Origin of the sequence: Sphingomonas sp. ERG5, from assembly GCF_000803065.1 — a bacterium.
In the GTDB taxonomy this organism is placed as follows: Bacteria; Pseudomonadota; Alphaproteobacteria; order Sphingomonadales; family Sphingomonadaceae; genus Sphingomonas.
This window is the reverse complement of sequence record NZ_JSXI01000059.1, coordinates 1-57,671: the sequence shown is the minus strand read 5'-3', so window position 1 is coordinate 57,671 and position 57,671 is coordinate 1. Positions and strand designations below refer to the sequence as shown.

Sequence of the window (57,671 nt, the reverse complement as noted above, 5' to 3'; positions counted from 1 at the left end):
CAGCTTCGAGCTCAACCTGAAATATTTCAAACATCACAAGGAAGGCACGCAGTATCAGTGGACTGACGGCATTCCCGAGATTGGCGACCTGTTCTCACCTGAACTCGAAGAATTGCTCGGCCCACGTCGCGACCCCAAGGGTGAGCTGACCCAGGGCCACCGCGACTTGGCCAAGTCGATCCAGGCGATGTACGAGGAAGCGTTCTTCAACCTGCTCGACATGCTGCACGCAAAGCACAAAGTGCCGCATCTGACCGTCGCCGGCGGCTGCGGCAACAATTCGGTCGCCAATGGCAAGGTGCGACGGCGTACGCCCTATACTCATGTCTATGTGCAGTCGGCGGCGGGCGATGCCGGCGGTGCGATCGGCGCAGCATTCGCCTACTGGCATAAACAGGGCAAGCCGCGTGGCTTCGTCATGGACCACGCCTATTGGGGCCCACACGCCCCCACCAATGAGATCGAAGGCCTGATGGTCGCACGCGAGGCCGAGATAGAGGCGGCCGGCTGCACGATCGAAACAATCACTGACGAGGCCGAGCTGTGCCGCCGCACTGCCACCGCGATTTCCGAAGGCAAGGTGATCGGCTGGTATCAGGGCCGGATGGAATGGGGTCCCCGCGCATTGGGCAACCGGTCGATTCTCGGTGATCCACGCCGCGCCGACATGAAGGAAATCCTCAATCTCAAGATCAAGCGGCGCGAAAGTTTCCGCCCGTTCGCGCCGTCAGTGCTCGATCGCGGCGTCACCGGCTGGTTCGAGGAGGAGGACAGCGTCCCCTTCATGATGCAGGTGTTCCAGATTCGCGAAGAGAAGCGCGACCTGATCCCGGCGGTGACCCATGTCGACGGGTCCGGTCGTCTCCAGACCGTCAATGAAAGCACCAACCCGCGCTATTTCCACCTGATCGAAGCGTTCGAGGCAATCAGCGGCGTGCCGATGGTGCTCAACACTTCGTTCAATGAGAATGAGCCGGTGGTGTGCCGCCCGGAAGAAGCACTGGATTGCTTCCTGCGGACGAAGATGGACGTGCTGGTGCTCGGCGACACGCTGATCGAGCGCGGGGCCGTGAATTGATCGTCGTCCCATGAGCGCAAAGATCGCTTATCGACCCGATATCGACGGGTTGCGGACGATCGCGGTCGGCTCGGTCGTCGCGTATCATGCCTTTCCCGCGCTGCTGCCGGGCGGGTTTATCGGCGTCGATATCTTCTTCGTCATTTCGGGGTTCCTGATCACCGGCATCCTGGTCCGCGAACATGAGCGAACGGGCCGGGTCGATCTTGCCGAATTCTACGCCCGCCGCGTTCGCCGACTGCTTCCCGCATTGCTCGCGGTGGTCGCCACCACGCTGGCGCTTGGCCTGTGGTTGGTGCCCGCGACCGGCGAGCTTCAGTCGCTCGCGAAGTCGGCGCTCGCGGCACTGTTCTTCACCTCGAACATCTTCTTCGCGTTACAGCCATCGGGCTATTTCGCCGCTGCGGCGGAGACCTACCCCCTGCTGCACACTTGGACGCTCGCGGTCGAGGAGCAATTCTACATCGTCTGGCCGCTGCTGATTCCGCTGACCGGCTGGATCGCGGCGCGGATCGGCCTCAGCCGACATCGCGCGCTCTGGATCCTGTTCGGCGCAGTGTTCATCAGCTCGCTCGCGATCAGCATTGTCGGGACTCAGATGCGCCCGACCTGGGCATTCTATCTCACCCCGTTTCGCGGCTGGGAATTCGCCATCGGCGCAATGTTGTCGTTGGCGATCGACGGTGACCGACCCCGCTGGGCTCACCGCGGAGCCGTCCCCCTGGCCTTCGGGTTGGCAGTGACCGGCCTGATCCTGATCGGCACCGCGCTCTGGACACTGGATCACGACACGCCCTTTCCAAGCTGGATCGCACTCCTGCCGACCCTTGGCGCGGCGGCGTTACTGGCGGCGGGCGCCATTGCTCCGGCCAATCCGATCGCTCGCATCCTCGCGCTCGCACCGGTCACTTATGTCGGCAAACTCTCCTATGGCTGGTATCTCTGGCATTGGCCGTTGCTCGCCTTTGTGCGCGGCGATGCGCTGGGTGCGCCGAGTGCGGGCGCGCTGATCGCAGCGGTCATCGCGTCGTTCCTGCTTAGTGCGGCCAGCTATCACCTGATCGAGACACCTGTTCGTCACCAACGGCCTTCGTTGTTCCGGACGACCCGCAAGAGCCTGATCGCTGGCGTCGCGTTGTTGTCGATCGGTGCCGTAGCGGCCGGGATCACCATCACCGTCGCGAACCACCAGCTTGCCGGCTCGTCACGCCTTCAGGCGATCGCCGCAGCAGAAACCAGACAAGCCGACCCGGCCATATCGCCCGAATGCAGCAACTACCGGATCAACTTCAGTAAACTCACACCGGTCGAGTCCTGCCTGATCGGCGATCGTACAGCGAAGCGAATGATCATCCTGATCGGCGATTCACACGGCGCTCATCTGATTCCGATGCTGGACCACTGGGGTCAGGGCGCGCATGTCGCCATCCTCCCCCGCACGCGCGGCGGATGCCGCCCACTCGATGGGCAGGCGCTGGTCATTGGCATTGCCCCCAGCGCGTCTCATCTCGCCGAGTGCAGCCGCTTCCGTGACGCGGTTCTGGCCGAAGCCGGGCGATTGGCCGCATCCGGGCAGGTAATCGCGATCGTCGCGTCAGCGCGTTGGCCGAATGCCGGCGTTGCCGGCACCTTGCCCGGTCCGCTGGCCGAGGTTCGATCGGGCTTCGCCAACGGCCTGGCGCAGCTAACCCGGTTGACCCAGGAGAACAGAATCCGGCTAGTCCTGGTCAAGGATACGCCGAGCTTCCCTTATCATGTTCCGCGCTGCCTTGCGCGCCGGTCCGTTGACCGCTGCGCCGTCTCACTTGCCGCAGGCGATCCCGGCGACGCCGACCGGACACTCTCGGCGCTGGCGGCCGGTAACCCCGGCATCCGCCTGCTGGATCCCAGCGCCCTGATTTGTCCGGGAGGACGCTGCGCGCCAATACGAGACGGCGTGGTTTTGTTCACCGACGATCATCATCTGTCTTCGGTCGGAAGCGCCGCGCTTGCCGCACCGCTCCGTCCGGCACTCGACGCCGCAATACTTGGCCCATGACCGGAGGCCGGTCTCGCTTGTAATTCAAGGCATCATTCGTCAGGCACATGCCGTTGCGTCGCGATAGAAAATGGAGGGCAGATACCGATGCCGTCATACATGTTCGACACATCACCGATCGAGCCACCCGCGGACTGGCCGGAAAGCTGGCGCATCCAGCACGACCATGACGATGTGGAGATCCGGGGCAGCGGGTCCAACCCAGGTTTTGCGAAGACCGCGCGGTTGTGCCGGATTTTGTCCGACGCGATGATCGACGCAGTCGGAGATTTTGGGGCAACCCTGCCTCAGGTGCCGACCCGTAGATTATCGGTGGCATCGGCCGCCGTCCCGCACCGCCCGGCGTAGAGTCTCGACCGACCGTGCAACTTCTGACATGGACAATCTCCGGGGATGAGCTCGCGGCGCCGTGGCACCGCATGGTGCGGGGAAGCATGGCGAGACGCAGGCAGGGGGCAAGCGGGACTATCTTCCTGAGCTTGACGGTCTGCGCGCTCTGTCAGTCGCCTTCGTCCTGCTCGTTCATGCCAGCTATGATCGTCGCTGAATTGTCCTGGCGCTTCCTTGAGCAGCCGATGCTGCACGTGAAGAAGCGCTATTCCTGGCGGCGGATGCAGACCGCAACCCCTGCCTCGTCCGCGACCTGATTTCCATCGGAAGATTTTCATGATCGACCCCATCGCGCCCTCTCCTATAGCTCCACCACCCAAGGCAAGACTGAAGGCCTGGTTGCCGCTGCTGGTCGGTGCGCTACTCGCGCTGTCGTTTCTCGAATATGCGCGGACCCATATCCTCATCAGGCTGGCCTATGCTGGCTTCGGTGCCGAAACCTCCGGCTTTGCGCAGCGCCGTCAGATCACTCAGTGCAGTGATGCGATCGATAGCGACCGATGCGTTGCCACCTGGAGCAAAGCCGGCAAGCCGCCGGTGGTGCTGTGGTTCGGCAACTCGCAACTCTCCGGGATCAACCGATATCGGCCCGGCGACGTCAACGCACCCGAGTTGCTGCGCCGTGCACTCGCCGAGCGCGGCAAATATCTCGTCACCTATAGCCAACCCAATGCGAACCTGACTGAAGAGGCGATCGTCTGGAATGCCGTCGCGCCGATCTATCGCCCCAAGCTTCTCATCCTGCCGGTATGCTATGACGACATTCGCGAACTCGGCGTGCGCGAGACGGTGGGCGATTTCATCGAGCGTCCGGGCGTCACGGCCCGGTTGGAGTCCCAGCGCTATTGGCCGCTGATCGCCGGGCCGATGCAGGAAAGCTTGAAGGCGTCATCACCCCAAGTCGCCAAGGGGCATCAATCGCTGCAGACCCGGGTCGAACACGAGGCGACCGGCTTCCTGGCAGGGCATTGGCCATTGTGGCGGGCCAAGCCGTCGTTGCGCGGCACGCTCGGCTTTGCGGTCCATACGCTGCGCAACAAGGTGCTCGGCATCCACTCGACCAGCAAGCGTCCGGTCGATGCCAATGTCTATCGCGACCGCATGGAATTGCTCGACGGCATGGTCGCCGATGCGCGGGCACAAGGGGTCGATGTGCTGCTTTATGTGCCGCCCTATCGCCAGGACATCGATGGCCCCTATCCGATGGCGCAGTACCGAGCGTTCAAGACCGAGTTGGAGGCGCTCGCCAAGCGCCACGGCGCCGGGTTCGCCGACATCGACCCGATCGTTCCAGGCCCCGAATGGGCGACCGTCACCGACGAACTGTTCGGCTTCAAGGAGGCCGATTTCATGCACTTCACCGCTGCCGGCCACAAACACTTCGCCGCTGGAATCGACCAGGCCGCGCGCCGGATGGGATACTGATCGATGCTGTTCAATTCAGTCACCTTTCTCGGCCTGTTCCTACCGATCATCTGCATCCTGTACTGGCAGCTGAAGGGCAATGCGCGGCTGTGGCTGCTGCTGCTCGGCAGCACGACTTTTTACGGCTTCTGGCGGATCGAATTCGTGCCGCTGATGCTCGGCAGCGCGGTCATGGACTATTACCTCGCACTGCTGATCGACCGGCAGGAGGATCCGATCAAGCGCAAGCGACTGATGCAAATCAGCCTCGTTGTGAATCTCGGCATCCTCGGATTCTTCAAATATTTCATCTTCTTCCGTAACAGCGTGTTCTCGCTGGCCGAAGTGCTGGGCTTCCATCCTAGCTTCACCACGCTCAACATCATTCTGCCGCTCGGCATCAGCTTCTATATCTTCCAGACGCTGAGCTACACGATCGACGTGTATCGCCGCGACCTGCCGCCAGAGCGCAACATGCTGCGCTACCTGACCTTCGTGACCTTCTATCCGCATCTCGTCGCGGGCCCGATCATGCGTCCGGACATCCTGATCCCGCAGCTAAAGGATCCAGCGCCGTTCGATGGCCAGCAGGTCCGTCGCGGCATAGAGCGCATCATCGCCGGCCTGTTCCTCAAGGTCGTGCTGGCCGACACAATCGCCGGGTTCGTCGACCAGGGCTTTGGCGGCAACATCGCGCAGATGAGTGCGTTCGACGCCTGGACACTCGCCTTCCTGTTCGGCTTTCAGATCTATTTCGATTTCGCCGGCTATTCATCGATCGCCATCGGTTCGGCGATGATCATGAACATCTATGTGCCGGAGAATTTCAACTTCCCCTATGTCTCGACCTCGCCGCGTGAATTCTGGAAGCGCTGGCATATCTCGCTGTCCACCTGGATTCGCGACTATGTCTATATCCCGCTGATGGGCCGCTACCGCGAGCCCGGTCACGGCGCCTGGGATACGTTGGCGGAGAGCTCCGAGAGTGCGCCTGGCGCGGCCAAGGTGACCGAGGGCAAGCGCACCCGTGCGCTCTTTTCGACCTGGGCGATCATGGGCCTGTGGCATGGCGCCAACTGGACCTTTGTCCTTTGGGGTGTCTACCATGCCGCCATGGTCTGGGCGCAGCGTGTCATCTCGCCGCGCATCCGCATGCCCGGAGGCGTCATCGGTGCGCTGATCGGTGTCGCGATCACCCTGCCGTTGATGATGGCGGCGTGGATTCCGTTCCGCGCGGTCAGCCTGCATGACACCTTCACCTTGTGGGGCAAGATGCTCGACCCGCGCCAGTATCATGCCTTCGGGCTCGCCCCGAACAGCTACATGATGGCGGCGGCGCTGACTGTGTTGATGTTTATCGTCTGGTTCGTCCGCGACCGCATCGTGCCGCGCCTCGCCGCCAACGGCACGCCGCTGATCGTGGCCAAGACCGCCTATCTGACCGTCGCGATCGCCGTGGTGTTCGTGATGCTGGAAGTGAAGAGCGCCTTTATCTACTTCCAGTTCTGATCCGCCATTGCTGGCTGTTATCAGATAGCAGCCCGCATTGTCGGCCCGGCCAGATGTTCCCTGGTGGAAGAGCCGGTTCAGACCCATCTGATTTTGACCCGCCATGCAAAGGAGCGGGAGCGATCGCCCCGGCTCCTCGCCGCCATAACCAATATTGGTGTTAAATCTTGCGAGCTTTCACGGCCCGATGTTGAGCCATGCCGTTCCCCCCGCCCGCCGCCGGGCGGCAGGCAATTCGGGATTGGTCGCCCCGTTGGGGTTCGTCAGGCCGCGAGATGGCGTCTGGCGCGTTCCGGCGCTTCCTCCGGCTCGACGATCCGTCGCGGTCGCGCCATCACACCGCAGCACAAGCCGAAGATGACCCCAATCGCCGCGGTGCGCAGCGGGTAATCGACGAACTCATGCAGCATGATGATGCCGGTGATAACCGTCGCCGCTTCCGAAAAAGCATCGCGGGTCGATGCGCGCCAGATCACGATCGTAGTGCGCAGCCACCAGGCGGCAAAGCCAAGCATCAGGATGACCGCCGGTATGCCGCCGGTCATGATCAGTTCGAGGATGTCGTTATGCGCATGGTTGGCATAGACTCGGGTCACGGTCTGGGCGTCCTCGAACTGCGGGAAGACGGCACGGAAACCGCCGACTCCCGATCCGAAGGGCATGAATGCGCCGATCGCCTTTATGGCCCGCGACCAGAGCTGAGGGCGCCCCATTTCGGCTTCGGCGGCGAACTGGCCGCTAGACACATGCCCCCATATCAGAACGGCCGCGACCATACCGATCGCCAGGACGGAAACCCCGATTGCGCCGATCACGCCGATGCGAACCTTACTGTTGCCGCGCCGTAGCCGCGCAATCAGGAAAACCGATGCCACTGCGATCAGCGACAATCCCATTCCGGCAAGCGAATTCGCGATCCACACGCCGAACAGCGCGACAAGCACGATCGCGATCCAGACCAGCCAGCTGGCATTGGGTTTGGTCGACCCGCGTTGCGCAACGAACAACGCAGTCGCCGCCGGGATCGACAGCACACACAATGTCGCAAGATGATTGCTGTTGGCGAACAGGCCGGTCGCTTCTCCGCGGTTGGAAATATCGTACAGATAGAAGGACGACTGGATGCCGGTCATCCTTTGCGCGAGCCCAATGCTGACCGATACGATCAGCAGCAGGATCAGCATGATGAACAAGGAGACGAGCCCGACGCGCGGCGCGCGCATACCGATCAGCGCCGCAGCAATGACCGGCAGCATGCTTAATGCGGCACCGATCGTGCCTTCCGGTGTCATGCTGATCTGCCGCCAGCCATTTTCGACACCCACAAGCCTCATGCCATCGGAGACGATACTGCGCGCCGGCAAGGCCGACCACAAGGCGGGCGGCAGAGGAATCAGCTGGAAGATCGCTAAGCCAATTGCGCCACAAAGCAGCAGCAACAGCCCTTTTTGCGTTCCGCCCGGATAATTGTGCCGCGAAACGATCGCCAAGGCGATACCGAGCGCGGCCGCGAACTGGATCGCAGCATTGGCGTAGACGCCGCCACGAGATGACCCGCCAAGAACGATCGCGACGAACAGGAAAAGAGTCGCGGGAATGATGGGCGCGGTACGGTTCATGGCGTGACCGATGGCTGGGGCGACGAGATCGCCGATGTCGGGTTGGCAGCCGATTCCGGCGCGGAGGCCGATGCCGTAGCTCGCTCGAACTGTACCGCTGCAATGCGCGCGTTGAGACGCACCGGGAATTCCGATGCGGCTCCGGTCAGTGACAGCGAGACCGCCTGGCATGTTTCGGGCACGTCGAACGGCACCGACATTTGCGGCTTTCCCGTCACGCTGGTGTCGAGCGCCAGATTGCCGATCGGCTGATTGCCCGGCAGACAGGATATTTGCCAGGTCAGGACCGTGCCGCCACTCGACGGCCCCTCGCTATGCGCGTTGGTCACCGTGCTGCGCAGGCGATAGCCGCCGGGCTGCAGCACGACGACCTGAGTCGCCAACGTCACCGGCTTGCGTCCGGAATAGGACAGATCAAGCCCGTTATTCGTGTCCGCTCGATCGCCGTCCGCGGCGGTCAGTTGCCAGTTGAACGGCGGAGGTCCCGGCATACCCTTGAACTGCGCATCATAGGGCGTATCCACGCTCGCCAATGCGGACTCGGGCAGATAGGAAATCCAGGCAAGGTAAGCCCGTTCATAATCCGCCTTGGCGACCAGATCGGCAACGAATGCGGCACGTTCGCGATCGATCAAATAGACTTCACTTGTGCCTACATCCATGATTGCAAAGCGGATCGAAGGATCGTAGCCGCGGGCCTGCAACGTGCTGAGAAACGTCTCCCGCCAACCCGGATTGCGCTGTATTACTGCCGCGATCTGCGGAATGTTACGGCGATCTCTCGCCAGTCCGGCAAGGATCGGCACATAGCTTGGATATTGTTCGGGATCTACCGCGAGCAACCTGAGCGTACTGGTCGCCGCGTCCACCGTCTGGCCGTTCCGCATCTGCTGATCGAGCCGCCACAGCCAAGCGAGCCGGGTTCGCGGTTCCAGCGCGAGCGCATGCTCAACCAGCTTGGCCGCGCCCTCCTTGTCGCCTTTTGCCGTCGCATCGAGCGCGGCCAGTGCGAATGCCGTACCATCCAGCGGCTTGCTCGTCAGCCGCTGGTACAATCTCGCACGTTCGGCAGGATCGAGCTTGATCGCCAGTCCACCGTTAAGCTCGACCAGTCGTGTCCGCAGAACCTCCGGGTCATCGCCCAGAACGATGGTGACCGCATCAATCCTACGGTGCGCGGCGCGGTAAACATGGCTGAGCGACGCCCAGCCCGTGGCAACCACGAGTACACCCGCGAGCACCCAACGCGTGGTGCTCGAATATAATAAGCTCCGCTGGGCCATCGACGATCAGTCGGCGTTGACCGAGAGCTGACGCTGCGGATCGGACTTCTTGTCGCCCGGCTCGCGGCCATAACCATAGCCGTACCCATAGCCATAGCCGTACCCATAGCCATAACCGGAGGTACGGGCATTGAACTTGGTCAGCACGACGCCGATCAGATGCGATCCGGCTTCCTGCAGGCGCGCCACCGACCGCTTGAGCACCGGTCGGCGAATCCGGCCGGCCTGCACGATCAGGATCGTCGCTTCACACATCGATGACAGCAGCGGCGCATCGGCCAGGCCCAGGATCGGCGGCGAATCGATGATCACGATATCGACGATACCCTCGGCCTCGGTCAGCAATTCGCGCATCCGTCGTCCGGCGAGCAATTCGGCCGGATTGGGTGGGATCGGGCCCGACGGCACGACGTAAAGCTCATCGATGCTGGTGCGTGCGATATGGTTGCGGATGCTGTCATGGCTGGCGAGCAGCGACGACAGGCCGCATTTCTCTTCCAGCTTCACCTTGAACGTCGGTTTACGCATATCGGCGTCGATCAGCAGCACGGTACGGCCCGATCGCGCGAACTTCTGCGCGAGCGCGAGCGAACTGACCGACTTGCCCTCGCCAGGCGCACAGCTGGTGATCAGGATCGACTTGGCGACGCCACCGGAAGTGGCGAAGTCGATCGAATTGCGCGCCGACGAATAGGCTTCGGACTGTTCCGAAGTCGGGTCATTGAGCAATTCGGCAACCGCATCGCCCTTCGGGGCTGTCGGTACCACGCCGAGGAGAGACAGTTTGAGCTTGTCCTTGATGTCGTCAGGATTCTTGACCGTGTCGTCGATGAACTCGATCGCAAAGGCCAGACCAACGCCGAGCATCAGTCCCAGGAACAACGCGAAGGCGAGATTGCTGGGGATGGACGGCGCATAGGGCGCACCTGGCACCTTGGCGCGATCGATGATCGACACCAGACTGTTAGCAACGCCACCAGCCACGCCAACTTCCTTGTAGCGCTGCAACAGGCCGTCATAGAGCTGGCGGTTGGTGTCCACCTCGCGCTGCAGGATGGTGTACTGAATGCTGCGTCCGCGCAAATCCATGACTGACGTCTTCAGGCCATTGACCTTGCTGCGCAGGTCGTTTTCCCGGCCGACCGCGGTCAGATATTCCGCCCGCAGATCACCCGCAGCCGCGCCGGAGATACTGCCCGACGTCGCCGCGATCTGCCGCTGAAGCGACTGAATCCGCGACCGCAATTGCTGCATCTCGGGGAAATCGGGTTTGTAGATGTTCAGCTTGTCCTGATAGTCGGCATCGAGTGCCGCCTTCTGACCAATCAGCGACTGAACCGCGGCACTTTGCACCACTTGCGATTGCGGCGCGGTGCGCAACGCGTTGCGATACTTCTGCTCGACGGCGATCCGATCGCTCTGCGCGGCGGAAAGGGCCTCGTTCAGCGTGACCAGCGATGCGCTGTCCAGCGAGCTGCTGGTGGTATCGCCGCCATCGTCGCCCTTGTTCTGATTGACGACGATGATGCCGGCTTTCTGGGCATATTCAACCAGCTGACGTTCCGACGTCTCGAGCTGGCTCTTCACCTTCGCAATGCGGTTTTCCAGAAAGGTGCGCGCATAGGATGTCGCGCCATATTGCCGTTCGAGATTGGAGGCGATGAAACCATCGGCGATCGCGTTCGACACGTCTGCGGCAAGCTGCGGCGAAGGGCTGGTGAAGCTGATGTTGATCAGCCGGCTGGCGGGAACCGGCACCACAGCCAGGTTACGCTGAATCGTGCCGGCGCCAACGCGTGGGCGATCGGGTCGCCCGCTCTTGCCGTCGAGGCCAAGGTCCGCGATCACGCGTTCGGCGAGCGAGCGGCTCTTCAACAGGCCGATCTGCGTAGCCAGATATTGCGGGTCACGCACCGCCGTCTGGCGATTGCCGCGATCATTGTTGGATGTGATGTCCTCCTGCGCCAACGCGATCTCTATCTGCGCGGCGGACTTGTACATCGGCGTCGCCAGCAGCGAGATGGCCAGCCCAACCAGCAAGGCCAGCACCGTGCAGCCTGCAATCAGCCAGCGCCATTTGGTCAGGACGCGCCAGATCTCATGCGGATCGATTTCGGCGATCGCCCCTTCGGCCGGCGGTGCGGCACGGAACGGCACCAGCCCGGCCGAACGGGGGTCGACCAGCGCGGTCTGCCCGGGCCCGCGCAGTGCGCGATCTTCGGGTCGCGGTTGATACTCGTTCATGAAACCCCCGAATCGTAAATCATGTCAGGCAAGATGCGCACCTTCATCAAAACGGCCTGAAAATCGCGAGCAAGGGCACAGTGCTCAGCGCATCCTTGAAAGTCTGTCGCGCCTTGTTGCCATCCACGACGATGATGTCGTTGCCGAATATCTCCGGATCAGGCTGCATGCCGCGACGGATATCAGTCAAATCGAAAGATGCCGCCTGGCGCTGCCCCTTGATCATACGAAACACCACGACCCGGCGCGGATTGGCATCGGTATCGGTGCCTCGCGCGAGCGCGATCGCCTGGATCAGGGTGGTCGATCCAGCGATCGGGTAGATGCCGGCCTGCTTGACCGAGCCGTCGATCGTGACACGCTGGCTCGTCGCGCTCTTCACCGCAACGCGCACTTCAGGGGACTGCAAATACTTGGCGCCCAGCCGAGTGGCGAGTTCGCCCGAAAGCTGGTCGGTGGTTTTGCCGGTCGCTTCGACCTGGCCGATCAGCGGCATGGTGAAGGTGCCCGTCACATCGACCGTTACATCGCCCGACATATCGGGAACGCGAAACACGATGACCGACAATGTGTCGCCGGGGCCGATATGGTAGCTTTCATCGGTCTTGAGCGCGACTGGCACGTCCGGCGATCCGAAATCCTGGACGCCATAAGGCACCGTGCCGCCGCGCTTGTCGGCGCAAGCCGCCAGGGCAAGCGACATCATCGCAATCAGCCACACCCGGTGGCGAAGCAAGCGGAGGCCGCCAAGGGATTCCCTGCGGACGCGTTTAGCGTGAGCGATCAATGCCAGCTCCATAAATTCGATGGCGAAGGGGCCCCTCGCATGATCGTGGCGGTTTAGCACCCGGCCCGCTGGAATCAACCCGACAGGGGATCGGGGTGGATTCATCCCCCACCCCCGAATCTCGCCGCGCCAAAGGCCTGGTCAGTATTCTTGCGATTCTATTTCGACCCGGAACCGGTGATCACCGTCCGGACGGTCCGGAACAGTATCAACGCATCAAGCCAGGCAGACAGGTACTTTATGTAGTAGAAATCATAGCATAATTTGTAATGCACATCGCCGATCTCCGCGACATGTCCCTGATTGACCTGCGCCCAACCGGTGATGCCCGGCTTCACGACATGGCGGTAACTATAGAAGGGCAGCTCGCGCTGATACCAGTTCGACAGCGACATCGCCTCCGGCCGCGGACCGATCCAGCTCATTTCGCCGCGCAAAATGTTGAGGATCTGTGGAATTTCGTCGATCCGCGTGCGCCGCAGGAATCTGCCGACCCGGGTGACGCGATAATCCTCATCCTGAGTCATCGCCCGCCGGCGCTCATCGTCGCTGCTTGCCGCCGCGGCGGTCAGCATCCGCATCGTGCGAAACTTGTACACCTGGAATGGCCTGCCGCGAAAACCCATACGCTGTTGGCGGAACAGCACGGGCCCACTCGAATCGAGCCGGATCGCGATGGCGACGATCGCCAGCAACGGCAACAACATGGGCAGGAGAATGATTGCCGCCGCCATGTCGCTTAGTTGTTTGAGCTTGCCATACCCCTCGTTGGGCGTGAGCGAACCGAGACCGTTTTCAGAAATATGCTCAATCTCGAGCTGTCCGGTGATCGATTCGAGCAGCTGCTTCATGTGGTAGACCGGGATGCCCTCCAGCGCGGCATCGGCAAGCAGGCGCTCCCACTCATCATCGATATCAGCGCGCAAGTCGACCACGATGCCTGAACCAGGCGCAGCTGGCAGCGTCGGCTCACGCATGTGCAGCCACTCGACATTGCCAACCTCTTCCAGTCGCGAAACATCGCCCGTCGGAACAACATGAAATACATAGGCAGTAGATCGCAGCCCGAAATAACATAGCACAAAGAAGGTTACGATCGAGAGCCCCAGGCTCGCGAGCAGCACCGACACGACATAGTCGAAACGGAATGCAAGCAGAATCGCTGTGACCAAGCCATAAGAAGTGAAGAAGGATGGCAGCACATATTCATAAGCCCGGACGCCCGGAAAATTGCGGAAACGGCGAAACAGCATGACACCAAGCAGCACTGCAACCGTGGCTGCGATCATCGAATTCAAGCTGCTGCTATATTGTATTACGCCCTGAGGCATGAAGTTGGCACGTGCGATGACCGGCAACGCGACCGCCACCAGCAAGCCGATTGCCGACTGAACGCGCAGCCGCTCAGCTGGCGATTTTACAACCCCATGATGCCTCTGCAATCGCGACTGCAGCATTGGTGAACGCCCCCTATTAGGCCCCGGCCGGCAAAGTACGCGCGGGCCAGGCAATACAGTTGTTGCCCAACTGGGGCCACATCATTGCGGTTCCCCAAACAAGCCTTCTAGATCAATAATATATGCTGGACGATTCTCATTCTTGTCATAAGAATCGAACCCAGCGGCAACACGTTCGAGCGACGCGCATGCCCATACGCCATGATCGATGACATGTACAAACACTTCGCAGGTGCAGCGTTCTCTTCGTGGGACGGATTGAGTCCAAGGCGGAAAAAGGCTTTTCCAGGTCAGTTATCGGCACTGCCCCGTTGATCAGTGCCGCGAACTCGTGCTTTGGCGCACGGCATGAGGGATCGACCATGAACAGCGGGGCAGCAGAATCCAGCGCGGGTACGCCGATCATCTTTTTCAATCGTTTCTATGCGCCCGATCACAGCGCGACCGCGCAAATCCTGTCCGACCTTGCCGAGCATCTCGCCGACACGGGCCATGACGTGACCGTCGTGACCAGCCGGGCGATATATGGCCAGGAGGATGGCCTGCTTGCGGTGCACGAACTGCGCCGCGGCGTCGCTGTGGTCCGCACCGCCACCCCTGCTCGCAGGCGCGGCATGGCAGGGCGGATCGTTGCTTATCTGACTTATTATATCATGGCCTTTTTCGAAGCGCTGCGCCGCGCGCGCCGCGGAAGCATTCTCGTGGTCAAGACGGACCCCCCGCTTCTGTCGGTGCCGATCGCCATCGCCGCCAGCTTGCGGGGTGCGACCCTGGTTCATTGGGTACAGGATCTCTATCCTGAGATTGCCGGCGCCTATGGCATGCGCCTGGCGGACGGGCCGATCGGCAAATTTCTCGCCGCGGTGCGCAACTGGTCCTTTCGTCGTGCAGCAACGGTGGTGGCGATCGGTGACCTGATGGCCGAACGAGTCGAGCGCATGGGCGTCGCGCGGGATCGGATCACCGTCATTCCCAACTGGTCGAACGATATCGAGATCACGCCATCCCTCGTCCGCTCGCCCTCGCTGCGGCGTGACTGGAACATCCCGGAGGCCGCATTCGTCCTGGAATATTCAGGCAACCTCGGCCGGGCACACGAATATGAGACGCTTCTCGATGCCGCGACTGTGCTTCGCGACCGGCTCGATATCGTCTTCCTGTTTATTGGTGGCGGCCATGTGTCCGACCAGCTTGCCGCGCGCGTCGCCGAGCTTGGCCTGACCAGCTTTCGGTTCGCACCGTATCAACCGCGCGAGCGTCTTTCCGAATCACTGGGCGCAGGCGACGCTCACTGGGTCTCGCTTCGTCCCGAATTCGAAGGCCTGGTCGTGCCGAGCAAGGTGTTCGGCATCTGTGCTGCGGCGCGCCCGGTCATCGCCGTCTGTGCGATGGACGGTGAACTGATCCGCCTCCTCGAACCCGGCCATGCCTGCCTCGTTGCCGTTCCCGGCGATGCCGTCGCACTCGTCACGGCGATCACCACGCTTGCTGACGATCGCGTGCGGGGTGACAAAATGGGGGCCGTCGCTCGCGACATCCTCGATCGTCATTATACCAAGGCGCGGACGCTGGATCGGTGGCGCGTGATGCTTGATCACATGGGAATCGTTGGGGCAGCGCAACAAAACCGCACCTCGGACGTATAGCGGTTTAACCGATCATCGAATGAAGTAAGACGACAGAGTGGGACTTTTTGGAAAATTCGGGCGCAAACAGCCCAAGGCGCCCCGCATACCCAGCGGCCCGCCCGACGCTCGCGCTTATGCGATCGGCGACGTGCATGGCCGACTCGACCTGCTGCGTGCACTGATCGACGAGATTGCCGCGGACCGCCGTGCGCACCCCTGTCAGCGCGAATATATCATTTTCCTCGGCGACCTGATCGACCGCGGTCCTGATTCGCGCGGCGTGCTGGATTTTCTGCTGCAAGCGCGAAGTTTCCTGCCGACACCGATCTTCGTGATGGGAAATCACGAGGAAATGCTGTTGCGTGTCCTGGACCGGGACACCGACCAGATTCGCGACTGGCTACGCTATGGTGGCTATGAATGCGCGCAGAGCTATGGCGTGGAGGTCGGGCGACTCGCTCTGCTCGATTCGCCTGCCGCGGCCTCTTTTGTGCGGCGCGCAATTCCTGACGATCATTTGGCATTTATCGACAGTTTCGTGGATAGTTTTCAGTTCGGCGATTATCTGTTCGTCCATGCCGGCATCAGACCGGGCGTCCCAATACAAGAGCAGACAATCCAGGACCTGCGCTGGATACGCGAAGATTTTCTCGACAGTACAGTCGATCACCAGCTTATTGTTGTCCACGGACATACAATTAGCGACGGACCAGATGAACAATTCAATCGAATTGGTATCGACACTGGCGCTTATACATCCGGTATTTTGACCGCCTTGTGTATCGAAGGGACCGAACGGCGCTATCTGACAGCTCGTTTTTGATTGGAACTTTGTTGAATGTGGGGCGTTGCGCCTTGGAATTTCGATCTTTGTAAGGCCGGAGGGTCGATTTTCGGGTAGACAAATCCACATGCTCTCGGTATCGGATTCGTGAGCCTACAAGTTGATGCGGTTAAAGGGAGACTGAAATGAAATTTTCGCGGGTGACCGCCGCCATCCTTATGGCGAGCCTTTCGTCGCCGCTGATCGCGGCGTCGGAGCAGACTGTTGGCAAGATGGCCACGGCCAGCCAGGGCACGTTCGTTGCTCGTGAGGGCAAGCTGATCGCAGCTTATCCTGGCCAGGCTCTGTACACCGGTGATCGCGTTTTGACGCGCGGCAAGGCGAACGCCAAGGTTTCGATGGCAGGCTGCAGCTACACGCTCGCACCGACGTCGATCCTGTCGGTCGGCAAGTCGGCATGCCTCACCGCACCGAAGTCCTTTGCTGTTGCACAAGACAGCAGCGATGAAGGCGCCGGCAGCCGTGGCAGCAACTTCATCGTTCCCGTCCTTGCGGCAATCGCCGTGGGTGCCGGCATCTATGTCGCCGTCGACAACAAAGACAGCGCACCTGCCAGCCCGTAATCGTCTGGCGGTACGAAATTGAGCGGGGCCGAACGCAAGTTCGGCCCCGTTTTCGTATGTGCTGGATTTCCGGTGGATTGCCCCTTTCCCTCATCAGGGCCGTCGGCACTCCGTCAAACTAGCCCTGTGTAGCCAAGGCCGATTGCAGGTCAGCCGCCCGATCCGCGAGATACCAGTCGACTGTCGCCGCCAGGCCTTCTCGAAATCTGACCTCGGGATGCCAGCCGAGCGACTGTTCGATCCGGGACGGGTCGATCGCGTAGCGCCGGTCATGCCCCGCCCGGTCCTCGACGAACCGGATCAAGTTCCGCCGCCGCCCCGCCGGCCACGGCATACGTTCATCGACCAGATCACAGATCATCGCGACGACCGCCACGTTGCTATGCTCCTCGCGGCCTCCAACCACATAGGTCGCACCCAGCTCGCCGCGAGTCATGACCAATTCCAGGGCGCGTGCATGATCCGCCACGTGCAGCCAGTCGCGCACATTGGCTCCCGTCCCGTAGACCGGCAAGGTCAGGCCCGCCGCGGCGCGCGTGATGGTCAACGGAATCAGCTTTTCAGGATATTGATGCGGCCCGTAATTGTTGCTGCAGTTCGACAGCACGACCGGCAATCCATAGGTGTGATGCCATGCGCGGACGAGATGATCCGCCGCCGCCTTTGATGCCGAATATGGCGATGACGGCCGATAGGCCGATTCTTCGCTGAATCTACTGTCATCGAACGGCAGGTCGCCGAACACTTCATCCGTCGAGACGTGATGGAAGCGGAAAACCCCCTTCCCTCGTTCATCCAGCATGCGCCAATGATCGAGCGCCGCTTCCAGCATATGGAAAGTGCCGGTAATGTTGGTTTCGATGAACACGGCCGGTCCCTCGATCGACCGATCGACATGGCTTTCCGCCGCGAGATGCATGATCGCATCCACCTTTTCCGCCGCGAGAATTCCCGCAACGAGTTGGCGATCGGCGATATCGCCCTGCACGAAGCGATAGTTCGGCGACCTTTCGATCTCGGCCAGTGCCGCATGCGAAGCGGCATAGGTCATCTTGTCGAGATTGATTACCCGTGTTCGGCCGCCGACGATGAGATGCCGACATAGCGCGGAACCGATAAACCCTGCACCGCCAGTGACAAGCACGGTCCGTTCGACTGAGGTAATCGCCCGCATCATGCCGCTTGCGTCGCGCAATAACGCAGATAGCGCGCATAATCGGTCTTGCCGAGCAAGTCGGCGCGCGTCATCAACGCAGCCGGCTGAAGATAGCCAAGGTCGAGCGCAATTTCCTCCGGGCAAGCAATCTTGATCCCTTGCCGCCGCTCGATAGTGCGCACGAACGACGACGCGTCATGCAATGATTCATGCGTCCCGGTGTCGAGCCATGCATAACCGCGCCCCAGCCGCCCGACTTCGAGCGAACCCGCATCGAGATACGCGCGGAGCACATCGACGATCTCCAGCTCGCCCCGCGCCGAAGGCTTCAGGCCCTGCGCGACCGTCACGACATCGGCCGGGCAAAAATACAGTCCGGTCAGCGCCCAGTTCGATGTCGGAGCCTCGGGCTTTTCTTCGATCGCCGCGGCGCGACCTTTGGCGTCGAACGACACGACACCGTAACGTTCCGGGTCATCGACCTGATAGGCGAAGACCGTCGCCGATCCTGCCTGAGCCGCCGCCGCGGCGGTACGGCATTTCGTTCCCAGCCCATCGCCATGAAAGATATTGTCGCCCAGGATCAGCGCACATGCCTCGCCCTCGAGAAACTCCTGCGCGATCAGAAAGGCTTCGGGCAATCCGCGCGGCGCATCCTGCTCGGCATAGGCAAGCGTGATCCCGAACGCCGACCCATCGCCCAGCAACAGCCGGAACATCGGCAAGTCGCGCGGGGTCGAAATGATCAGAATGTCGCGGATGCCGGCGAGCATCAGCACCGACAGCGGATAATAGATCATCGGCTTGTCGAAGACCGGCAGCAACTGTTTCGATATTGCCAGTGTCGCGGGGTACAGCCGCGTTCCGCTGCCGCCCGCCAGGATAATGCCCTTCATCGCTCCAACCCGTCCGTTCTCTGAACGGACGGTCTTAAAGCGGATTGGTTAAAGCTATCTCAGCTTAGCAGGTCGACCGCGAACGCGCGCACCGTCCCGCCGATATCGTCACGGCCCAGCGCGACCGCCAGATTGGCCTGAACATAGCCCGCCTTGTCGCCACAATCATAGCGCCGGCCATTGAAAGTCACGCCGTGAAAGGGCTGATCCCCGATCATCCGTGCCATCGCATCCGTCAGTTGAATTTCGCCGCCCGCGCCCTTTTCCTGCGTCTCCAGCACACGCATCACTTCCGGCTGGAGAATATAACGCCCGATCACCGACAGGTTGGATGGGGCCGTGCCGGGCCTGGGCTTTTCGACCAGGCCACGCACTTCGGTCAGCGCCCCGTCGCGGCTGCCCGGCGTAATGACGCCGTACATATGCGTCTGATCCTCGGGCACTTCCTGCGCGCAGATCAGATTGCCGCCAACCTCATTATACGCCTCGACCATCTGCTTCAGGCAGCCCGGTTCGCCGACCATGAAATCGTCGGCGAGCAACACCGCGAACGGTTCGTCACCGACGATATGCCGCGCGCACCACACCGCGTGCCCCAATCCCATCGGCTCCTGCTGGCGGACATAGGCCACCGCCCCCGGATTCAACCGCGTCTGGTGTAGCAAGTCCATCGACTTGCCGCGATGCGCCATTGTCGTTTCGAGTTCATAGGCAATGTCGAAATGATCCTCGATCGCCGATTTGCCGCGCCCCGTGACGAAGATCATTTGCTCGATCCCGGCCTCGAGTGCCTCATCCACCGCATATTGGATCAGCGGCCGATCGACCACCGGTAGCATTTCCTTAGGCAAAGCCTTGGTTGCGGGCAGGAATCGTGTCCCGAGCCCACCTACGGGAAAGACTGCCTTACGGAGGGGCTTGAAACTCATGGCGCCGGGTTCCTGAAACACATGTCGTGCGAGCCGTAAGAGGCTTGCAACGCTATTGGAAGGGGCAGTTGCGGTTGATAAAGCCTGGCTCCATGCCTGCTGGCCCGATCTGTGGTCGATGGCACGCCGCACCGCGGGTTGGCTCGTCATTCCACTGTTCGTTTGTGCTGGATGGCGCGATCGACTCGCGCGAGATCGTCTATATCGTCATGCCAAGCTTCCTCGCCTTGCTATTCGGCACGCTGCTATTGGCCGTCGCGGGACGCAGGCCGATCGCCGACGAGATTGGCCACGCGGCGGCGGTCAGCCCTTCAGCCACCATCGGATAGCCATTGCGACACACCCCAGTGTCGCGACGCTGCCCATCCAGATCGCAGCCATCCAGGCGAGCCGCTGCCATAACGGGCTGGCATCATCGTCCATCAGTGATAGCCGTCAGTGCCGACTTTGCCGCGAAACACCCAATAGGCCCAACCGGTATAGCCAAGGATGATGGGGATCATGATCCCGGCACCGATCAGCATGAAGATCTGGCTCGATTCGGGGGCGGCAGCCTCCCAGATTGTGACCTGATCGGGCACGATGAACGGATACATGCTGATGCCCAGACCAGCAAAGCAAAGCGCGAACACCGCAAGCACCAGCAGAAACGGCGTTGATTGCGCCCCCCGCGCCAGGGCACGCCAAAAGGCCAAGCTCAGCGCCACGATCAGCACCGGCACCGGCGCGGTCAGCATGATGCCCGGCATCTCGAACCAGCGGCTGTAATAGTCGTGATCGAGAAAGGGCGTCGCCAGGCTTACTGCGCCGATCGCGACAAGCGTGATCACGCCCGACCATTTTGCCAGCCGATAGGCGCGGATCTGCGCCCCACCTTCGGTCTTCGCGATCAGCCAGGTCGCACCAAGCAACGCATAGCCCGCCACAACGCTCATACCGGTCAACAAGGTGAAGGGGGTCAGCCAGTCGAGCCAGCCGCCGCCATAAGCGCGGCCATCGACCTGGATGCCCTGCAGCAGCGCGCCCAACGCAATGCCCTGCGCCAGTGCCGCCGTCACCGAGCCCGCGGTGAAGGCGAAGTCCCAGAACGCACGGTGACGCGGGTCGCGCCAGCGGAACTCGAACGCCACGCCGCGAAACACCAGCCCGAGCAGCATCGCGATGATCGGCGGGTAGAGCGCGGGCAGGATGATCGCATAGGCCAATGGAAACGCCGCCATCAGCCCGCCGCCACCGAGCACCAGCCAGGTTTCGTTACCATCCCAGACCGGTGCGATCGTATTCATCGCCTGATCGCGCTCTTCGCCGACGCCGAACGCCGGGAACAGGATGCCGATGCCCAGATCGAAACCGTCCAGCACGACATAAGCGAACACGGCAAAGGCGATGATGAACGCCCAGATCATTGCGAGGTCCATGTTGACGTTCATTGCTGGACCTCCGCCGGATGCTGCGCGGGCGATGGCGTGATTCCGGCGGTGCGGATCGGCGCGACTTCGATCTCATGCTCGCCGGCCACGGCACCCTTCTGGATCAGCTTCAGAATATACCAGGTGCCGAACCCGAATACCGCGAAATAGACGATCACGAACGCAAGCAGCGATGCGCCGACCGCAGGTGCGGCAAGCGGCGACGCGCTGTGCGTCGTGCGCAACAGATTATAGACGGTGAAGGGCTGACGTCCGACCTCGGTCGTGATCCAGCCGGCAATCACCGCCACGAAGCCGGCCGGCCCCATGAGCAGGGCAGCGCGATGCAGCCATGTCCAGTCGTATAATTTGCGCCGCGCCCGGGCGATCAGGCTCCACAGGCCCAGGCCAAGCATCGCCATGCCGAGCCCGACCATGACCCGAAACGACCAGAAGACGATCGCCACCGGCGGTTCGCGGTCATCAGGGATAGTGTCGAGACCCGCCAGCGGCGCGTTCAGGTCGTGCTTGAGGATCAACGACGAGGCCTTGGGAATCTCGATCGCATAATCGATGCGCTTTTCCTTCGCATTGGGCAGGCCAAACAGGATCAGCGGCGCGCCATCGGGGTGGCTGTCATAATGCCCCTCCATCGCCATCACCTTGGCCGGCTGATGTTCGAGCGTATTCAGCCCCTGCGCGTCCCCGGCGAAAATCTGCACTGGCGCGACCAGTGCGGCCATCCACATCGCCATCGAGAACATCTTCCGCGCATGTGGGTTGCGATGATCCTTCAGCAAGTGCCAGGCCCCTGTCGCCCCGACCACCAGCGCCGTCGTCAGATACGCGCCGATCACGGTGTGAACGAGCCGGTAGGGAAAGCTCGGGTTGAAGATGATCGCCGCCCAGCTCGGCCCCGGCACGAACTGTCCCGCAGCGTTGATCTCGAAACCGGTCGGGGTCTGCATCCAGCTGTTCGCCGAGAGTATCCAGAAGGCCGAGATGAAAGTGCCCGTCGCGACGCAGCAGGTCGCCGCGAAATGCAGCCCCTTGCCGACCTTTTTCATGCCGAACAGCATGACGCCCAGGAATCCTGCCTCGAGAAAGAAGGCGGTCAGTACCTCATAAGCCATGAGCGGCCCGATCACCGGTCCGGTCTTGTCGGAGAATACTGCCCAGTTGGTGCCGAACTGATAGGACATGACGATGCCGGACACGACGCCCATCGCAAAAGCGACCGCGAAGATCTTTATCCAGAAACGGAACAGGTCGAGATAGAGCTGCTTGCCGGTGCGCAGCCACAGCCCTTCGAGCACCGCGAGATAGCTCGCCAGTCCGATCGAAAACGCCGGGAAAATGAAATGGAAGCTGACGGTGAAGGCGAACTGGATACGGGCCAGGACAATCGGATCGAACGCGTCGAACATCGGATAGCACCTCTGGCGACTCTGTGCGCTCATGACCAGTGCGGTGCAAGGGCGCGACCGATCCCGTCGCTCCATGCCGGATCGATCTTAACGCCAACTATATGCGGATGGCGCAAATCCATATGGCAATCTCATGCCGGCCGAGCCGATATCGCGCATCGGCACTTCCGCCACGGAACCCTTTCCACCATGTCGGCCCGAACGATCCTGAAGCTGCGCGTCGCCTCCGACGCGCACGTCGCAAACGATATTGCCCATGCCTATGACCGCGCCGGCGCGCGCTATCTCGACTATGCCGACGGTATGGCCGGTGACCTGTTCGATTTCGGCGGCCGCTATTGCTATGGCGACCGTCGCATCTGGCAGGCGATCGAAGCGAAGCTGGTCGCCTTTGCGGAGGCTGGGCACCGCCGACTGGTCGTGCTCGACGCCGGCTGCGGTCCGGGAACATGGCTGCGGCGTGTCGTCACGCGAGCGCATTTGCTTGGTATCCCGGAGATTTGTGCGACCGGCTTCGACATTTCGGGCGAGCAGATCGCCATCGCGCGGCTTCAGGCCGGCACGTTGCGCCAGCTCCCCGGTGTCAGATTGCGGTTCGAGGAACGTGACCTGATCACGCCCTTGGTCGAGGAAGACGGCTCGGTCGATCTGTGTCTGTGCCTCAACGGCGTCCTCAACCATGTCTCCGCCGCCGACCGCGTGCGCGTCGCCGCCGAACTCGCCCGCGTCACAGCGGGGAAATTGTTCGTCACCGTGCGCACCACCGGCAGCCAGCCCTCGATTTTCATCGATCGGGTCGATGCGGCGGCCGATTTCCGCCACGATGACCGCACCGACCGGCTCGAAATCGAGCTGCGCGACGGACATCATGTCGAGTTCGACCTGCATCTGTTTCACGCCAGCGAGGTGCGGTCGCTGTTCGCGCCGCATATCGAGATCACGCGCCTGTCGGGGCTCGATATCTTCCACAGCCGGTTCGCACCCGATCCGCGCTGGAATCCGGCCGAAGGTGCGGAGGACGCGGCCTTTCACCACGATCTCGAGTTATTGGAGCAGACCTATGCGGCCGATCCCCATTTCATCGACCATGCAACGCATGTTCTGTTGATCGCGGAACCGCAGCAGATAATGGAGCGCTGAGCTCCGCCGCGTCCGGGCTATGGCTTGGGCGCGGCTTCGGCCGGCGGCGCCCCGGCACCCGGGCGAGCGCCGCCCTGCTGCATCATCTGCTGCTGCATCTGCAGCTGACGGACGCGCTCCACCGACATGAAGTCGACCAGCTCGACATCGAACACCAGCACCGAATTGGCCGGGATCGGCCCAGTCGCCTTGTCGCCATAACCAAGGCTCGGCTTGATCCAGAAGCGGGACTTGCCGCCCTTGGCCATCAGCTTCAGCGCTTCGGAAAAGCCCGGCACCACGCCAGTGACCTGCAGTGGCGTTGGCTGCGGCGACTTGTCGAAGGTCGTACCGTCGGTCAGCTTGCCTTCGTAATTGATCAGCACGACATCGGTGTCGGTCGGCTTCGGGCCCTTGCCCGGCGTCAGGACCTTGTACTGCAGGCCCGACGGCGTCTCGACGATCGTCTTGTCGCCGCTGCGGTTCTTCGCGAGGAACGTGGCGCCCGACAGGGTTTGCGTGCGAGAATAATCCATCGCCTTGAGGACGCCCAGCGTCGCCGCCACACCAATGATGATCCCGATCACACCGAAGATCAGCGCGCGACCATTGCCCGGCTTCGAGGCGGGCGTCACGACGGGCTTGGGAGGAATCGACGCCATCGGTTGAGCTTTCATTATGTCGGCAAGGCGCAGCGTGCGCGAAGCGATCGTCTAACGCGACTTACTGGCCCGGAGGCGGTCCACCCGCACCAGGAGGCGGCCCGCCTGGCGCGGCGCCCTGCTGTTGCATCATCTGCTGCTGCATCTGCATCTGGCGAAGCTGCGTTTCGGAGATGAAATCAAGCAGTTCGACATCGAAGACGAGAATCGAATTGGCCGGGATCGGGCCGCTCGCCTTGTCGCCATAGCCAAGGCTCGGCTTGATCCAGAAGCGATACTTGGCGCCCTTGGGCATCAGCTTCAGCGCTTCGGAAAAGCCCGGCACCACGCCCGCCACCGGAAGCGGCGAAGGCTGTTGCGACTTGTCGAAGGTCGTGCCGTCGGTCAGCTTGCCCTCGTAATTGACCAGCGCGACGTCCGCTGCGGTCGGCCGGGCATCGCCACTGCCGGGTGCGATAATCTTGTACTGCAGACCCGATTCGGTCTGCACCACGCCCTTGTCGCGCTTGTTCTTGGCGAGATAGGTCGTCACGGGATCAACCGGCGCCATCTGCGCCAGCGCCACCGCGCCGCACAGCGCCAGCGCGATCCCAAGCCACAGATACACCAGCACGCGCCGCTTGGTTGGCTGCAACGGGACGGCGGTGACTGAGGACATCGGCGCTTATCCTGACGCGGTGCCGCCAGCGGCACTGAGGTTGAGGAACGTGAGAGCAGTTACGGGAACCCGAAGGTTCCCGCCGGATACTTACCGTGCGCCGTCGCGCTCCAGGCGCTTGCGCTCAAGCTTACGGGCGCGGCGAACCGCTGCCGCACGCTCGCGAGCGCGCTTTTCCGACGGCTTTTCGTAATGCCGGCGCAGCTTCATTTCGCGATAGACGCCTTCGCGCTGCAGCTTCTTCTTCAGGGCACGCAGGGCCTGGTCGACGTTATTGTCGCGAACGATGATTTGCATAAACCGGTGCAGCTCCGAATCAATAGAAACAGGGCGTCGCAGACATGGGTCCGCGCCGCGAAGGCGTGCGCCCTACCAGTGCCCGCCAGGGTTTTCAAGACGAAACGGCATATTTGCGGCCTCCGCCCTGCCCGGCTATGCCCCGCGCCATGACCAGCACGCCTTTGACCCTGTATAACAGCCTCTCCCGATCGATCGAGCCCTTCCAGCCGATCGATCCGTCACTGACGCGCGTCTACACCTGTGGCCCGACGGTCTATAACTATCAGCATATTGGCAATATGCGCGCCTTCCTGTTCGCCGATACGCTGGGCCGCGTGCTGCGCTGGAAGGGCTGGCCGACCAAACATATCATCAACATCACCGATGTCGGCCACCTGACCTCGGACGCCGATGCCGGCGACGACAAGATGGAAAAGGCCGCTGCCGCCCAGGCGAAATCGATCTGGGAAATCGCCGCGCACTATACCGATGCGTTCAAGCACGACGTCGCACGGCTGAACATCGTGCCACCGGCCGAATGGACCGTCGCGACCGACCATATCGCGCAGATGATCGACTTCGCCGAGAAGATCGCGCCCGAGCATTGCTACGAGATCGAGTCGGGCCTGTATTTCGATTCGACCAGCGTGCCTGATTATGGCCGACTCGCCCGCACCATTTCGGATGAGGGCGAAAGCCGCATCGACCCCGTTTCGGGCAAACGCCACCCGCAGGATTTCGCGATCTGGCGCAAATCGCCCGAGGGCGAGCAGCGGCAGATGGAATGGGACTCACCCTGGGGCAGGGGCGCGCCGGGCTGGCATCTCGAATGCTCGGTGATGAGCCACCAGCATCTCGGCCATCCGTTCGACATCCATACCGGCGGCATTGATCACCGCGAGATTCACCACCCCAACGAGATCGCGCAAAACCAGGCATTCTGCTCGTGCGGCGACAGCGGTGCGCGGATCTGGATGCACAATAATTTCCTCGTCGATCGCGGCGGCAAGATGTCGAAATCGACCGGCGAATTCCTCAAGCTGCAAGTGCTGGTTGATGCCGGCTATCACCCGCTCGCCTATCGCCTGCTCTGCCTGCAAGCACAGTATCGCAGCGAGTTGGAGTTCACCTGGGACAATCTCGCTGCCGCCGCGAAGCGGCTGAAGCGACTCGTCCAGGCGATCGAGCACTTCCGCACTGATGAAGCTGGCACTGCGGACAGCGCCACCGCTTATCTGATGCGGCTCGATGAAGCAGTGTCCGATGATCTCGCCACCCCACGCGCTTTGCCGGTGCTGGAGGACATGATTGCCGACAAGCGCCTTCCCGCCGCCGACCGCCTCGCGGCGCTGGCCGCGTTCGATGCGGTACTGGGCCTTGAACTCTCCACCCTCACCCGCGCCGATCTGCGCGTGCGACCGGCCAATGCGACACTCACTGCCGACGCCATCGACGCCCGCCTGGCCGACCGCAAACAAGCGCGTATCGACAAGGATTTCGCCCGCTCCGACGCGATCCGCGACGAACTGGCCGCTGCAGGAGTCGAGGTCATGGATGGTGATCCGCTCGGATGGGATTGGAAGCTCACTTAATCCTCCCCGGCACGGGGAGGATTCGACAGGAGATTGTCAAGATCATGAAAGCCGTTCTCCCTGCCCTCGCCCGTCCCTTGCTCGAACCGCACCTGCCCGCCGGACTCGAGGCCGCCTGGTTCACCACGCGCGACGATGCCGAACAGATGGTGCTCGATGCCGATATCGCCTGGGTCGACATGCAGCGCTCGGCGCATTCAGGTGAAGTCGCGGCACGCGGCACACAGCTCAAATGGCTCTCGACCATCTTCGCCGGCCTCGACGCCTTTCCGCTCGACCTGTTGAAGGAACGCGGCGTCATCGTCACGAACGGCACCGGCATCAACGCGGTCGCGGTCGCCGAATATGCGGTGATGGGCGTGCTCGCCGCCGCCAAGCGCTTCGACGAAGTCGTGCGGCTCGCCGACCGCCACGAATGGACCATCGCTGCACCAGGACAGGTCGAGCTGCTCGACACGACCGCGCTGATCATCGGCTATGGCGCGATCGGCAAGCTGATCGGCGACCGCCTCGCCGCCTTCGGCGTGACCGTCACCGGCGTCACCCGCTCGGGCCGTGATGGCACCCTTGCCCCAGATGCATGGCGCGCCAGGCTCGGCGACTATGACTGGGTGATCCTCGCAGCCCCCTCGACCGGCGAAACCAAGGCGATGCTCGGCGCGGCCGAACTCGCGGCGATGAAGCGCAGCGCCTGGTTGATCAACATCGCGCGCGGCGACATGGTCGATCAGGACGCGCTGATCGAGACACTGAAAGCGCGCCGCATTGCTGGTGCGTTTCTCGACACCGTCACGCCGGAACCGCTACCGCCCGAGCACCCGTTATGGGATGCGCCCAACGCCATCCACACCATGCATTTGTCAGGCCGCAGCCAGACCAAGATGTTCCAGCGCGCCGGCGTCCTCTTCCTGAAAAATCTCGACGCTTTCATGGCCGGGCGCCCAATGGAGAATGTCGTCGACCTCACCGCCGGCTATTGACCTACCCGACACGATTTACCCTATCAGGGAAATTCCCTCTTGCTTGCGTTACCCCAACTGGGTAACAGCCCCGGCATGACGACAATGGCCGGCATCAAGATCAAGCGCTTCCGCGAGGAGCGCGCGCTCACCCGAGCGGCATTCGGCGCGTGGTACAGCGCGCCGGGCAGCACGGTTCAGGGCTGGGAAGAGGATGGCAAGCGTGCCAGCGGCCCGGTCGTCAACCAGATCGCGGCGAACGGCATCGCCAGCCATGCCGATTGGTATATTGCGATACGCACGGAGAATGACATGAGCACCTGGGCCCCCAATAGCTGGACCAAAGCCGAGGCGCGACAGCTTCCGACCTATGCCGACCCCGTCGCACTCGATGCCGCGACCGACGCGCTGGAGAAATTCCCGCCGCTCGTCTTCGCCGGCGAGGCACGCAACCTGACCGCTGATCTAGCCAAGGTCGCCGAAGGCAAGGCGTTCCTGCTGCAAGGCGGCGATTGCGCCGAAAGCTTCGCGGAGCATAGCGCGAACAACATCCGCGACACGTTCCGCGTACTGCTGCAGATGGCCGTCGTGCTCACCTACGCATCCAAGCTGCCGGTGGTGAAGCTCGGCCGCATGGCTGGACAATTCGCCAAACCACGCTCGGCCGATACGGAGTTGCAGGGCGATATCGAACTCCCCGCCTATCGCGGCGACATCGTCAACGATATCGAGTTCACCGCGGCCGGACGCCAGCCCGACCCGCAGCGCATGATCCGCGCCTATAGCCAGTCGGCGGCGACGCTCAACCTGTTGCGCGCCTTCGCGACCGGCGGTTATGCGAACCTGCATCAGGTCCATCGCTGGACGCATGACTATATGGGCCGCAGCCCCTGGGCGAAGAAATATTCCGACGTCGCCGATCGCATCGGCGAAGCGCTCGACTTTATGGAAGCGTGCGGGATCAGCCCGGAGACCGTGCCGCAGCTGAGCCAGACGCAATTCTATACCAGCCATGAGGCGCTGCTGCTGCGCTACGAACAGGCGCTGACGCGGCAGGATTCGCTGACCGGCGACTGGTACGACACCAGCGCACACATGCTGTGGATCGGTGACCGCACCCGCTTCGAGGGCAGCGCGCATGTCGAATATCTGCGCGGCATCGGCAACCCGATCGGCATGAAGTGCGGCCCCAGCCTCGAGCCCGACGCGCTGCTGCGCCTGCTCGACACGCTCAACCCGAACCGCGTGCCCGGCCGCATGACGCTGATCACGCGCTACGGCCATGACAAGATCGAGGCCGGCCTGCCCAAGCTGGTCCGCGCAGTGTTGCGCGAAGGCCATCCGGTGGTGTGGAGCTGCGATCCGATGCACGGCAACGTGATCAAGGCGGCGAACGGCTATAAGACGCGGCCGTTCGAACGCATCCTTGCCGAAGTGCGCGGCTTCTTCGCCGTGCACCGTGCTGAAGGCTCGATCGCCGGCGGCATCCATGCCGAAATGACCGGCCAGAACGTCACCGAATGCACCGGCGGCGCGGTCGATGTGACCGAACAGTCGCTGGCCGACCGCTATCACACGCATTGCGACCCTCGGTTGAATGCTGGGCAGAGCCTGGAGCTTGCCTTCCTGCTCGCCGAAATGCTCAATGTGGAAATGGCGGAGCGGCGGCGGGCAGCCGCCTAGGGCCAGGCAATCGGCGGTCGGCTGGAACCGGGAGGGGCGTTACATGAAGGTTTTCATCGCCGCATTGTTGACCTTTGGCGCGGCGACGGCCGGCTTTGCGCAATCGGCGCCTGCGCAGCCCGACTCTCGCTTCACCCTTCCTGGAACTGTCTCGCCGGCAGCGGCGGCGGAGCTGAAGATGATCTTCGGGCTTTGGCGAGGGGGGAAGGCGCCAGCCAAGCCCAGCGGCCCCGCGGACTGGAAAGCGTCCTACGATCAGCTCGAGACCATGATCGAACCGTTCGTCGCCGCAACCGTCAAGCCGCTCGGTATCATCGAGACGCCCGACCGGCTCGGTGATGTCCCGGTCCTTCGGTTGCGACCAGCCCGTTACAAGACAGGCACAGCGCCACTGATCTATGTCCATGGCGGCGGCTATGTCTCCTTTTCGGCCAAGACGTCGCGGCTGACCGGCGCACTCCTCGCCGCCGCGTCCGGCCGGGAGGTGATCTCGATCGATTACACCGTCGCACCACAGGGCAATTGGCGCACCGCCACCGATCAGGTGCTCGCCGTCTGGAAGGCGCTCATCGCCGCCGGCGCGAAGCCCGCGACAATCGGCATGTTCGGCGATTCAGCCGGCGGGGGCTTGGTCGCCGGATCAGTGCTGAAGATGCGCGATCAGGGGCTGCCGCTGCCCGGCGCGCTCCTGCTTCTCTCGCCCTGGTCGGATATCACCGCCACCGGCGACACCTATACCACCCTGGCCGCCGCGGACCCGTCACTGAACACGGAATCGCTTTCCTGGGGCGCGGACGTCTATGCGGCGCCGGCCGACCAGAAGAATCCCTATGTCTCGCCCGTCTATGGCGATTATTCGAAGGCCTTCCCGCCGACGCTGATCCAGGGCGGCACGCGCGAGATCTTCCTGAGCAATTTCGTTCGGCACTATCAGGCGATCCGTTCCGGCGGACATGAGGCCGTGCTCGATATCTATGAAGGCATGCCGCACGTTTTCCAGACGCTGGCGTCGCACTCCCCGGAATCCCGCCTCGCGGTGGCGCGGGCCGTCGCCTTTTTCGACGCGCATCTCGCTCATACCAAATAGTGTCGGCGCCTCAGCGTGACGCCAGCCAAATCACCTGAATCATCAACAGGGCGCGCGGCGCTGCGGGCGCCGTGGCAATGCTGTTTTCGACACTAAGAAAGAGCAGGTCGGCTTAAATCCGGCAAGGGTGACATGCCCGATCCCGTGCGCTGGTTGAATCGCCGCCGACGGCAGGACTGCAGGACGAGCAATGGGAGATATGTTACACCGGAATGTAACATGGTCTTTCGACCGTCGCCCCAGCGAATGGTCCACATAATCCATTATATATCAGATACTTAGACAGGATCCAGCCGCGAGATGCGACGCCAAGGTTCGTGCCGGCTTCGCGGTACGCGACAAGGTGCCGGCGCTCGTCACGTGCATCGACGATCTCGACCTCCGGCTGGAGCCAAGCGCCGCGCTGACGCGAGCGGTGTTATGGCCGCTCGGCGAGACCGCCGATCTCGACGCCGCACAGCTGTTCGTCGCGCATCTGAAGATCAACAGGGACTAGGGTCTTCAGGCGAAGCTGATCGGCACCGCTGCCGCGATCCTCGGGCTAATGCGCAAGGGATTGGACAAGGATTATGAGTCGAATCTCTATTGAGCGGCCCGGAGGGCGGCCAATCGAGCGGCAGGCCTTCACAGCAACATGGACGCCGCCCATCGTTCCGTTATGACGCCGGTCATGGCTTCTCCCGCTCCGCACATCACTGGCCTGCACCGTTATCCGGTAAAGAGCCTGCGCGGTCATGCGCTTGACCGGGCGACGATCGAACCGCGCGGGATTGTCGGTGACCGGCGCTGGATGGTGGTCGACGATACCGGCCGTTTCCAGACGCGGCGCGAATTGCCGCACATGGCGCGGTTCGAGGTCGATCGCGACGGCGATGCGCTGATCCTCAGCCATCCCGATCTGGGCGTGCATCGTGTCGGCCGACCGGATGGAGACGCCGCGACGATCGAGGCCAGGATCTGGCGCGACACGGTCTCCGTCCGCCTTGCATCGGCCGACGCCGCCGCATTCCTGTCCCGGGCTTTGGGCAAGCCGGTACGGCTCGTCTATCAGGACGATATGGCCCCGCGGCCGATCGATCCGCGCTATGCCAGTGTGGACGACCAGGTCAGCCTGGCCGATGGTTTTCCCTTCCTGATCACCAGCGAAGCATCACTCCGGGCGCTCAACGCGCACCTGGCCGTGCCAGTTGGTATGGAGCGGTTCAGGCCCAATATCGTCATCGCCGGCGCCGATGAATGGGCCGAGGACCGCTGGCGGCGGCTTCGCATCGGCAACGTCACCCTGCGGATCGTCAAACCCTGCGCGCGCTGCGTCATCACGACACAGCATCCGCTGACCGGCGAACAAGGCGAAGGGAATGACCCGCTGACCACGCTGCGCGCGATGGGACGGATGGCGAAGGGCGGCGTCATGTTCGGGCAGAACGCCATTCCCGATCGGCCCGGCGAGATCACCGTCGGGGATCAGGTGGAGGTGCTGGAAGAGGGCGAGAGCAATTTGCGGTGATGCCGGCCGCGAGCGCAGCTCGATTCAATCGCCACGCCGATCATGAAAACGTCGCGCCCGAGCGAGGCCTTCCGGGTCCCCGCGCGCTCTTTCACATGACGAGATGATTCAAGATGACCGACCGCGGGAAAGCCGCGCGACGGCCACCCCTGTTATCGGCCTGATCCACTCCTGCTATTCCCCCTGTTAACGGCCATTGCCTGCGAGCCGCATTTTCTAGCAAGTACATGAAAAATAATAACTATTTTGTCGAGTATTTCCAACGTAACAGGGGTGGATTGTCGACTCCGTCGTGCCCGGAAGCGGGACGGCGACATCACAAATCCGATCGCGCGCAATAAGCCATGCACCGCTAGTCGAAGCGCTTTTTTCGATTTCACCTCGACGCCGCAACCGGGCTACACCCCCGCGATATGGCGACGTTCGGGACAGACTGCACCGTCCTGCAGGACGGCTATCCTCAGCCTATTACGACGTGTATCGAGCGGTGTGTGCGCATGACAAATTCGTCATCCCGCCGCCATCTCTGTGAAATCTGCCGATGGTTACATGTGCGCAATGGCTAGATCCCCCTTCAACACCCGTCGCCGGTCGGCGTTGCGTCCGATCCTCCTTGTGGCGGGGGTAATTCTGGCCATCGGCTGCGCTGTCGCCTGGGCGGCGGGCTTCTTCGACAGCGATCCCGACCATTTCTTCGCGAGCCCCGCAAAAGGCACTGTACCCGTCGCGGCGCTCTATATGTCGGGCGATATGGGCCTGCACTTCGGTATGGGCAGCGGCGTTTCCAACGCGCTGGCCGCGCGGCATATTCCGGTGCTCGGCATCAGTTCGCCGGCGTTGTTCGCCCGACACCGGACGCGCGCCGAAGTCGATGCGATCGTCGCGCATGCAGTCCGCGATGTCCTGGCGCGGACCAGCGCCGCACGAATTATCCTGATCGGCCAGTCGTTCGGTGCTGATGTGCTGGGCACCGGAGCGGCGGCACTCCCCCCCGATCTGCGCCGGCGCATCGCCGCGATCGTCCTGGTAGTACCTGGCCAGAGCGTTTTCTATCGCGCCGATCCGACCGGCTTCGCCTATCGTGGCACGCCCGACGCAGACCCGATAACGGCGGCGAAGAGCATCGACTGGGCGCCGTTCGTGTGCATTCACGGCGAACAGGAAACCGATAGCCTCTGCCCTCACCTGAAGGGCACATCGGCCCGGGTCATCGCTTTGCCCGGCGGCCATTACCTCCACCGCGATGAACCGAAGCTGCTCGCCACGATCGTCGCCACGCTTCGCCCTTATGTTCCCCAGCTCAAGGAAGTTACGCAATGATTCGTTCCGGGATTCGTTCCGGCCGGCTGGCGATGATGCTTGCGGTAATCCCGGCCCTCGCCGCCGCAGTCCCCGCCCCGGCGGCGATCGAGGCGCTGCCCATTCTTGGCCTGTGGCATAACCCTCAGAACACGCTGCAAGTCCGTACCCAGGCGTGTGGCGGCGAATTGTGCGGCGTCATCGCTCATGCGAGCCCGGTCGCCGAGCAGGATGCCCGCGAGGCCGGCGTCCAACAGCTGGTCGGTGTGCAATTGCTCTCCGGCTACCGCGCGACCGGCCCGGGCAAATGGTCGGGCACGGTGTTCGTCCCCGATATGGGCCGCAGCTTCTCGTCGCGGATCGTTCAGCTATCGCCCGACAGCCTCAAAATCTCCGGCTGCCTGATCGGAGGATGGCTTTGCAAATCGCAGATATGGACCCGCGTCTGATCCGGCGCGACCGAATTGGCGAAGCGCTCGCCTGGGGCCGTGCGAACAGCCGCGCGCTGGCGATTCTTGCCGTGCTCCTTGTCGCACTGGCCGGTTTCGGAGCCTTGCGCGCAATCCTCGTTGAGGTCCGGCTGAAAGATGTCCGTCATGCGCTTCACGCGATCCCGCAAGCGCAGATCGTCGCGGCGCTGGCGCTGACCGCGCTCAGCTATCTATCGCTGACTTTCAGCGAGACGCTGTCGTTGCGCGCAATCGGCGTGCACCTCCCCTGGCGAACCGCCGCCCTGGCGTCCTTCACCAGCTACGCAATCAGCCATAATTTCGGGCTTACGCTGCTGACTGGCGGATCGGCCCGCTACCGGGTCTATGCTTCCGCGGGACTGGATCTCGGCAATGTCGCGCGTGTCGGGCTGCTCTCCTCCGCCGCGTTCTGGGCAGCGCTGCTCGGCGTCGCCGCACTGGCGCTGCTCAGTGGCGGTGCGCCAATCGATATCGGCGGCCTCGTTCTACCGACGATGGCGGGTCAAGCGATCGGCATCGCGATACTGGCTTTGCTGACATGCCTGTTCGTCGCCCGTTTGCGCGGGGTCGAACAAGTCGGGATTGGGCGCTTCACCCTGCCCATCCCATCGGCCTCGATCATGGCCGCTCAATTGGGCGTTGCCGCGTTCGACCTCGCGGCATCTTACGCCGCCCTGTTCGTGCTGCTGCCCAACGCAGCCCCCGAGACGTTCGCCTATTTCTACCTGGCCTATGCCGTGGCGGTCTCCGTCGCCGCCGTGTCACACGTACCCGGTGGCATCGGCGTGTTCGAGGCAATCATTCTGGCCATCACGCCGGCTTCCAATGGTGCCGTATTCGCCGCGTTGCTGCTGTACCGGCTGATCTATTATGTCCTGCCACTGATTGTCGCGGCGGGATTGCTTGCCTCGGTCGAGGGCCACAGGCTGCGCCGTCCGATCGCGATTGGCCTCTCGCTCGCCGAACGTAGCGCCCGCTTTCTCGCCCCACCGCTGATCGGCTTGCTGGTATTTACCGGCGGACTGATCCTGCTCGTATCGGGTGCGTTGCCGGCAGTGCATTGGCGGATCCACTGGCTGGCACATGTCGTACCGCTGCCGTTCGTCGAGGCGTCGCATTTCGCCGCCAGCATGGCCGGCACCGCCTTGTTGCTCGTCGCCCCGGCGATCAGCGCGCGGATGCGCAGCGGCTTCCTCGCCGCGCGGCTGTTGCTCGCCGGGGGCATCATCTTCTCGCTCCTCAAGGGCGTCGACTATGAGGAAGCCACGCTGCTCGGCGTGATCGCGGTCATCCTGCAATATTGCCGCCCCGCTTTCTACCGCCGCGCCGGCATCCTCGATGCGCCGCTGCAACGTACCTGGTTTGCCGCTGCCGCGGTCGCGATCGGCCTCAGTCTGTGGGCGGGATTCTTCGCTTACAAGCGTATTCCCTACAACGACGATTTATGGTGGGCCTTTGCCTGGAAGGGCAACGCGCCGCGTTTCCTGCGCGCCAGCATGGGGGCAGCGGTCCTGCTTGGGGCGGTGGCATGTTGGCGGCTGCTTAGCGCGCCGATCCGGCCCGACGGCAATGCCAGCCTGCCGCCCGAGGTCGCCGATGCTGCGCTCTCTTTGTCCTCGCGCGCCGACGCCGCACTCGCCTTGACCGGCGACAAGCAATTTCTCGTCTCGGCGTCGGGCGGCGCTTTCCTGATGTATCGCGTGCGCGGACGCACCTGGGTAGTGATGGGCGATCCCGTTGGACAGTTCGCCGATTGGTCCGACCTGGTCTGGCAGATCCGCGGCAAATGCGATGCCGCGCATGGACGGCTGTGCTTCTATCAGGCGAGCAACGAGCTGCTGCCGTTGCTGATCGAAATGGGCCTGCAAGTGATGAAATATGGCGACGAGGCACAAGTCGATCTCGCCACGTTCACGCTTGAAGGGCCGGCGTCCAAATCGCTGCGCCATTCGACGCGCAAAGCAGAAAGCGCCGGCCTGTCGTTCGACATCGTTCCGGCCGCCGGAGTGCCCGCGATCGTGCCGGAACTCAGGACGGTGTCCGACGCCTGGCTCGGCGACAAGGGCGGGCATGAGAAATATTTCAGCGTCGGACGCTTCGACCCGGCCTATCTCGCCCGCTTCGACTGCGCGGTGCTGCGGCAGGAAGGACGGATCGTCGCTTTCGCCAATATCTGGACGACCCGCAACCGCGCCGAATTGTCGGTCGATCTGATGCGGCATTTGCCCGACACGCCCTATGGCACGATGGACCTGCTGTTCGTCCGGCTGATGCAATGGGGCGCCGCCAATGGCTATACGCGCTTCAACCTCGGCATGGCGCCACTGTCGGGCCTCACAGGCCGCCGCCTCGCCCCGCTCTGGTCACGCATCGGCCATGCGATCTACGGCCATGGCGAAGCGCTGTATGGCTTTTCGGGGCTGCGGTCGTTCAAGGCAAAATTCCAGCCCGCCTGGGTACCGCGCTATGTCGCGACCATGCCAGGCCTCGCCACGCCATGGGCGATGATCAATCTCGTCGGCCTGATCGGCGGCTGATGGGTGGCTGATCGATCGTCGAGTCTGCGCCCCTCGCGTGACGGGCTGCTTGACGCCACCCCACCCTCGCCCTATTTGCCGCGCCTCTGCTTGCACGGCCCCTTCGTCTAGCGGTTAGGACGTCGCCCTCTCACGGCGAAAACACGAGTTCGATTCTCGTAGGGGTCACCAGCGCTTTCAATGAATTCGCTGCAGGACTGTCGACCGAAAGGCCGATTTAGCCGGAATCTGGCCGGAACTCAGACCCACAATCCACGGTCGCTGAACGAGTCGCCGTCCCGCCATCCGACGTCACGGAAAGCCGACTATCCCTTGCGGACAGCATGCGCCACTGCCCGCGCCTCGCCAATTTGCCAGATGATCAATGTCGGCAATCCGATCGCCAGATCGCGCGCACGCTTGGCGAGTGACAAAGCCAGCGCCGTTTCGGGGGGCAGGCCGAACAGCGGCGCGGCCAGGGCATAGGCAGCTTCCTGCACGCCGATCGCACCCGGCACGGCAAAGGCCACGCTCCGCAAGGTAAAGATCAGGCTTTCGATCGACAGCGCCGACCAGATCGAAATATCCGCCCCCATCATCCGTAGCACGACCCAGCCGCCGATTGCACTGGCGATCCAGCCGGCCAGGTTCAGCGCGAAGGCCAGCGCCACGCGCCTGCGCAGCGCATAGGTCTCGCGCAATCTGTCGGTGATCCCGGTCATCGCAACGACCGATCCAGGCAGAAAATGCTGGGCGACCCTTCCGGCCAGACCGAGCGCGGGGCGTTGCGCGAAGAAGAACATGACCATCACCGCAGCCATTACGCCCGTGCCACCGAGGATGAGCGGACGTAGCGCCGCCGCCTCCCCGTCCGCAGCAAACAGCGTGAGCATCATCGTCAGGCCGAACAGGGTAAAGACGAGCTGCGCGCCCATTTCCGTCGTCATATCAACCACGAAGGACGCATAGACCCGGGACGCGGGGATGCCGGCCGTCGTCAATGTCCGGGTACCGACGACGATGCCGCCAATCTGCGAAAAGGGGAGCAGATCCGATACCGCCTCCCGCACGGCCCGCGCCCAGGCGAACAGGCCGACCCGGGTGAGCGGCTCCCCCGGCGCCGCCGCCAGCCAGGCAGCACCCAGAATCAAGAAGGTCGAAATGGAAATGGCGCAGAAGACCAGGAACCCGCCGATCCCGATCCGTCCCGCGGCCGCCAGCACGCTGCCGAACCCGATCGAGCCGAAGACCCAGACCGCGGCCGCCAACCCCACCAGGGTCGCGAGCAGCATACCCGCGCGTGCGAAATTCTTCAGCCGGCCTCTCCCTTGCGACCGCCCGCGAAACGCAGCGCGAGGCGCATCATCGCCGGCACGAAACGCGGCCGGATCAACCGCTGGTCATAAGGCGCCAGCCGCCGGTCATTCTCCGCCAGGCAGATCCGGGCGAGTTCGGGGAAGGTCACTTCAACCCCAAGCTCCTTCGAACCGTTCAGGGTGAAGTTGTTCTCCTGGGCCTTGGTATTGTCGCCTCCCATGCCCTTGGCCATGCTGATCCGCTCACCGATCAGAAACATCCACACGATCAGCACCTTGGCCTCGAACAGCGGACGCCGCCACCAAGGCATGTTGCGGCGCCACCATGCTACCCAGTTGACGAAGAACAGGATGTGTCGGCCCTCCTCGCGCATCACCGGCTCGAACGTGTCGACCAGTTCCTCGGGGAAGAACCCCGAATCCTTGGCGAGCTTGAACAGGCCGAAGCCGAAGAAGCTGTCGATGCATTCCGAATAGCCGGTGCGCATGAAGGCGAATTCGGGGTCGCGCGGGGGCTTGTACTCAGGCTCCGGCGCCAGCTCGATGCCGTAAGCCTGCACCATATCGGCAAGCACGATCTTGTGCCGGCTTTCCTCGAAGCCGTTCATATCGACCGCGGCCTTGAGCAGGGGATCGCCGATCTTCTCGCCGAATGTCTTCACGTTCATGCCTGCGCGCCCTTCGGTGGCGACGGCAATGTCCCAGATCGGCAGCGAGACAATCTTGTCGCGCGTGTCAGGCTCGAGCTTGGGCCAGTCGATCAGCGCGGGCCGATAGGGATCGTGCGTGTCGAGCATGGTCTGGCAGAACAGCGCACGATGCTCGCGGCTGCCGAGCCGGATCGCGCCGGCGGGAATAGGCTCTGGCTGAGCAAAATGGCGGAAGCCGTTGGCAATGTTCATGGCGCAGGTCTCAAGCGAAGTCAGTGAAGCTCCCCAGCGCGATCCTGTCGCGCGAGATCGCCTCGCGCGCAAGGGGGTCGATCAACCCGGCCAGTTCCGCGCGATAGGCATAGCCCGGGGCGTGGGAGGGATAGCGATCGTCAGTGGCGGGATGGGTGTAGATTTCGGTCAGGCCATCCGGGAGTTGCTCGATCAGTCCGCGAATCCGCGACGCATCCATTGCGCCCGACCATGCCAGGCCAAACACCTGGTCCGGCACAGTCATGCCCGCCGCACGCATCCGCCGCCGCACGAGCAGCGCCCAGAGCCGGGCGACATCGACCCCGCCGGTCCCCGGCTCGATCCTTGCCAGCACCGCACGCGGCTCGATCGGCGCGCGGACCGATTTCATGCGGTAGCGCTTGCCGACCCTGAGGATCGCCGAGGCGATGGTCGGGTGAAGATGGAAATGCTTGTGCGCATTGACATGATCTAGCGGCAGGCCGGTGGCGGCAAAGGCGGCGAACTGAGCCTCCACCTCGGCCAGAAGCTGGCGCCGCGCAGCCGGGTTGGTGAAGATCGTTATGCCGGCGCGGACCATGTCGGCACGGAAATGCCCGGTCGTGTCGAGCAGTTCGGAGACCTGCTCAGGGGGGAGCGTGGGCCGCCCCTCGACGAGCACGACGTGCAAACCGACGCCAAGCCTCGGCATGGTCCTGGCACGCGCCACCGCGTCCGCAGCCGCATCGCCAGATACCATCAGGCTGGCGGCGGTGAGGATGCCGCCGCGATGGGCTTGCTCAACAGCTTCGTTGACCGCGACGGCGGCACCGAAGTCGTCCGAGGTGACGATCAGGCGCTTCACCTTGTCCCCTCCCCCTCCGGGAGAGGGAGCATCGTCACGCGGCCTCTTTGCGCCGGCGGAGGAAATCGAAAAACTCCACCCCTTCACGCAGCCGGCGCTTCATCATGTTCCAGTCGCGCAGCATCTCGGACACGATCGACCAGATCTTGGAGGGGCGGAAATAGAAGCGCTTGTAAAATTCCTCGACCTTGTCGAAAATCACGCTCGCCGGCAGATGCGGATAGCTAAGCTGCGCGATCTGGTTGCCGCCGTCGGTCAGCAAATGATCGGTGCCGTCGAACCAGCCATTCTCGGTCGCTTGCTTGTACAGGAATGTCCCCGGATAGGGCGCCGCCAACGACACCTGGATCGTATGCGGATCGATCTCCTTGGCGTAGTTGATCGTCTCCTCGATCGTCTCCTCGGTCTCTCCCGGCAAGCCGAGGATAAAGGTTCCGTGGATGACGATCCCGAGCGCGTGGCAATCCTTGGTGAACTGCCGCGCGACATCGATGCGCAGACCCTTCTTGATGTTGTGCAGGATCTGCTGATTACCGCTTTCGTAACCGACGAGTAGCAGCCGCAGGCCGTTGGCCTTCAGCACCTCGAGCGTCTTGCGCGGCACATTGGCCTTGGCGTTGCAGCTCCACGAGACCGGGAAGCCCGGCTTGCCGAAGCCGAGCTTGCCAAGGGCGATCGCCAGTTCCTCGACACGCTCATGATTGTCGGTCAGCGTATCGTCGTCGAAGAAGATCTCCTTTGTTTCGGGGATTTCCTTCAGGATATACTCCACCTCCTCGATTACCTTGGGCACCGAGCGGAAGCGGTAATTATGGCCGCTGATCGTCTGCGGCCACAGGCAGAAGGTACAACGGCTCTTGCAGCCGCGCCCGGTGTAGAAGCTGACATAGGGATGGCGGAGATAGCCGCCGAAATATTTGTCGATCTGCAAGTCGCGCTTGTAAACCGGCGAAACCATCGGGAGGACGTCCATGTCCTCGATCGCTGCGCGATCCTTGTTGCGCACGAACGCACCGTCGGGCGCACGCCAAGTGATGCCATCGACAGTGGCGAGCGGCTTGCCCTCGGCGATCTCCAGAATCGTGAAATCATATTCCTCTCGCGCGACAAAATCGATGTGCGGAGAGGCGGCGAGGCTCTTGTCGGGCTCAACCGCGACCTTGGCGCCTACGAAGCCGATCAGCACCTTCGGATTGCGCCCCTTGATCAGCGCGGCGGTACGAATGTCCTGGCCGAAGCTGGGCGTCGAGGTGTGGAGGATGACGAGGTCGCGATCGTCAAATTCGTGCTGGATATCGTCCCAGCTCTGGTCATGTGCGGGAGCATCAATCAGCTTCGAGCCCTCGACCATTGCCGCAGGCTGTGCGAGCCAGGTGGGATACCAGAACGACTTCACCTCGCGCTTCATCTGATAGCGTGCGCCGGCGCCCCCATCATAACCGTCGAACGAGGGAGCTTGAAGAAAAAGCGTACGCATCATGCGGAAATCTCCGGATCGGCCGAAACGCGGCCGTCATCTGCCATTTTAAGACGTCGTCCGCGCCAATCAACCGACGCGGTGAAGAAGCTTGCGACAAATATCGCGAAAGTGAGGCAATCGCGTATCGGCAAAAGCCACAAAGGCGCGGCCCGCATGCCGGTCCGACGATCGACGACAAGGGTGACAATAGCGCGAACGACGAGCGAGGCCAAGGCGACAGCGAGGCCGGTCATATGCACAGGAATCAGCGCGGCGCCGAGCAGCGCGAGCGGAACCGGCATACCGATGACCGACCCGATATAGGCGCCCGGCACGACGCCGCGTACTGTCGCCCCCCAGCGCAGTTCGTGCCGCCACAATTCGATGAAGCTGCGCTCGGCCGAGGCATGGGCGATCAGCATCGGCGGTACCGCCACCTTCTGCCCAAGCGCGCGAACCGCTTCGCCGATCGCATAATCGTCGGCCAGCACGTCCGAGAAACGCGCGAAACCGCCGATTCGGTCGAGAGTCTCGCGCCGAATCGCGATGGTCGATCCCATGCATGGCCGTGCCAATCCCAACGCCACGCCGAACACCACGCCGGGCAGGAATTGATAGCTGAGCCCGGCCGCGCCAAGCCGCGACCAGAGGCCCGCGTCACCCCGTCCATGATAGAGGCTTGTCATGGCGCCGACATCACGCGTGTCGAGCGCGGACAGGACGCGCGGGAGATAATCGGGCGTCGCGACCATGTCGCTGTCGCTCAGCACCAGGATCGCATGCCGGGCTTCGGCCATCATGTTGACGAGGTTCGAGATCTTGTGATTCGCACCGTGGTTCGCGGGGTCGATCACGAGGTCGATCGCGACATTCGGATATCGGGTGCGCAACGCCGCCACCACGTCAATGGCGGGGTCGTCGGGGCATTGGACGCCGCACAGCAGCTGGATCGGACCAGCGTGATCCTGGATGAGGAAGCTTTCCAGGTTTTCGAACAGACGAGGCTCTGCGCCGTGGAGCGGCTTGAGCAGAGTCACCGCCTCGGCGCGGCGGGTCGGTACGGCCTGTACGACCATGAAGCGCCGAAATACGATCGAGGCGGCGACCATGTACAGGGTACCGGCAGCCCCGAGGCCGCACAGGATCCAACCGATAACGGCAAAGGCTAACATGGCGGCAAACGCTGCAACCCCCTCGCCCGCCAGGGGAGAAGGTATGAAAGGTTCGGCCGAGTGATCGCATTCGCCATCGCCCCTCCCTATCGCCGCTCATGGATCCTGTGTAGAGCGCGATTGAAACGCGCGGAGGCGAGGTGAGCCAGAGTTCGGATGCGGTGCTGGTCACCGGCGTGTCGGGTTTTGTCGGATCGGCGGTGGCACGCGCACTCGCCGCGCAGGGACGGCACGTGCGTGGTCTTGTCCGTGCCGGCAGCCCTCGCACCAATCTCGTCGACTTTCCCGGAACGCTTGTCGAAGGCGATGCGCGCGATCCGGCGGCAATGGCCAAGGCGATGCGCGGCGTACGGCACCTGTTCCATGTCGCGGCCGACTATCGCATCTGGGCACCCGATCCGGAGGAGATCGTCCGCAACAACCTCGCCAGCACCCGCATCGTGATGGACGCGGCGCTCGCCGCCGGGGTCGAGCGGCTGGTCTACACAAGCAGCGTGGCCACGCTCAAACCCGACCCCACGGCCCCGGCGGACGAAACCCGCGCCGCCACGCCGGATCAAGCGGTCGGCGCCTATAAGCGCAGCAAGGTGGTGGCCGAGCGGCTGGTCGAGCAGATGGTCGTCGAGCGCGGCTTGCCTGCGGTGATCGTCAACCCGTCCACCCCGATCGGCCCGCGCGATGTGCGGCCAACCCCGACCGGGCGGATCATCGTTGAGGCGGCAAGCGGCAAGATGCCGGCCTATCTCAATAGCGGACTGAACCTGGTCCATGTCGACGACGTCGCCACCGGCCACCTGCAGGCGCTGGAAAAGGGCCGTACCGGTGAGCGCTACATCCTTGGTGGACAGGACGTGCGGCTGGCCGACATGCTCGCCGCCATCGCCGTGACCATGAAACGCCGGCCGCCTGCGATCAGCCTGCCCCGCGCACCACTTTTTCCGCTGGCTTATATCAATCAGGCGCTGGCGCGGATCACCGGCAAGGAGCCCTTCCTCACCGTCGACGGGCTGAAGATGGCGAAGCACCATATGTTCTTCACCTCGGCCAGGGCCGAAGCAGAACTCGGTTATCGCGCCCGCCCCTGGGGAGAGGCGGTAGCCGACGCGATCGCATGGTTCCGGCAAGCGGGAATGATCCGGTGATCGCCCTTATCGTGGGCGGCCTGAGCCTCACCATATGGCTTGGTCTGGTCTTTGCCCATGGCGGCTTCTGGCTCGCCCGCGAACGCGATACCAATCGCGCCCCGAGCGAACCTGCTGACTGGCCGGAAGTCATCGCAATCGTCCCGGCGCGTGACGAGGCGGACGTGATTGCGCGTGCAATCGGAAGCCTGCGCGCGCAGGACTATCCGGGCCGTTTCCGCATCATCCTGGTTGACGATTCGAGCAGCGACGGCACCGCCGGCATCGCCAGTGCGACAGCAGGTCCGCACCTATTTGAGGTGATGGCTGGCCAACCGCTCGCCTCTGGCTGGACCGGCAAGCTCTGGGCGGTCGCGCAGGGGATCGAGCATGCCGGCGCTGCGCCACGCTATCTCTGGCTGACCGACGCCGATATCGAGCATGATGCCGACACGCTCCGCACTCTGGTCGCGCGCGGCGAGGCCGGTGGATTGACGCTCGTCTCGCTGATGGCGGAATTGCGCTGCACCAGCATGGCCGAACGCGCGCTGATCCCCGCCTTCGTCTTCTTCTTCCAGATGCTCTATCCATTTGCCCGGGTGAACCGCCCGAACGGTCCTGGCGCGGCCGCAGGCGGCTGCATGCTGGTGCGCCGCGACGCGCTGGCGGCGGCCGGCGGCATCGCCGCGATCCGCACCGCGCTGATCGACGATTGCACATTGGGCGCGCTGCTCAAGGAACGGGGCCCGATCTGGCTCGGCCTTACTCATCGCTCGCGCAGCATCCGCGCCTATGACGATGCCGGCGTGATCGCGGCGATGATCTCGCGATCGGCCTATGCCCAGCTCGGCTACTCGCCGCTGTTGCTGATCGGCACCCTGATCGGCCTGGCACTGGTCTATGGCGCACCGCCGATCCTGGCGTTCGCCGGGAGCGGCTGGGCGCAACTCGCCGGCGCGAGCGCCTGGGCGCTCATGGCGGTCGCGTTCCAGCCGATGCTGCGCTTCTACCGCCGCTCCCCATTGTGGGGCGTGGCCCTGCCGCTGATCGCCGCTTTCTACGCCGGCTGCACCTTGCTATCGGCATGGCAGCATATGCGAGGACGTGGTGGAATGTGGAAAGGCCGCGCCCAGGCATCGGAGGCCCGCTGATGGAGACCGCCGATCTCGCCTCGGGCAAGGGACATCGCGACGAGAATTTCCCCGTCGCCTCAGTCCTGCTCAAACCGGAACACCGTGCTCCGGTCATGGCGTTCTACCGCTTTGCCCGCGTGGCGGACGATATCTCCGATCATGAGACCCTGCCCGCGGCGGAAAAGCTCGCCCAGCTCGGGCGGATGCGCGCCGGGCTGGACGGCAAGGCGGATGGCGCGACCGAGGCGCTTGCGCTTCGCGCGGTCATGGCCGATCATCGGCTCGACCCAGTCCATGCGCATGACCTGCTCGGTGCGTTCGAGCGCGATGTGACAGTCACCCGGTACGAGGATTGGGACGGGCTGATCGGCTATTGCCGGCTGTCGGCCATGCCAGTCGGACGCTATGTGCTCGACGTACACGGCGAGGATCGCATCACCTGGGCCGCGTCCGACGCGCTCTGCGCCGCGCTGCAGGTAATCAACCATCTGCAGGATTGCGCGAAGGACTATCGCACGCTCGACCGCGTCTATATCCCGGCCGAAACTTTCGCGGAAACGGGCGCGCGGATTGAGGATCTCACCGCCGACCACGCCACGCCACGCCTGCGCGCCGCAATCATCTCTCTGGTGAGTAAGACTCGCATGCTGCTCGACACCTCCGCCAACTTCTCCAGCATGATTGCCGACCGCCGTCTCGGCGCCGAAGTCGCGATCATTCATCGCCTCGCGACCAGCCTGTGCGGGCGTCTGGAGAAGCGCGACCCGCTCAGCGAGCGGGTCCATCACAAGTCCTGGGAAGCCGCCTTCCTCGCCGCCGGTGCCGCGGTCGGCAGCCTGTTCCGGCGCGCGGCATGAATCCGGATGCCACCCCCGCCGCGCTGCAGCAGCAGGTTTCGGGCAGCTCCTTCTACGCCGGCATGCGCGTGCTGCCCAAGGCCGAACGCGAAGCCATGTACGCGATCTACGGCTTTTGCCGGCTGGTCGATGATATCGCCGATGACCAGCAGGGCAATCGCGACGGTCGGATGGCGGCGCTCGACGCGTGGCGCACCGATCTCGACTCGCTTTACGCGGGTGGCCCGCCCGGCCAGGCGGCTCTGGTCGCCGAGGCCGTGAAACGCTTTGATCTCGACCGCGCGGATTTCGAGGCAGTGATCGACGGCATGGCGATGGATGTCGATCGCGACATCCGCTGGCCGGCGATGGCCGAGCTCGACCTTTATTGCGATCGTGTCGCCTCGGCCGTTGGACGGCTGTCGGTGCGCATCTTCGGCATGGACGCGGCGCCGGGAATCGAGCTCGCCCATCATCTCGGTCGCGCGTTGCAACTCACCAATATCCTGCGCGATGTCGACGAGGATGCGGAGATCGGCCGCGTCTATCTCCCGTTCGAGGCGATCGCCACCGCCGGAATTCCTCTTACCACCCCGCTCGATGTCATCGCCGATCCGCGCATCGACGCCGCCTGCCGCTCGGTCGCGGCAACGGCGCATGAGCATTACCGGCGTGCTCATGCACTGCTTGCCACACGGCCGCGCGGGCATCTGATCGCGCCGCGCCTGATGGAAGCCGCTTATGCCAAGGTATTGCAGCGCACCGAGGCGATTGGCTGGAAACCGCCGCGCCACCGGGTGAAAGTGTCCAAGCTGGCGCTGCTCTGGACCGTGGCGCGGTTGTGGCTGACGCGTTGAGCTTCACTCGGGCGACGATTGCCGGTGCCGGTCTGGCTGGACTTTGCGCCGCCGTCACATTGCGCAAGGCCGGCGTCGCGGTTTCAATCGCGGATTCCGCGGCACAGGCCGGGGGACGCTGCCGTTCCTATCACGATCCGCAGCTTGGCCTGACGATCGACAATGGCAATCACCTCGTATTGTCGGGTAATCCGGCGGTTGCGCGCTTCCGATCCGCGGTCAGCGCGACGACGCCACTGACAGGGCCGGACCATGCGGATTTCACCTTTCAGGACCTGACGAACTCGAAGCGCTGGGCGGTGCGGATCAATGACGGCGCTGTCCCTTGGTGGATCGCAGCCCCAGCCCGGCGCGTGCCGGGCAGCCGGATCAGCGACTATCTGCCCCTGGCAAAGCTGTTGTCGAACCGCGAGGGCCGGATCGACCAGCGTATCGCCACGCATGGCCCAGTCTGGTCGCTGCTGCTTGAGCCCATACTGCTTGCGGCGCTCAACACCGCTCCAGGCGAATCCTCGGCCCTGCTTGCTGCCAACGTCCTGCGCGAAACGATCGCCAAGGGTGGCCGCGCGATGCGTCCGCTTATCGCGGAACCCAGCCTTGCCGCGGCCTTTATCGACCCTGCCCTTGCCTGGCTCGACAGCCAGAAAACCCCGGTGACGCTGGGGCGCCGGCTTCGCGGTATCGCGTTCGATGATGACCGGGCGACTGGTCTCGACTGGGGCGCGGGCATCGAGCCGGTCGCTGCCGATGAAGCGGTAATCCTGGCGGTGCCGCCCTGGGTCGCAACCTCGCTGGTACCGACATTGCAAGCGCCCGACGATTTCCGGGCCATCGTCAACGGCCATTTCGCGCTGCCCGCCCCGGCCGGTGCGCCGCCGATGCTCGGGCTGTTCGGGGGGACGGCGGAATGGCTTTTCGCCTTTCCCGATCGCTTGTCGGTGACGGTCAGCGCAGCCGACCGGCTGGTCGAGATGGACCGTGAAGCGCTGGCCCGGGGTTTCTGGGCCGATATTCAAACCGCGCTCGGCATCGACGCACCGATGCCGGCCTGGCAGATCGTCAAGGAGAAGCGCGCGACTTTCGCCGCCACGCCGGAACAGAATGCCAAGCGCCCGCTGGCTGCGACACGCTGGCGCAACCTGTTCCTGGCCGGTGACTGGACCGCTACCGGCCTGCCCGCGACGATCGAGGGCGCATTGCGATCGGGTGAAACCGTAGCGCGCCTCGTACTTGCGCGGTAGGAAGACGAATGCACCAGAGTTTTTCCGAGATCGAGGGGACCGCAACCTCGCTCGCGACGGTCGAAGCAGCAGTCGATCGCGCAACCCATGCGCTCGCGAAACTGCAGCGCGATGACGGTCACTGGGTTTTCGAGCTCGAGGCCGACGCCACCATTCCGGCCGAATATGTCCTGCTCCGCCATTATCTTGGTGAGTCGGTCGATGCCGGGCTCGAAGCCAAGATCGGCGCGTATCTGCGTCGAATTCAGTCGAGCGAGCATCATGGCTGGGGGCTGTTCCATGGCGGTGCTTTCGATGTCAGCGCGTCGGTAAAGGCCTATTACGCACTGAAGATGATCGGTGATCCGGTCGACGCGCTGCACATGGCGAACGCCCGCGCCGCGATCCTTGCGGCGGGTGGTGCTGCAGCGGTCAATGTCTTCACCCGTATCCAGCTCGCCCTGTTCGCGGCGGGGCCCTGGTCGGTCGTACCGACCATGCCGCCGGAACTGATCCTGCTGCCGCGCTGGTTCCCGATCCATTTGTCGAAGATGTCCTATTGGGCGCGCACCGTGGTGGCGCCGCTGCTGGTGCTCGGCGCGCTCCAACCGGTGGCGCGCAACGCGCTCGGAGTGAAGGTCGATGAGCTTTACACCGGCGAAAAGGTCCGTCCGGGCACCAAGGCGGCCGATCCCAAATGGTTGTGGACTCATGGTTTCAACGCGCTCGATCGGGTGCTCAAGGCCGGCAATGGCCTATGGCCGAAGAAGCTCCGCGCTCGCGCGATCCAGGCCTGTGTCGATTTCGTGGTGGAGCGACTGAACGGCGAGGACGGGCTCGGGGCGATCTATCCGGCGATGGCCAACAGCGTGATGATGTTCGATTGCCTGGGCTATGCGGAGGATCATCCGGCGCGCGCGATCGCGCGGCAATCGATCGAGAAACTGCTCGTGATCCGCGAGGACGAGGCTTATTGCCAGCCTTGCGTGTCACCGGTCTGGGATACGGCACTTGCGGCCCATGCGATGCTCGAAGCGGGCGGCAACGATGCCGAAGCGCGCGCAGGCCGCGGGCTCGACTGGCTGAAGCCGTTGCAGGTGCTCGACGTGAAGGGCGACTGGGCCGATGAAAAGCCGGACGTTCGGCCGGGCGGCTGGGCTTTTCAATACAATAACGCGCATTATCCCGATCTCGACGACACCGCCGTGGTGGTGATGGCGATGGACCGCGCCCGGGCCGGCCAGGATCGCGAGGCGATCGATCGCGGTGTCGAATGGACCGTCGGCCTGCAGAGCCGCGATGGCGGCTGGGGCGCGTTCGATGCCGACAACAGCTATCATTATCTCAACAACCTGCCTTTCGCCGATCACGGCGCCTTGCTCGATCCGCCCACCTCGGACGTCAGCGCACGCTGCGTCTCGATGCTCGCGCAACTGGGCGAGACCCGCGACAGCGCGCGGATGCGCGCCGCGCTCGACTTCCTCACCAGGGAGCAGATGTCCGACGGGAGCTGGTTCGGCCGCTGGGGTGTGAATTATATCTACGGCACCTGGTCGGTGCTGTGCGCGCTCAATGCCGCGGGCATCGCACCCGAGGAGCCGATCGTCGCGAAAGCCGTCGACTGGCTTACCCGGATCCAGAACGCGGACGGCGGCTGGGGCGAGGATTGCGAGAGCTATGCGCTCGATTACAAGGGCCATACGCCAGCGTCTTCAACCGCTTCGCAAACCGCCTGGGCACTGCTCGGCCTGATGGCGGCGGGCGACGTCGACTCCCCAGCCGTCACGCGTGGGATCGACTGGCTGGCGGCGAACCAGGAAGCCGACGGTCTCTGGGGGCAGGAGATGTACTCGGGGGGCGGTTTTCCGCGAGTCTTCTATCTGCGCTACCATGGGTATCCCAAATATTTCCCGCTCTGGGCGATGGCGCGCTATCGCAATCTCAAACGCTCCAACACGCGCCGCGTCGCGCACGGCATGTGACACTGGTCGTCGCCTGCGGGCTGAAGCGCGAGGAACGGATCATCGATCGGCCGGGCCGCGACGTGACCGTGGTGATCGGTGGCGGCGATGCCTCCCGCCTCGATGCCGAGCTCGACGCCAGGGCAGCAAGGTTTCCCGGGATCATCATGTCGAGCGGTCTGGCGGGCGCACTTGACCCGACGCTGCGCCCGGGAGATATCGTGATCGACGGTCACCACCATCTGGTGGCGCAGATCGCGGCCGCCCTGCCCGATGCCCGGGTCGGTGCGGTTGCTGGCAGCGATACCATCGTCGCAACGACAGCCAATAAGCGCACACTGGCCGCGCGTACCGGCGCCATTGCTGTGGACATGGAAACGCATGTCGCGGCCCAAGTCGCCGCTCGAAGAAATTTGCCGTTTGTGGCGCTGCGGGTGATATCGGACGACGCCGGATCGACCCTGCCCCCCGCTGCGCTGGTCGGGATGAAACCGGACGGCGGCATGGCGCTCGGCGCGGTGCTCCGGTCGCTGGCCCGCAAGCCCGGTCAGCTACCGGCCCTGGTCCGCACGGGCAATCAGGCCGGGCGCGCTTTCAAGAGCCTGGATCGCGCATTCGCGGCACTCATCGCAACTGGATTCGACCATATTTCGCCGGAAGACCTGCCGCCGGCCTGAGGCCGTGGCGACAGGTCATCGCACCGTTCGAAATCAGGCGGGCGTCAAGCAGCCTGCGAGACGTGTTTACCCGCTTTCGGATTGGCCTTGCGGATGATCTCCAGCTCGCGCTCGACGTGCGACGAATGCACGTCCTGCGCCGGGCGCTGCTTGCTGAGATCGATATCCGGCGCCATCGGCCCGGTGGTCCGGACACCCTTGCGTGCGACCGCCATCATGTTGAGTGGATGGCGGATCGAATCCGTGGCCGCCGTGCCCTCGAAACCGCAATGGACCATGCAGTTGGCGCACTTCTCATATTTGCCGACGCCATAATCGTCCCACTCGGTGCCTTCCATCAGCTCCTTGAAGCTTTGCACATAGCCTTCGCCGACCAGATAGCAGGGTTTCTGCCAGCCAAAGACGGTGCGCAGCGGCATTGACCAGGGCGTGCATTCATAGCTGCGGTTGCCGGCCAGGAAATCGAGGAACAGCGGCGAATTGGTGAAGGTCCAGTCCTTGCCGCCATTGCCCCGCGCAAACACGTCGCGAAAGAATTGCTTGGTGCGGGTGCGGTTGAGGAAATGCTCCTGATCCGCCGCACGTTCATAAGCATAGCCGGGCGAGATGGTGATCTCGACACCAAGCTTCTCCATCTCGTCGAAATAGGCGGCAAGCCGTTCAGGCGAAGCACCGTCGAACACCGTGCAGTTCACCTGAACCCGGAAGCCTTTCGCCTTGGCCAGCTGGATCGCCTCGATCGCGACCTCATATGTGCCCTCCTGGTCCACCGCATGATCGTGCATGCCCTTGTCGCCATCGAGGTGGATCGACCAGGTAAAGAAGGGCGACGGCGCATAATCGTCGATCTTCTTTTTCAGCAGCAACGCATTGGTGCACAGGATTACGAACTTCTTCTTCGCGATATAGCCCTTCACGATCTTCGGCATGTCGCGGTGAAGCAGTGGTTCACCCCCGGCGATCGACACCGCCGGCGCACCGCAATCGTCGATCGCTTCCATGCACTGCTCGAAACTCAGCCGCTGGTTGAGAATCGCGTCGGGATAGTCGATCTTGCCGCAGCCGGGGCAAGCGAGATTGCAGCGCAGCAGCGGCTCGAGCATCAGGACCAGCGGGTAGCGGCCACCCTTGATGTGCTGGCGAACCGTATAAGCGCCGATTCGGGCGATCTGGGAAAGCGGAAGGCTCATTGAATCGTCCTATTCGGCCGCGGCGACGCGCGGCATTACATTTCTGAGTTCGGGCGGCAGGCTGAACTCGATATTTTCTTCCACACCGTCAAGTTGCGAAACCTCGATCGGGCGAAGCCGGGCCAGAGCCGCGATGACGTCATCGACAAGCTCGTCCGGCGCCGAGGCGCCAGCGGTGATCCCGACGGCATCGACCCCGACCAGCCATGCCGGATCGACCCCATCGCCATCGGCCACGAGATAACTCGGAACCCCCATCTCGACCCCGATTTCACGCAGCCGGTTGGAATTGGAGCTGTTCTCGGCACCAACCACGATCAGCAACTCGCTGACCCGTGCGAGATCGCGCACGGCGGTCTGACGGTTCTGCGTGGCATAGCAGATTTCCGACACGTCCGGCCCCTGCACGTCACTGAAACGCTCGTTCAGCGCGGCGATCACGCCGCGGGTGTCATCGACGCTGAGCGTGGTCTGGGTCACATAGGCGATCGGCGTGTCGATCGCGAGCGGCAGCGCTTCGACCTCGGCCTCGGTCGAGACGAGATGGATCGGCGCATCGACCTGCCCCATCGTTCCCTCGACCTCGGCATGCCCGGCGTGCCCGATCAACACGAGGGTGCGTCCCGCCTTGGCGTAGCGCCGGCCCTGCACATGCACCTTGGTGACCAGCGGGCAGGTCGCATCGAACACGGGAAGCTGACGCAACCGTGCCTCATCCTGCACCGACCGGGCGACCCCATGCGCACTGAAGATGGTCGGCGCGCCCGCCGGAATCTCCGAAAGATCCTCGACGAAAATCGCGCCCTTGCTTCGGAGCTTGTTCACGACATGGCGATTATGGACGATCTCGTGTCGGACATAGACTGGCGCCCCGTGGAGGTCGAGGGCGCGTTCGACAATGTCGATAGCGCGTACCACTCCCGCGCAAAAACCCCGCGGTTTCGCGAGAATCACCTGCAATGAAGCTTTTTTTTCGGCGGTCATCAAACTCGTGTCCAGCCCCGTACTAGTTTCGAACCAGCCCCCGGTTCGGCGATATCCTTCGCCGTTACGCGAGGGTAGATAGCGGTGCGATAGCGGAAGAAAAAGGTGTAAAAGCGGCATAAACGGTTCGAAGCTCATCGTTTCGGCAGAATAGGGCACATTGGCAGGGTGGATTTTGCGCTGCACCGCCGATACAGGGGCGACGGGGCAGAATGGAACGAACCGAGCATGCGAACCCTGGCATCTTCTCTGATCCCTTCCCTTACCGCCGTCACGCTGGTCGTTTCGGCACCAGCGGCGCTGGCACAGGCCGGCGATCCGGCGCGCGCGCCGGTCCAGGCGCTTTGCGACGGCCTGGTCTCGATCATGAAGGGCGGCAAGGCGATGGGCGTGCGTGGCCGCGCGACCGCGATCGGCCCCGTTGTCGACCGTGTCTATGACGTGCCGCTGATGACCCGGCTGACGGTCGGCGCCGGCTGGAATGGGATCGCTCCGGCGGACCAGACGGCTCTGGTGGCGGCTTTCCGGCGCATGGTGATCGGCCAATACGCGACCAATTTCGACTCCTTCTCCAGCCAGAAATTCACCGTCGACGCCAATGTCGAGACTCGCGGAACCGACAAGCTCGTCCGCACCAACCTGGTCCAGACCGGCGAAGCGCCGATCCCGATCGCCTACCGCCTGCGCGCCAGTGGTGGCGGCTGGAAGATCATTGATGTCTATTATCGCAATTCGATCAGCCAGCTTGCCACCCGCCGTTCCGATTTTTCCCGGGTACTGGCGACGGGCGGAGCGAAGGGGTTGATTCGCCATCTCGATGAACTGGCTGCCAAGGGCGGAAATTGAGCTTCGGCCTTGTCCTGCCAACGGTTGCGCTGTTTATCGCGCCTCCGGAAGAGCCTGCCGCGGCAGCGCCGATGCCGGTCGTGCAGGTCTCGTCTGCAGCCACGCCGCAATCGGCCGCGCCAGAACCTCAGGTCGAGGCTGTCGCGCCGGCTTCGCCCCCTGGGTCTGCACCGCTCGATCCGCTGGTCGACCCAGCCGCGACCGCCTCGCAGACTGCTCCCGCCACGGCGCCAACCGCGATGGAAGCCACAGCCGGGAACATCGAGGCGACGCCCGGGGATCCGTTGGAAGGCTTTAATCGAGCCATGTACTCAGTGTTTCGGACAGCCGACCAAAAAATCATCCGGCCGGTCGCGATGGGCTACAAGCATGTCGTTCCCAAGCCGCTGCGGTCAGGAATTCGCAACGCCCTCAGCAACCTGGGCGAGCCGATCGTCTTCGTGAACGACCTGCTTCAGCTCAAGCCGGGCCGGGCGATCAGGACCCTGGTGCGCTTCCTCACCAACTCGACCATTGGCATCGGCGGCCTGGTGGATGTGGCCAAGACACCGGCCTTCAGCTTACCGCATCACGACAATGGCTTCGGCAATACGCTGGCCTATTATGGGGTCGGCCCGGGCCCCTATCTGTTTCTGCCGTTCGTCGGCCCTACCACGCTCCGCGATCTGCTCGGTGGACAGGGCGACGGCATGGTGCTGCCGCTCGCTGTCGGCAAGCCATTCGACCGCTGGCAGTATCTGGTGCCGAAGGGCGCGCTCGGCGCTCTCGACCAACGGGCCGAATCGGATGCCGACATGAAGGCGCTGCTCGACGGTGCAGTCGATCCCTATGCGACGCTGCGATCGGTCTATCTGCAGAACCGCACCGCCGAAATCGAGGCGTTGCACGGTCGCACGGTAGCAATTGGAACCGGCTCGCTGGAGGATCCGCTGAGTGACCCGGCATCGGGCGCGGCCAGCCCGCTCAACGATCCTCTGAATGATCCGGCCACAGCGGCTCCAAGCTCGCCAGACGTTCCTGCCAGTGACAAGGCCGGGACACCCGGCGCGTCGGCCGGCGATCCCCCCGCCAGGCAAGCCGATCCACTCAAGGATCCGCTTGCCGATCCGGCCGCGCCGGCAAATCCCTAGCTCCTATCGACTTCACTCTCGACAACGGTTGGTGGTTCAATCCCAGTCGCTGATAATTAAGTATCTGATATACAATATTTATACTGGGTTTTCGTTGGGGTGCCGACGGAAAGGATATGTAACATACAGGTGTAACATATCTCCCGGCGCTCCTCCCCTCCGCAATGCTGCCGTCGGCGATTCAATCATCGCATGGGATCGGGCAGGTCACTCTTTGCCGGACTTATGCCGGCACGCTCTTTCTCGCGGTTGAAAACAGGATTGCCCCAGGGCCAAGGGCTCGAAACCCTAGCTCAGGACCGGCTCCGCCTTGTCCTTCTCGACCGGCGGCCCGAGCAAAGCGGGTTCGAATATCAGCGCGCAGATCAGCGTCCAGATGAGCGAGATCATCAGGATCTTGCCCATGCTTGCCGTGCCCGGATGGTGCGACAGCCACAGGCTGCCGAACGCTGTGCCCGTGGCGAGCGCGCTGAACAGCACTGCGCGGGCAAGGCTTGACTGGAGCAGCCCGGTCGCGCCGTTCCGCCACGCCATCACAAAATAGATATGGAAGGCGACGCCGACCCCGAACAGCAACGGGAAGGCGATGATGTTGGCGAAGTTGATCGGCTGGCCGATCAGCACGCAGGTCGCGAGCGTCAGGAAGATCGACAGGATCACCGGGGCCAGTGTGAACATCACCTCGCGCAGGTTGCGCAGTACCGCCAGCAGCAACAGGCTGACCAGGATGAAGGCGATCACCCCGGCCTGTACGAACGCGCCGGCCACGGTGAAGGCAGCGGCCTGGGTCGCGACCGGCAGGCCCGAGACCGCCGGTGTTACCGTCACGACCGCGGCGCGGAAGCGCTTGATCACCTGATTGTCATTGCCATCGCCCTTGGGAAAGGCCTGAAGCCTGGCCCGACCGTCGGGCGCGATCCAATCGCGGACCATGTCGGGCGGCAAACTCGCGCGCGTGACCGGTTCGGCCTGCAGCGCGGCGCGGACCTGATCGAGCATGACCGTCAGTGGTCGCGACAGCATCTCGTTCACTGCGGCGCGCCTGGCGGGCGTTGCCGACGCCAGCCGCTCGAAAGCGGCAGCGAGGCGGCGTGCATCGACGGCGCCCTGTTCTGTACCGCCGACTGCCTTTAGCCGATTCGATACCTGGCGCAGCGATGTCACCAGCGCCGCATCATCGGGTGGCGTCGCGATTTCGAACGGGTTGATCGTCAGGTCGAGCAGCACCGACGCGTCCTGGATCAAGGCGAGCTTTGCCGGTTGGTCCTCGGGCACGAAGCTGTCGACCGAGATCACCTGACCGACCTCCGGCAGCGCCGACAGGCGCTTCGCCAGTTCCGTCGCGGCCTGCGGACCAGGCGCAAGCACATCGATCGTGTTCGGCGTGCGATCCGGGTCACGAGTCAGGTCGGTCAGCGCCTGCATCGACGGCGCGCTGGGATCGCGCAGATGGAGCGGGTTGAAGTCGAATACGACCCAGGGAAGAAGCGCGATGCTCACCGCCATTGACGCACCGAACGCCCAAAGCACTGCCTTGCGGCGTCGTTCGAGGAAACGATCGGCAGGAGCGAATTGTGCAAAGCCGACCTCACGGCGCGGCGCCCCGGGACGCAGCAACAGGATCAGAGCGGGTAGCAGCGTGACGCTGAACAGAAGTGCGATCACCATGCCGAGGCCCGCGATCACCCCCAGTTCGGCGATGCCGATATAGGCGGTGGGCAGGAAGGCGCCGAAGCCGAGGAACACCGCCCCCGCCGCCAGCAGCAGCGGCGCGCCGAGCGCCGTCGCGGCCCCCTGCAACGCCGCCGCGGGGACGAGCCCCGTCACGCGTTCCGCATTGTAGCGGACGCAGATCTGAATCCCGAAATCCACCCCCAGACCGACGAACAGGGGAATGAAGGCGACCGAAATGAGATTGAGGCGACCGACCGCGAACAGCCCCACCGCGAGGGTAACGACCAGTCCGAGGATGATCGTGCCGAAAATCGCCGCGACCAGCCTGATCGATCGCGTCGCGAACCACAGGGTCAGCAACATTGCGCCGAGCATCACCATGCCCACCGCCCCGATATTTTCCTGCAGCGTCGCGAACTCCTCATCGGCGAGCGGCACCTCGCCGGTCAGGCGCACCGTGACGCCATGCGCGGCATCGAGGTGCAGCGCCGCGGCGGCGGCATGCAACGCGTCGCTGGCAGCTTCGCCCGGCATCAGCGCGGTGTGATCGAGCACCGGCTGGGCGAGGATCAGGCGACGCTTGGGCGGGCTGAGCGGCCCCGCCCCTGTCGCGAACAATTGCTGCCACGAGAAATAGCTCGGCTTGCCGTCGAGCGAACGCTCGGTCGCCTCGGCCAGCGCCCGCATCGGCCGATCGATCTGATCGAGCGTCGCCGCCTTCGTCTCGACGCCGTCTAGCATCGTCGACAGTGCGCCGTTCACACCGCGCAATGACGGATCGGCCGCAAGCGGCCCAAGCATAGGCTGCGCTTCGATCAAGGCCGCAGTCGCCTGACGCACGTCCTCGCGCGATCCGAACAACAATCCTTCGCGCGCGAAGAAATCACCGCCGTCCGGTCGGCGCACCAGTCTGAAATGCGCTTTGTCGGCGCCCAGGGCCAGAGTCAGCTTTGCTGCGGCATCCTCGGCCAGCTCGGGTGTCTGACCGTCAATCACCACCACCATCACATCGCGCAGCTGGGGAAAAGCGGCTTCCATCGCCCTCTCCTGCTTACGCCAATCGATATCGGGCGAGATCAGCGCTGCCGTATCGGTCGTCATGTCGAACCGCGCGGTGGTGAAGAACAGGGCTAGGCCCGCGAGCACGACGGACAGCAGCAATGTCAGCCAGGGGCGACGGACACTGACGGCGACCAGGGCGGGAATGGGTGAGCGCATCCCGTCAACGCGCCTTTGCCGGCCCGCTTGCCCCCAGAAAATATCGCATATTGAGGGCAATCGCCTGCTCCTGCCCATCGAACGCGAACACAGCGTCGGCCCATTTCGGCGGGCCAAGCCCGATCCGGGCGTCGTTCGAGAACCCTACGCCTTCCTTTGGGATACCGAAGAGTGCGCGATCAACCTTCTTGTTGCGGTTCTCGTCATGGAACACCTGCGCCGCATAGCGTCCGGCAGGCACGCCATGGACAGTCACCACCGTGACGCCCGCATGAGCCGGCGCATCGCCGGCATAAGGACAATCGTCCTTCAGGAACTGCGCCTGAGGGCAGATATCGACATGGACCACGCCCGCCGAGTTCCGCACATTGCCGACCCGGATCGTCAGCGTGCCGCTTGGTGGCGCCGCTGCGGTGAGGGCGAATCCGATCAGCACGGCAATCGAGGCACGCCGGCGCTCAGATGGCATCGCGCCTGGCTTCCTCGACGACGTTTCCGGAATTGTGGCGCAGTGCCTTTAGTACGGTATCGACGATGGCGTCGGCGTCGAGGCCGGCTTCGGCATATTGGGTATCGGGCTTGTCCTGGTCCTGGAAGATGTCGGGCAGGCGCATGGTGCGGATCTTGAGCCCGGCATCG

General features: G+C 63.4%; 53 protein-coding genes and 1 tRNA gene (1 of these 54 running past the window's edge). 30 read left to right on the top strand and 24 right to left on the bottom strand.

The features are described from left to right. The 6 genes from OO12_RS18595 to OO12_RS18570 form a co-directional block, all read left to right on the top strand. Positions 1-1,078, top strand: partial view of a carbamoyltransferase family protein gene (locus tag OO12_RS18595; protein WP_034160221.1) — the 3' portion only. It extends 674 nt beyond the left edge of the window; only the last 1,078 of its 1,752 coding nucleotides appear in the window; its start codon lies beyond the left edge, outside the window; its stop codon occupies positions 1,076-1,078. A 10-nt stretch (positions 1,079-1,088) separates the two neighbouring features. Beyond that, positions 1,089-3,116 (top strand): acyltransferase family protein, encoded by a 2,028-nt coding sequence (locus OO12_RS18590; RefSeq protein WP_034160220.1) that lies wholly within the window; start codon positions 1,089-1,091, stop codon positions 3,114-3,116. Positions 3,117-3,215: 99 nt separating this feature from the next. Continuing rightward, positions 3,216-3,464: a hypothetical protein gene (locus tag OO12_RS18585; RefSeq protein WP_034160219.1), complete on the top strand. Its 249-nt coding sequence runs from the start codon at positions 3,216-3,218 to the stop codon at positions 3,462-3,464. Between the two features lie 176 nt (positions 3,465-3,640). Further along, a complete protein-coding gene (locus OO12_RS29320; protein ID WP_268747929.1) occupies positions 3,641-3,763 on the top strand; it encodes a hypothetical protein in 123 nt (40 codons plus the stop codon). A gap of 19 nt (positions 3,764-3,782) precedes the next feature. Next, positions 3,783-4,931, top strand: coding sequence for an SGNH/GDSL hydrolase family protein (locus OO12_RS18575; RefSeq protein ID WP_152616515.1), 1,149 nt, complete (start codon positions 3,783-3,785; stop codon positions 4,929-4,931). 3 nt (positions 4,932-4,934) lie between these two features. Then, positions 4,935-6,419: an MBOAT family O-acyltransferase gene (locus tag OO12_RS18570; RefSeq protein ID WP_034160216.1), complete on the top strand. Its 1,485-nt coding sequence runs from the start codon at positions 4,935-4,937 to the stop codon at positions 6,417-6,419. A 263-nt stretch (positions 6,420-6,682) separates the two neighbouring features. Here the strand turns inward: OO12_RS18570 and OO12_RS18565 are convergent, their stop codons facing one another. The 5 genes from OO12_RS18565 to OO12_RS18545 all read right to left on the bottom strand — a co-directional run bounded on the left by OO12_RS18565 (position 6,683) and on the right by OO12_RS18545 (position 13,641). Next, the gene (locus tag OO12_RS18565; RefSeq protein ID WP_034160215.1) at positions 6,683-8,038 is read right to left on the bottom strand and encodes an O-antigen ligase family protein; all 1,356 of its coding nucleotides are present in this window, start codon (positions 8,036-8,038) and stop codon (positions 6,683-6,685) included. After that, entirely contained in the window at positions 8,035-9,321 is a 1,287-nt protein-coding gene (locus OO12_RS28685) for a tetratricopeptide repeat protein (protein WP_034160214.1), read from the bottom strand. The genes OO12_RS18565 and OO12_RS28685 overlap by 4 nt, the downstream gene beginning before the upstream one ends. Before the next feature lie 6 nt (positions 9,322-9,327). After that, on the bottom strand, positions 9,328-11,565 hold the full coding sequence (locus OO12_RS18555) for a GumC family protein (RefSeq protein WP_052216042.1): 2,238 nt from the start codon (positions 11,563-11,565) through the stop codon (positions 9,328-9,330). A gap of 46 nt (positions 11,566-11,611) precedes the next feature. Further along, complete coding sequence (locus OO12_RS18550) at positions 11,612-12,271, bottom strand: polysaccharide biosynthesis/export family protein (protein WP_160296845.1); 660 nt, start codon at positions 12,269-12,271, stop codon at positions 11,612-11,614. Positions 12,272-12,510: 239 nt separating this feature from the next. Continuing rightward, positions 12,511-13,641 carry a sugar transferase gene (locus OO12_RS18545; RefSeq protein ID WP_235364868.1) on the bottom strand — a complete coding sequence of 377 codons (1,131 nt, stop codon included), beginning with the start codon at positions 13,639-13,641 and terminating at the stop codon, positions 12,511-12,513. A gap of 530 nt (positions 13,642-14,171) precedes the next feature. Between OO12_RS18545 and OO12_RS18540 the strand changes: the two genes are divergently transcribed. The 3 genes from OO12_RS18540 to OO12_RS18530 all read left to right on the top strand — a co-directional run bounded on the left by OO12_RS18540 (position 14,172) and on the right by OO12_RS18530 (position 16,844). Then, positions 14,172-15,455 (top strand): glycosyltransferase family 4 protein, encoded by a 1,284-nt coding sequence (locus tag OO12_RS18540; protein WP_052216039.1) that lies wholly within the window; start codon positions 14,172-14,174, stop codon positions 15,453-15,455. A gap of 37 nt (positions 15,456-15,492) precedes the next feature. After that, positions 15,493-16,260, top strand: a complete 768-nt coding sequence (locus OO12_RS18535) for a metallophosphoesterase family protein (RefSeq protein ID WP_052216038.1) — start codon at positions 15,493-15,495, stop codon at positions 16,258-16,260. A 146-nt stretch (positions 16,261-16,406) separates the two neighbouring features. Continuing rightward, positions 16,407-16,844, top strand: a complete 438-nt coding sequence (locus OO12_RS18530) for a hypothetical protein (RefSeq protein WP_034160213.1) — start codon at positions 16,407-16,409, stop codon at positions 16,842-16,844. A gap of 118 nt (positions 16,845-16,962) precedes the next feature. Here the strand turns inward: OO12_RS18530 and rfbB are convergent, their stop codons facing one another. The 3 genes from rfbB to galU are packed head-to-tail and all read right to left on the bottom strand — an operon-like array spanning position 16,963 to position 19,825. Further along, entirely contained in the window at positions 16,963-18,039 is a 1,077-nt protein-coding gene (gene rfbB, locus OO12_RS18525) for a dTDP-glucose 4,6-dehydratase (RefSeq protein ID WP_235364866.1), read from the bottom strand. After that, positions 18,018-18,896, bottom strand: a complete 879-nt coding sequence (gene rfbA, locus OO12_RS18520; RefSeq protein WP_034160212.1) for a glucose-1-phosphate thymidylyltransferase RfbA — start codon at positions 18,894-18,896, stop codon at positions 18,018-18,020. The genes rfbB and rfbA overlap by 22 nt, the downstream gene beginning before the upstream one ends. Before the next feature lie 59 nt (positions 18,897-18,955). Continuing rightward, on the bottom strand, positions 18,956-19,825 hold the full coding sequence (galU, locus tag OO12_RS18515) for a UTP--glucose-1-phosphate uridylyltransferase GalU (RefSeq protein ID WP_034160211.1): 870 nt from the start codon (positions 19,823-19,825) through the stop codon (positions 18,956-18,958). A gap of 164 nt (positions 19,826-19,989) precedes the next feature. Between galU and OO12_RS28680 the strand changes: the two genes are divergently transcribed. Then, positions 19,990-20,154: a hypothetical protein gene (locus OO12_RS28680; protein ID WP_235364864.1), complete on the top strand. Its 165-nt coding sequence runs from the start codon at positions 19,990-19,992 to the stop codon at positions 20,152-20,154. Here the strand turns inward: OO12_RS28680 and OO12_RS29430 are convergent. From OO12_RS29430 to OO12_RS18505, 3 genes are read right to left on the bottom strand one after another with little or no spacing between them, the layout of a single operon-like run. Continuing rightward, the gene (locus OO12_RS29430; RefSeq protein ID WP_443024578.1) at positions 20,129-20,191 is read right to left on the bottom strand and encodes a hypothetical protein; all 63 of its coding nucleotides are present in this window, start codon (positions 20,189-20,191) and stop codon (positions 20,129-20,131) included. The genes OO12_RS28680 and OO12_RS29430 overlap by 26 nt on opposite strands. Before the next feature lie 56 nt (positions 20,192-20,247). Next, the gene (cydB, locus tag OO12_RS18510) at positions 20,248-21,255 is read right to left on the bottom strand and encodes a cytochrome d ubiquinol oxidase subunit II (RefSeq protein WP_034160210.1); all 1,008 of its coding nucleotides are present in this window, start codon (positions 21,253-21,255) and stop codon (positions 20,248-20,250) included. Then, entirely contained in the window at positions 21,252-22,661 is a 1,410-nt protein-coding gene (locus OO12_RS18505) for a cytochrome ubiquinol oxidase subunit I (RefSeq protein ID WP_034160209.1), read from the bottom strand. Before OO12_RS18505 ends, cydB begins: the two co-directional genes overlap by 4 nt. A gap of 189 nt (positions 22,662-22,850) precedes the next feature. Here OO12_RS18505 and OO12_RS18500 point away from each other — a divergent pair, with 189 nt between their 5' ends. Next, on the top strand, positions 22,851-23,801 hold the full coding sequence (locus tag OO12_RS18500) for a class I SAM-dependent methyltransferase (protein ID WP_034160208.1): 951 nt from the start codon (positions 22,851-22,853) through the stop codon (positions 23,799-23,801). 17 nt (positions 23,802-23,818) lie between these two features. Here the strand turns inward: OO12_RS18500 and OO12_RS18495 are convergent, their stop codons facing one another. The 3 genes from OO12_RS18495 to rpsU form a co-directional block, all read right to left on the bottom strand. After that, a complete protein-coding gene (locus OO12_RS18495; RefSeq protein ID WP_082006654.1) occupies positions 23,819-24,442 on the bottom strand; it encodes an FKBP-type peptidyl-prolyl cis-trans isomerase in 624 nt (207 codons plus the stop codon). Between the two features lie 61 nt (positions 24,443-24,503). Then, positions 24,504-25,100, bottom strand: coding sequence for an FKBP-type peptidyl-prolyl cis-trans isomerase (locus OO12_RS18490; RefSeq protein WP_034160207.1), 597 nt, complete (start codon positions 25,098-25,100; stop codon positions 24,504-24,506). A 90-nt stretch (positions 25,101-25,190) separates the two neighbouring features. After that, on the bottom strand, positions 25,191-25,397 hold the full coding sequence (gene rpsU / locus OO12_RS18485) for a 30S ribosomal protein S21 (RefSeq protein ID WP_034160206.1): 207 nt from the start codon (positions 25,395-25,397) through the stop codon (positions 25,191-25,193). A 149-nt stretch (positions 25,398-25,546) separates the two neighbouring features. Here rpsU and cysS point away from each other — a divergent pair, with 149 nt between their 5' ends. From cysS to OO12_RS18440, 10 genes are all read left to right on the top strand, one after another. After that, entirely contained in the window at positions 25,547-26,971 is a 1,425-nt protein-coding gene (gene cysS / locus OO12_RS18480) for a cysteine--tRNA ligase (RefSeq protein WP_034160205.1), read from the top strand. 44 nt (positions 26,972-27,015) lie between these two features. Continuing rightward, positions 27,016-27,951, top strand: coding sequence for an NAD(P)-dependent oxidoreductase (locus OO12_RS18475; RefSeq protein ID WP_034160204.1), 936 nt, complete (start codon positions 27,016-27,018; stop codon positions 27,949-27,951). Between the two features lie 291 nt (positions 27,952-28,242). Continuing rightward, positions 28,243-29,613: a class II 3-deoxy-7-phosphoheptulonate synthase gene (locus OO12_RS18470; RefSeq protein ID WP_200887514.1), complete on the top strand. Its 1,371-nt coding sequence runs from the start codon at positions 28,243-28,245 to the stop codon at positions 29,611-29,613. Positions 29,614-29,656: 43 nt separating this feature from the next. Continuing rightward, positions 29,657-30,700 carry an alpha/beta hydrolase fold domain-containing protein gene (locus tag OO12_RS18465; RefSeq protein WP_052216036.1) on the top strand — a complete coding sequence of 348 codons (1,044 nt, stop codon included), beginning with the start codon at positions 29,657-29,659 and terminating at the stop codon, positions 30,698-30,700. Positions 30,701-31,043: 343 nt separating this feature from the next. Beyond that, on the top strand, positions 31,044-31,196 hold the full coding sequence (locus OO12_RS28675; protein WP_160296843.1) for a hypothetical protein: 153 nt from the start codon (positions 31,044-31,046) through the stop codon (positions 31,194-31,196). 174 nt (positions 31,197-31,370) lie between these two features. After that, the gene (locus OO12_RS18460; protein ID WP_034160297.1) at positions 31,371-32,207 is read left to right on the top strand and encodes an MOSC domain-containing protein; all 837 of its coding nucleotides are present in this window, start codon (positions 31,371-31,373) and stop codon (positions 32,205-32,207) included. A 558-nt stretch (positions 32,208-32,765) separates the two neighbouring features. Further along, positions 32,766-33,527 (top strand): AcvB/VirJ family lysyl-phosphatidylglycerol hydrolase, encoded by a 762-nt coding sequence (locus OO12_RS18455; RefSeq protein WP_052216035.1) that lies wholly within the window; start codon positions 32,766-32,768, stop codon positions 33,525-33,527. Further along, a complete protein-coding gene (locus OO12_RS18450; RefSeq protein WP_152616513.1) occupies positions 33,524-33,955 on the top strand; it encodes a DUF2147 domain-containing protein in 432 nt (143 codons plus the stop codon). The genes OO12_RS18455 and OO12_RS18450 overlap by 4 nt, the downstream gene beginning before the upstream one ends. Beyond that, positions 33,940-36,513, top strand: coding sequence for a bifunctional lysylphosphatidylglycerol flippase/synthetase MprF (gene mprF, locus OO12_RS18445; RefSeq protein ID WP_152616528.1), 2,574 nt, complete (start codon positions 33,940-33,942; stop codon positions 36,511-36,513). The genes OO12_RS18450 and mprF overlap by 16 nt, the downstream gene beginning before the upstream one ends. 96 nt (positions 36,514-36,609) lie before the next feature. Further along, positions 36,610-36,684: transfer RNA gene (locus tag OO12_RS18440), tRNA-Glu, on the top strand. 134 nt (positions 36,685-36,818) lie between these two features. Here OO12_RS18440 and OO12_RS18435 read toward each other — a convergent pair. From OO12_RS18435 to hpnI, 5 genes are read right to left on the bottom strand one after another with little or no spacing between them, the layout of a single operon-like run. Then, positions 36,819-37,784, bottom strand: a complete 966-nt coding sequence (locus OO12_RS18435; RefSeq protein WP_034160201.1) for a lysylphosphatidylglycerol synthase domain-containing protein — start codon at positions 37,782-37,784, stop codon at positions 36,819-36,821. A gap of 20 nt (positions 37,785-37,804) precedes the next feature. Continuing rightward, positions 37,805-38,710 (bottom strand): hypothetical protein, encoded by a 906-nt coding sequence (locus tag OO12_RS18430; protein WP_034160200.1) that lies wholly within the window; start codon positions 38,708-38,710, stop codon positions 37,805-37,807. A 10-nt stretch (positions 38,711-38,720) separates the two neighbouring features. Next, positions 38,721-39,554, bottom strand: coding sequence for a hopanoid biosynthesis-associated protein HpnK (gene hpnK, locus OO12_RS18425; protein WP_034160199.1), 834 nt, complete (start codon positions 39,552-39,554; stop codon positions 38,721-38,723). A gap of 34 nt (positions 39,555-39,588) precedes the next feature. Next, complete coding sequence (gene hpnJ, locus OO12_RS18420) at positions 39,589-41,034, bottom strand: hopanoid biosynthesis associated radical SAM protein HpnJ (RefSeq protein WP_034160198.1); 1,446 nt, start codon at positions 41,032-41,034, stop codon at positions 39,589-39,591. After that, the gene (gene hpnI / locus OO12_RS18415; RefSeq protein WP_034160197.1) at positions 41,031-42,185 is read right to left on the bottom strand and encodes a bacteriohopanetetrol glucosamine biosynthesis glycosyltransferase HpnI; all 1,155 of its coding nucleotides are present in this window, start codon (positions 42,183-42,185) and stop codon (positions 41,031-41,033) included. The genes hpnJ and hpnI overlap by 4 nt, the downstream gene beginning before the upstream one ends. 140 nt (positions 42,186-42,325) lie before the next feature. On the opposite strand from hpnI, the gene hpnA reads away from it, so the two are divergent. The 7 genes from hpnA to OO12_RS18380 all read left to right on the top strand — a co-directional run bounded on the left by hpnA (position 42,326) and on the right by OO12_RS18380 (position 49,990). Then, a complete protein-coding gene (hpnA, locus tag OO12_RS18410; RefSeq protein WP_034160196.1) occupies positions 42,326-43,327 on the top strand; it encodes a hopanoid-associated sugar epimerase in 1,002 nt (333 codons plus the stop codon). Then, entirely contained in the window at positions 43,324-44,457 is a 1,134-nt protein-coding gene (locus OO12_RS18405; protein ID WP_443024576.1) for a glycosyltransferase, read from the top strand. Before hpnA ends, OO12_RS18405 begins: the two co-directional genes overlap by 4 nt. Next, on the top strand, positions 44,457-45,296 hold the full coding sequence (gene hpnC, locus OO12_RS18400; protein ID WP_034160195.1) for a squalene synthase HpnC: 840 nt from the start codon (positions 44,457-44,459) through the stop codon (positions 45,294-45,296). The genes OO12_RS18405 and hpnC overlap by 1 nt, the downstream gene beginning before the upstream one ends. Beyond that, positions 45,293-46,132: a presqualene diphosphate synthase HpnD gene (hpnD, locus tag OO12_RS18395; RefSeq protein ID WP_034160194.1), complete on the top strand. Its 840-nt coding sequence runs from the start codon at positions 45,293-45,295 to the stop codon at positions 46,130-46,132. The genes hpnC and hpnD overlap by 4 nt, the downstream gene beginning before the upstream one ends. Further along, entirely contained in the window at positions 46,117-47,373 is a 1,257-nt protein-coding gene (gene hpnE / locus OO12_RS18390) for a hydroxysqualene dehydroxylase HpnE (RefSeq protein ID WP_235364863.1), read from the top strand. Before hpnD ends, hpnE begins: the two co-directional genes overlap by 16 nt. An 8-nt stretch (positions 47,374-47,381) precedes the next feature. Continuing rightward, positions 47,382-49,334: a squalene--hopene cyclase gene (gene shc, locus OO12_RS18385; protein WP_052216033.1), complete on the top strand. Its 1,953-nt coding sequence runs from the start codon at positions 47,382-47,384 to the stop codon at positions 49,332-49,334. 62 nt (positions 49,335-49,396) lie between these two features. Then, positions 49,397-49,990: a phosphorylase family protein gene (locus OO12_RS18380; RefSeq protein ID WP_235364857.1), complete on the top strand. Its 594-nt coding sequence runs from the start codon at positions 49,397-49,399 to the stop codon at positions 49,988-49,990. Between the two features lie 44 nt (positions 49,991-50,034). Here OO12_RS18380 and hpnH read toward each other — a convergent pair whose 3' ends face one another. Continuing rightward, on the bottom strand, positions 50,035-51,180 hold the full coding sequence (hpnH, locus tag OO12_RS18375; RefSeq protein WP_034160193.1) for an adenosyl-hopene transferase HpnH: 1,146 nt from the start codon (positions 51,178-51,180) through the stop codon (positions 50,035-50,037). Positions 51,181-51,189: 9 nt separating this feature from the next. Next, complete coding sequence (ispH, locus tag OO12_RS18370; RefSeq protein WP_034160192.1) at positions 51,190-52,164, bottom strand: 4-hydroxy-3-methylbut-2-enyl diphosphate reductase; 975 nt, start codon at positions 52,162-52,164, stop codon at positions 51,190-51,192. A 228-nt stretch (positions 52,165-52,392) separates the two neighbouring features. Between ispH and OO12_RS18365 the strand changes: the two genes are divergently transcribed. Then, on the top strand, positions 52,393-53,010 hold the full coding sequence (locus OO12_RS18365) for an ABC transporter substrate-binding protein (protein ID WP_034160191.1): 618 nt from the start codon (positions 52,393-52,395) through the stop codon (positions 53,008-53,010). 71 nt (positions 53,011-53,081) lie between these two features. Beyond that, positions 53,082-54,140 carry an MlaA family lipoprotein gene (locus OO12_RS18360; RefSeq protein ID WP_034160290.1) on the top strand — a complete coding sequence of 353 codons (1,059 nt, stop codon included), beginning with the start codon at positions 53,082-53,084 and terminating at the stop codon, positions 54,138-54,140. Between the two features lie 288 nt (positions 54,141-54,428). On the opposite strand, the gene OO12_RS18355 is transcribed toward OO12_RS18360, so the two are convergent. From OO12_RS18355 to OO12_RS18345, 3 genes are all read right to left on the bottom strand, one after another. Further along, positions 54,429-57,032 carry an MMPL family transporter gene (locus tag OO12_RS18355; RefSeq protein ID WP_034160190.1) on the bottom strand — a complete coding sequence of 868 codons (2,604 nt, stop codon included), beginning with the start codon at positions 57,030-57,032 and terminating at the stop codon, positions 54,429-54,431. 4 nt (positions 57,033-57,036) lie between these two features. Continuing rightward, positions 57,037-57,501: a DUF2141 domain-containing protein gene (locus OO12_RS18350; protein WP_034160189.1), complete on the bottom strand. Its 465-nt coding sequence runs from the start codon at positions 57,499-57,501 to the stop codon at positions 57,037-57,039. After that, on the bottom strand, positions 57,491-57,671 hold a 181-nt coding region (locus OO12_RS18345; protein WP_034160188.1), incomplete at its 5' end, for a hypothetical protein. The genes OO12_RS18345 and OO12_RS18350, both read right to left, overlap by 11 nt.

Excerpts from the sequence above, each read along its gene's own strand:
- cysS (WP_034160205.1), top strand. The coding sequence starts at position 25,547 with ATGACCAGCACGCCTTTGACCCTGTATAACAGCCTCTCCCGATCGATC.
- OO12_RS28685 (WP_034160214.1), bottom strand. The coding sequence starts at position 9,321 with ATGGCCCAGCGGAGCTTATTATATTCGAGCACCACGCGTTGGGTGCTC.
- OO12_RS18365 (WP_034160191.1), top strand. The coding sequence starts at position 52,393 with ATGCGAACCCTGGCATCTTCTCTGATCCCTTCCCTTACCGCCGTCACG.
- shc (WP_052216033.1), top strand. The coding sequence starts at position 47,382 with ATGCACCAGAGTTTTTCCGAGATCGAGGGGACCGCAACCTCGCTCGCG.
- OO12_RS18575 (WP_152616515.1), top strand. The coding sequence starts at position 3,783 with ATGATCGACCCCATCGCGCCCTCTCCTATAGCTCCACCACCCAAGGCA.
- galU (WP_034160211.1), bottom strand. The coding sequence starts at position 19,825 with ATGAGTTTCAAGCCCCTCCGTAAGGCAGTCTTTCCCGTAGGTGGGCTC.
- rfbA (WP_034160212.1), bottom strand. The coding sequence starts at position 18,896 with ATGAAGGGCATTATCCTGGCGGGCGGCAGCGGAACGCGGCTGTACCCC.
- hpnD (WP_034160194.1), top strand. The coding sequence starts at position 45,293 with ATGAATCCGGATGCCACCCCCGCCGCGCTGCAGCAGCAGGTTTCGGGC.
- OO12_RS18590 (WP_034160220.1), top strand. The coding sequence starts at position 1,089 with ATGAGCGCAAAGATCGCTTATCGACCCGATATCGACGGGTTGCGGACG.
- OO12_RS18430 (WP_034160200.1), bottom strand. The coding sequence starts at position 38,710 with ATGAACATTGCCAACGGCTTCCGCCATTTTGCTCAGCCAGAGCCTATT.
- mprF (WP_152616528.1), top strand. The coding sequence starts at position 33,940 with ATGGACCCGCGTCTGATCCGGCGCGACCGAATTGGCGAAGCGCTCGCC.
- OO12_RS18555 (WP_052216042.1), bottom strand. The coding sequence starts at position 11,565 with ATGAACGAGTATCAACCGCGACCCGAAGATCGCGCACTGCGCGGGCCC.
- OO12_RS18470 (WP_200887514.1), top strand. The coding sequence starts at position 28,243 with ATGAGCACCTGGGCCCCCAATAGCTGGACCAAAGCCGAGGCGCGACAG.
- OO12_RS18540 (WP_052216039.1), top strand. The coding sequence starts at position 14,172 with ATGAACAGCGGGGCAGCAGAATCCAGCGCGGGTACGCCGATCATCTTT.
- OO12_RS18565 (WP_034160215.1), bottom strand. The coding sequence starts at position 8,038 with ATGAACCGTACCGCGCCCATCATTCCCGCGACTCTTTTCCTGTTCGTC.
- OO12_RS18545 (WP_235364868.1), bottom strand. The coding sequence starts at position 13,641 with ATGATCGCAGCCACGGTTGCAGTGCTGCTTGGTGTCATGCTGTTTCGC.
- ispH (WP_034160192.1), bottom strand. The coding sequence starts at position 52,164 with ATGACCGCCGAAAAAAAAGCTTCATTGCAGGTGATTCTCGCGAAACCG.
- OO12_RS18355 (WP_034160190.1), bottom strand. The coding sequence starts at position 57,032 with ATGCGCTCACCCATTCCCGCCCTGGTCGCCGTCAGTGTCCGTCGCCCC.
- OO12_RS18490 (WP_034160207.1), bottom strand. The coding sequence starts at position 25,100 with ATGTCCTCAGTCACCGCCGTCCCGTTGCAGCCAACCAAGCGGCGCGTG.
- cydB (WP_034160210.1), bottom strand. The coding sequence starts at position 21,255 with ATGAACGTCAACATGGACCTCGCAATGATCTGGGCGTTCATCATCGCC.
- OO12_RS29320 (WP_268747929.1), top strand. The coding sequence starts at position 3,641 with ATGCCAGCTATGATCGTCGCTGAATTGTCCTGGCGCTTCCTTGAGCAG.
- OO12_RS18495 (WP_082006654.1), bottom strand. The coding sequence starts at position 24,442 with ATGGCGTCGATTCCTCCCAAGCCCGTCGTGACGCCCGCCTCGAAGCCG.
- OO12_RS18455 (WP_052216035.1), top strand. The coding sequence starts at position 32,766 with ATGGCTAGATCCCCCTTCAACACCCGTCGCCGGTCGGCGTTGCGTCCG.
- OO12_RS18450 (WP_152616513.1), top strand. The coding sequence starts at position 33,524 with ATGATTCGTTCCGGGATTCGTTCCGGCCGGCTGGCGATGATGCTTGCG.
- OO12_RS18550 (WP_160296845.1), bottom strand. The coding sequence starts at position 12,271 with ATGATGTCGCTTGCCCTGGCGGCTTGCGCCGACAAGCGCGGCGGCACG.
- OO12_RS18350 (WP_034160189.1), bottom strand. The coding sequence starts at position 57,501 with ATGCCATCTGAGCGCCGGCGTGCCTCGATTGCCGTGCTGATCGGATTC.
- hpnC (WP_034160195.1), top strand. The coding sequence starts at position 44,457 with ATGGAGACCGCCGATCTCGCCTCGGGCAAGGGACATCGCGACGAGAAT.
- hpnJ (WP_034160198.1), bottom strand. The coding sequence starts at position 41,034 with ATGATGCGTACGCTTTTTCTTCAAGCTCCCTCGTTCGACGGTTATGAT.
- OO12_RS18360 (WP_034160290.1), top strand. The coding sequence starts at position 53,082 with ATGCCGGTCGTGCAGGTCTCGTCTGCAGCCACGCCGCAATCGGCCGCG.
- OO12_RS18505 (WP_034160209.1), bottom strand. The coding sequence starts at position 22,661 with ATGTTCGACGCGTTCGATCCGATTGTCCTGGCCCGTATCCAGTTCGCC.
- OO12_RS18475 (WP_034160204.1), top strand. The coding sequence starts at position 27,016 with ATGAAAGCCGTTCTCCCTGCCCTCGCCCGTCCCTTGCTCGAACCGCAC.
- OO12_RS18570 (WP_034160216.1), top strand. The coding sequence starts at position 4,935 with ATGCTGTTCAATTCAGTCACCTTTCTCGGCCTGTTCCTACCGATCATC.
- OO12_RS18435 (WP_034160201.1), bottom strand. The coding sequence starts at position 37,784 with ATGCTGCTCGCGACCCTGGTGGGGTTGGCGGCCGCGGTCTGGGTCTTC.
- rpsU (WP_034160206.1), bottom strand. The coding sequence starts at position 25,397 with ATGCAAATCATCGTTCGCGACAATAACGTCGACCAGGCCCTGCGTGCC.
- OO12_RS18465 (WP_052216036.1), top strand. The coding sequence starts at position 29,657 with ATGAAGGTTTTCATCGCCGCATTGTTGACCTTTGGCGCGGCGACGGCC.
- OO12_RS18530 (WP_034160213.1), top strand. The coding sequence starts at position 16,407 with ATGAAATTTTCGCGGGTGACCGCCGCCATCCTTATGGCGAGCCTTTCG.
- hpnI (WP_034160197.1), bottom strand. The coding sequence starts at position 42,185 with ATGTTAGCCTTTGCCGTTATCGGTTGGATCCTGTGCGGCCTCGGGGCT.
- hpnH (WP_034160193.1), bottom strand. The coding sequence starts at position 51,180 with ATGAGCCTTCCGCTTTCCCAGATCGCCCGAATCGGCGCTTATACGGTT.
- OO12_RS18585 (WP_034160219.1), top strand. The coding sequence starts at position 3,216 with ATGTTCGACACATCACCGATCGAGCCACCCGCGGACTGGCCGGAAAGC.
- OO12_RS18500 (WP_034160208.1), top strand. The coding sequence starts at position 22,851 with ATGTCGGCCCGAACGATCCTGAAGCTGCGCGTCGCCTCCGACGCGCAC.
- OO12_RS18460 (WP_034160297.1), top strand. The coding sequence starts at position 31,371 with ATGGCTTCTCCCGCTCCGCACATCACTGGCCTGCACCGTTATCCGGTA.